Origin of the sequence: Chitinophaga sp. OAE865 (assembly GCF_040546735.1) — a bacterium.
Lineage (GTDB): Bacteria > Bacteroidota > Bacteroidia > Chitinophagales > Chitinophagaceae > Chitinophaga > Chitinophaga polysaccharea_A.
In genome coordinates, this window is sequence record NZ_JBEPOF010000001.1 from 7,856,649 (window position 1) to 7,914,319 (window position 57,671).

Sequence of the window (57,671 nt, forward strand, 5' to 3'; positions counted from 1 at the left end):
TGATAGTTTTATATGGCCGGCAATTCAAACTGAAAAAGGTAAAGATGTAAAGATTATGCGTTGCTTGAAAGTTTGTGAGGCGAATCGGAAGCTGCTGCCTTCGTTAGAGATGTCTGAATATTTCCTTTCTAAGCTGGATGAATATCGTGCAGAGAACAAGCCTAAAAAGGAGAAGGAACTACTCGACTTATTTGATCAGGTAATTGAACTCAAATTGAAACATGGTTTAAAATGAACAAAAGGATAGATGTTACAGCTGGAATAAATGACAAGGTCTTTTCGATCCTTGAGCAAGGGGTTCAGCAGAATGCAGTAGATAGCATTTTGAATTGTATTGGATTTTTCAGGTCTGTTATACGTAAAGGCATTCAGTACCGGTCCTTCGAAGTGTTTTCAGAATATATCATATTCCCTTCTCAAGCATACATTTTTTATGCTTATCGTCAACGTAAATCCGGTGAAGGAACTACAGTTGCAGGTGTGGTTATTAGCGCTTTATCCCTGCATTTAAAAGAAATTATCGGATTTGTGATTGGTATTGCCTATGATCAGGAGAAGGAGCTATCTGGTCTTAATGAATTGAACCGGTATTACATGAGAGGCTTTAGGGAATTCAATCATCTTTTCTATCTCATATCCCGTAAAAGTGATTGGCCTCTTTTTGAGAAGGCTGTGAGGGATTTTGTTCAAATCAGGAGAGATGATTCCAAAGGAGGATTCGCAAGGCGCATCCAGCTTGAACGCCCTCGAAAGAGATAACAAAGATGGTATCTATGATGATCAAATAGCACGGATAAAACAGGAGGATAAAATTAATGGGAAACTTTGGGAGTACAAGCGCCGGACTACCTTGGTTATGAAATACTGGTTGTATTTTCTATACGAGGAAAAGATGATCAAAGATGAGCATTTACGTAGTATTATAGCTCAATTAGAGGAGGTGTATATTAGGCCAGGAGAGGATGTAGCCGATCTCATTTTTTTTAGAACGAATAATTTAAGTGAGTACATGGGATGGGAAGATTGGGACTATATGGACCGTCCTACTAACGAAGCGTACCATCCTCCCGTTGCAAGTGACTGGATTACAAGAGGATATATCTTGGATCGTTTGGTAACGCGCAACACATCTTTCTTTACCGGATATTTAGATAAAGCGGATTTTGAACAATTGAGGTATCTTAATCTGGCTATTACAACGATTAAGCAAAATTTACTTGAGTCTTTTGAAATTTTGCAACCTGTCATGACGCTGTCAGGTATAGAAGAGTTGAGAGATTGGATAGAACAATTGCAGAATTCGATTGCCAAAGCCTACCTTCCAACTGCTATAAAGACAGCACTGGAAATTTCTCAAACTTCACTTAGTACCACAAAGGTTAAACAATTTACTTTAGAGGTCGCAAATCATTGGCGTAGTGAGCTCAGGACACGACATTTGTTTACACTATTTGGAAATATTACTGACGTAACTGGGCAAGACATCAAGTTGATGCGTGTTGGGCCCTATATGAATTTAGAGAAAGGAAAGATAGCCTTTATTGATGGCCCGCACTATTCTGAAATAATAGGTCTTGAACGCATAGGAGATGAAGTGGCAAGGATGGAAGATAACCTGTTTTTTGATAGAGTGAGTAGAAGTGAGATTGCCGTTATGGAAGGACCGCAGAATCTGATGTTGTTGAATAAGGCCATTGTTGAACTTCGCAACAAAGGGATTGAGCCGACCCTGATTATAACTGATAACCCTTATTGGGCAGCTAGCAATGATATTCGTCAGTCTGAACTGTATACGAGTGCATTACCTGATAGATTTATTAACTCTGGCCTTGGTGATTCATTTATTGGTAGCTTCGCTAAAGTCCCTGTTGTTAACATGCGAGCCGGCTTTTTAAATAATAAAATGATTGTTGCCGATTTTGCGGCCACATTTAACCTTAAAGTGAAAAAAGATCCGGAGTGGGTAGAGCAACTTTTATCCGTTGTGGTTTCGGAGCTTTCCCCAGAACAGGTTGAGAAATTATATTCCCAAGATCCAATGAAGTGGCGGAGAACAGATTCTGGGACAGAAATGACAGAGGAAGATGCCAAAATTGTAGTGAGCACAAGTATTACAATAGACGCCGAAACGATTGCCGAAGTTGAAATTTTGGATCCAAACAGTAGCCGCATTATTTCCTGGTCGCCCCTTCAGTCGTAGTGAGCCATTGTGACATTTTGACGGGTGTATCATGTGCGTTTTATAAAGCGGACCTTCTACGAAGATCTAAAAATACCGCCATTTTCAAAATTGGTTCAAATGAGGTCTGTTTCTCGCTACAAATGTTACACATGACTGAAAAGGTTGCCGGAAATGGCAGCCTTTTTTATTTTTATGATTTTGCGCTTCAATGAATATGCAGTTTTACATCATCAATAGAAAATCGCATTGTTAGATCATATCAAATTCAAAACCTCAGTTCAATAAAGTATTAATTTTCAAGCAAATCTGATTCAACTCCCTTTCAGGGGTACATTATGGAAAAAGTAGGGAACTGTCTGATTTTCTATAGGCCACCTTATATTAATACATAGTATTTTACGAAAGGAGAATGCTCTTTCTTTTTGAATCCGGTACGTTTTGTTGAACCAGTTCCACTTTTTTATGAGCATATTTTTCCTGGAAGTAGCTCTCCACAACTAATTCTACAATAAGAAATGCTAATTGCTCTTGGGAAACCTGCAATTTGTCCATTGCAATAAGTCCTTCTTTGAAATTGTCGTCAACAGTAATATTACCATTATTCTTTAACGACAAAGAGAACAATCCTGCGGCTTTTATTTGACCATACACACACATAAAAGCCGGATGAATGTAAGATGCAGAGAATGCATTTCCATCATATGCTAAATCAGCTTCAAACAATTTTCGCAGAAGTTTCTGTTCAGCCTCAAAACTGCAATTCGCAATTATATTCCCGATGCTTTAACAACCAACATCCGATTTTGCTCATTCCAGCCGGTTCGTTTGCATATGCCTACCATCCACCTTCTTCGAGGTTATCAAAATCTTTTATCTGCGAAAGTCTGGCCAGGCCTTCCAGGGAAATATCTTTCCATTTTTCATCGAAAACCTCATCTCCACCTTCTGCGGAAGTATTTGTATTGATCCGCTCCATTCGTCTTTTGGTTAAAAAATTAATGCTTACTTGCCGGTCGATTCTCGGACCAGTACTGTTACTTGCATCATAGCCGATAAGCTCAAAGTCCGATCCCCGAAGTCTGAAAGTGTATTTCCAGTAGCCGTACCGGCCATGCAGGTAATGTACATACAGCTTGTTTCGGCCAATCTCAACGGAAAGTTCAGGGGCAAAATATACCCCACCATCCTCGTTTTCTGAGGAGAAGCAATTCAGATTTTCCGTCACTTTCTTAAACTGTCCGTTCATTCCTAAAAATACGATTAACCCACGGCGGTTCCTATCCACGGTCTTGCCATCTCCGGTTTTCTCCAATCGGTCTTTTAATGTTGCTTTCACTATCAAAACGCTGTCTGGGATTCCGTCGCTATTCAGATCACCACCGATGCAGCCGGTAACTCTGTATCCTTTCGGTACCGGAAGGGGCGGAGTGACTGCCATTCGTGAAGCAAACCCATTTACCTGAACGGATATGGAACTGATGACTTTTGCACAGGCAGGAGAAATTCCGGACGCCTTGTGGATACGGCTGCCAGATGCTAAATGAGTAAAGAGTATCAGACTTATTGAAAGAAAGTATTTTATCATTGCTACGGAGGATTTAACAGACATTAATGCGAACATCGTCAAAAGCCTTGATCAGTTTTTTTCACAACGCTGATGTCTTCCAGCTGATAGGGGCTGTCAAGCTGACAATATACCTCCATGTCCGGATATTCTTTTTTTGCTTCAAAGACCATTATCACCACATTGTCTGGATAGAAGCATAGACGCACCGTCTTCAGTGAAGTTTCAAGATCAGTATAATCGCTGTCTGAAGGCTGATAATCTGATTCACCGTAGGCAGCATCCGTCAGTTCCCTGGCGATTTCTTTTTTCAATATTGAAATGGTCCCGGTGCCTAGTCCGCGTACCCAGATAGTAGCACTTGAGACCAACTCTGCAAAATCTGACTGATCAGGGCTGCTATCCTCCTCTTCCAGATCAAATTCGACGGCAATTTTCGCGGACTCTGGCAAATCAAGGTGTCCAACCATGCGCCCGTCTTTTAATACTATATCTTTAAAAACTTCCATTCACTATCCATTATTTGATTTCCATATCACAATATAGTGATATAGTTTTGTTCAGCGGTTGTCCGGGGTGGCATGTGAATATGGTTACGACCGATCAGCCATGCTTTTAAATTTTTATAACTTGTGTAGATGAAAGCCATTTATATAATTCCGGTCATTGTTATCGCGGCGGCTTTATACCTGCTACTTTCAAAAGCTAAAAAGAATGGAGCGCATGGCAGGCTTCCAGATGCATATGCAGGATATCAGTCCATCGACAGCGTTCAAACTATCCAAAGTGGATCCGCTATCCTGGATTTGTTATTCAAAAGTGAGGAGAATATCCAGTCTTTTCTGACCGAAGAGAACAATGTGATCATTTACACTGTTCATGGAAAGACAGAAAATACGTTTTACAAAATCGCTCCTCACGGAGAGGTGATCGACTCACTGAAGATCGATCGCAGGGCAGCCGATCTGGCATTTGTACAAGGGTTTATTATCGATAAAGAGAAAAACGAATATTATAGGTGGACTTTTAACGGAAACAAAACTGCCATCGAATTACCAGCCGAAAATGCCGGTCTTGACTGGAGTAGCGGCCGGCAGGAAAGCAGACTTACCCAAATCAAAGGTTTGCCGGGACTGGTTTATGTGGATTACCAGTCTAAGAGCCCTTCGCCCCAAAAGAGTACCAAGGACGAAATCCAGACAACTCAGGCGGTAACTACCTTTGCCGTACTGACTTACTTGGCCGGCGATGATTATTTTCAGTTTTATACTACCCTTGATGTCAGTAAACAGTTCCCCTGGTCGTATACGCGGCAGCTCATATGGAACAATCTTTTTAAGCGGATGGATGAACGCTCTGCACATGATGGAGAGATCATTCCATCAAATGCTGTAAAATATCGCCACTTTCACAGGCTAAAGAAGGAAGAAGTCCGCTTTTCCGGCGGAGGAGGTAATGCACCGGGTTATACCAAAGAGCTTTATCCAGGATATCTATTTAGCGATATCATATTTCACAAGGACACCATAAGAATAAAACAACTTATGTATCTTAACGAAGAGAGACCCGGGTCGTCTATAGAAATCGAAGACCGGCGGATTGGTACTTTCTCCAGCAACAAAGTGCAGCCGGTTGAAATTATAGATGGCTATATGTATTATACTAATCCAAAGCTGCAGTATGCACTCTTTGCCAATAGTGATAAGAAGATATATCAGATCAGGAAAAAGGCCAACCGCCTATAGCTGGTGTTATTGTCTTTATATGGCTATACATTACCTACAAGCCATCAAACTTTCCAACATACTTCATTCCCAGTACCTCAGCTATATCTTCCCCGTTTATTTTTACGCTGCCTTGTAAGACTAATTCAAGCATTGAGCTGGCAGTAGAAATCTTCATTTTATCCACTTTCAGGATCATTTTTTCGGCAACATTAAAGTCTTCAACCTGAAGAATTAATATCTCATCAAGCTTCCCGCTTTTAGCAGCATGGTAATAATTGATTTTTATGAGTTTGCCTTTATCAATTCCGATCTGTTTGATAATGTTTTTTTTATCAAGTTTGTTTTCACCTACCCATAAATGATGAATAGCAGAACTATCAGATGAACTTTCATCAGAAGCCTGCACTAATTGTCCGATATATTTTACAGTCTGGGAACCAGCAGCAGCTTTTTTACTCAAGCTATTGTCTTCATAAGCTATAACCGAATTAAAGTCATTGATCTTATGCTTTTTACGTAAAGATTCAAGCTCCTTTTCGTCCACAAGAATATCACGGGCAATTTCTCTGATATCAACCGGTTTCCGATAATACTTCATGATCATTGCATCCTCTTCATAAGTATCTAAACCAACTTCCTTACAGAAATCGCAACGTAGTTCCCAACTTGGTTCTGCGTCTTTTACTTTATTTCCGGTAGGAGGCTCATGGTCATAAACAGCCCATGCCTTGAGATATTTTTTTTGATCCAGATATTTTTCAAATTCCTTGGGTGACGGAAGTTGTCCGAGCCATATATGCATACTGATTCTTATTTTATAGGCGACCTTTCCAGCTGCTTGAAACACTAACTTAACAAAAATTGCTTAAACAACAATTGAGGTGCCGCTCCGATCAATCAGTGATGTTTGGGAGCACTGGCAACTGGCTGTCCTTCCGAGACTGTAAGGAGGCGTGAATAGCTGATCATTGTCGAACGTTCCATGGATTCGGGTACAAACGCGATACAAACGCTTTGTAGATAATTGATTATTAGTAGACAATTTGTTTCGGTTCTGAATACGCCTCAATATTTTTTAAATTCTCTTCTGACGTTTGGCAGTATCCCCTTTGGTACACAAATTGAGCATAAATATTGAACTTACATCAGTGTAGCCATATAATAATTTCGGTTAATATTTTCCGCTTTTTAACCTTAAAAGAAATGTGGCCATTTTTACTATCGGTTCAAATGCAGTTCCGATCTCGCTACTAAAAATTATAAAATCCCATAGGACACAAGTTCTATGGGATTTTATAATTTATACCTTTCTGATATGCTAAAGCTACTCCCCTTTCAAACTCTTCACCGGGTTCATTAATATTGCTTTCATGGTTTGATAACTGATAGTGATCAACGCAATCCCCGTGATCAATAAAACAGCCGCTACAAACATCCACCACTCCATATCAATTTTATACGAAAAGCCCTGCAGCCAGTTGTTCATGAACCACCATGCCAATGGCGACGCTATAAAGAAGGCAATAATTACAAGTACAATAAACTCTTTTGACAACAATGTGAACAGGGAAGCTGCACCAGCTCCCAATATTTTCCGGATACCAATTTCCTTCGTCCGTTGCTCAGCTGTAAACATGGCCAGACCCAGCAATCCGAGGCAGGATATAAATATGGCCAGGAACGAAAAACCAGCGGAGAGCTTACTCACTACAGTTTCACTGTTATATGTTTTCTGATAGGCCTCATCAGAAAAAGTAAAGGTAAACGGGAATTTAGGATTCAATGCTTTACAGATCTTTTCCAGGCTGGCCAGTGCCTCCTTTGTTTTACCTGCTTCGGTGCGGACCAGTATACTTCCATATTCGTCTTTCTCTCCATTCCATACAATGAGAGGATGAATAGGGTCGTGGAATGATGAAAAATGGAAATCCTTTAATACCCCTACTATAGTCCCTTTTTTCCCCCACATGCTCAGCGGCTTGCCAACAGGATCCTTATATCCGATTATCCTTAACGCCGCTTCATTCACCAGGTAACCTGCAGAATCTGATGCGAAGTCTTTAGACAAATCCCTGCCAGCTATCATCTTCAAATTGAGGGTTTTCACGAAATCGTATCCTGCAGACGTTTGAGTAAACATCTGGTTATCACCCGGCATTTTGCCCTCCCAATCAATGCCCCAGGTGCTGCTGCCTATTGAAGTAGGCGCTTCCCCGATACGGGATACCATTTTAATACCGGGCGCATTCATTGCTTCCTGCTTAAACACGGGATACCTGGCAGCCAGATCGCCTTCTATGGGCAGATAAACCAGGTTTTCCCTGTTGTAGCCCAGGTCTGCCTGCTGTATATATTTCACCTGCCTGGAAACAACAATAGTTCCTATGATGAACAGGATAGATAGCGTAAACTGGAATACCACCAGTCCTTTCCTCAAACTAATATCAGTGCTGCCGAATTTCAGGGTTCCCTTTAAAACAGCCAATGGTCTGAAAGACGAAAGAAAAACAGCGGGATAACTACCTGCAGCCAGACCGGTAACAACCGTTAAGCCTGCCAGGCTACACCAAAAATAAATATTTGAAGCAGGAAAAATGATCTGCTTGCCGCTAAGCCGGTTAAAGAAAGGCAACAACCCATAAACAAGCATCAGTGCCAGTAACACCGATAATGCCGTAACCAGCATTGCCTCGCTCAGAAATTGCCGTACCAGAACAGACTGTGCGGCGCCGGCCACTTTACGGATACCTATTTCCTTTGCACGCTTGGCAGAACGGGCAGTAGTAAGGTTCATGAAATTTATGCAGGCGATCAGCAAAATAAAAACTGCTACTATGCTGAATAATCTTACATATTCTATCCGGCCGCCCGACAGGTAGCCTGCCTTGAAATTTGCATGCAGGTAGCTATCGCCGTAGCGCTGCAATTCCAGCTCCGCCCGGTAATTACTGCTCTTACTATACTTAGCCAGAAAGTTCTTGATCTTAGCTGCCACCTTTTGAGGAGAAGCATCTTTATGCAGCAGGATAAGAGTGTTAGGTCCCACGTTTCCCCAATCTTTTGCCCAATCGTTTTCACGCAGGAAACTTGCCCAGTCGATAAGGCAATCAAATTTTGCAGAAACATGCTGCGGCAGATCCTTAAATACACCGGTGATGGCGAGGCTGTTCCGGTTATCATACCTGAGGGTTTTACCTATAGCAGCAGCCGCGCTGCCAAAAAATGCCTTTGCCATCTTTTCTGAAATGCATATACTGCCAGGTTTATTAAGCGCTGTAATGGGGCTCCCTTCCAGCAGGGGATAGCTCATCATTTTAAAATAATCGGAGTCCGCATAACAGGCATCAAACTTTGCAACTTTATTATTCCCTTCAAAAGTAAGCCGGTCGGGACTATCGTCTAGCCATGAGAAATTTGAGGCATATGCTATTTCAGGAATAGTACGCTTCATTTCATTTGCCAGCATACCCGGCGTTTTATAACTGGCAAATATTTCCTTATCTACAAACTGTCGCTCATATACCAGATAAAGACGGCTCCCCTGCTCATGGAAATTATCTATGCTGCGTTCATCCCATACCCATAGTAATATCAGCAGGCTGCAGGCCAGGCCGATAGTGAGTCCCAGGATATTAATAACAGAGAAGGCCTTGTTCCGGATGAGATTCCGCCATGCCACTTTAAAATAGTTTCCAAACATAGTTCAAAGTCTTTGACTCCTGTCCCACAGAAAACAATATACCAGTTCCCAATCACCTTAACCACAGCAAATTATACAGATAAAATTACATGCTTTGTTCATTTTCGGTACAAATAACTGTTCGGTTGCGAACGGATACAAGCGGCACAACCAATGGTGTATTTCCGGCAGAAGTCTATTTCTTCCACTTCTGCGCAATCGCGCATGCGAAAAAGTTACTGTGAAATGAATGTTATCATGATGCCATCATCTTCCTGATTTATTCTTTAAATTGAGCAAAAAAGCATGGAAAATTTTGAAGCAACAGTAGCAGGATTTCACCGTCTTATCAGTGAAGGAAAATTTCTCGAAGCGCTGGATAAGTATTATGATGAAAATATAAGCTCTTCAGATAATGATGGTCCGGCTATTAAAGGGCTGGAAGCCATGCGCAAGGCGGTTAGCGGGTTTCTCGGTAACACCACCGATCTAAAAATAGCACTGAAAAACAGTATGGTGATCAAGGGTTATTCCGTAGCAGAATGGCATTACCAGTTTATGCATCCAAAAATGGGAAAATTAAATTACCAGCAGATTTCTGTAGCGCACTGGAAAAATGGGAAAATTATAAAAGAACAGCATTTGTATAGCCTGTAGGAAGATAAATAACTGCAGGAGAGACCACTTCTCCTGCAGTTATTGCTTAAAATTTAATAGTAAGATTGGCAGTTACCCTGGTTGGATTTTGTGCTGCCAACCGGTTCGACCAGTACTTTTCATTGGTAATATTATCCACTTTCAATCCAAAACGGTATACGGGCCTGTCGTAAAACAGTGAGCCGTCCAGTACAGTATAGGAAGGTATAGTAAATGCAAAGGTATTGGTGTTGGTTTGGAACGACTGGCTGCCATAGTTGCCTCCAAAAGCAAAACCAAGCCCCTTGGCCTCGCCACGCACAATACGATAGCTTACCCAAAGATTGGCAGTAGTAGCTGGCCCCGCTGCCGATGGCCGTAACCCCTGGAACTTGGCATCGGCCTTATCCATTTTACTTTCATTATAGGCGTAACCCGCAATGATATTTAACCCCGGAACCGGGTTGGCAATTACTTCTGCTTCAAAGCCCCTGCTAAGTTGGGTGCCATTCTGAAGAGAGAACCCGCTATGTGCAGGATCATCATACACGGAATTGGTAACGGATATATCATAGTAGCTCAGAGTAGCATTTAATTTTTCATTGAAAAGGTCTGTTTTAATCCCTCCTTCAATCTGGTTAGCCTGTTGCGGTTTAAATGTATTGCCATCAAAGTCGGTGCCCGACTGGTTCTGGAATCCGTTCATGTAATTGGCAAAGACCGACATCCTGTCTTTAATCACCTGGTATACGATACCGAATTTGGGTGATAAAGCGGTTTGTGTATAGTTACCTATAGTAAGATCCTTAGCAGGGTAATAAGCACCAAGATTATGATAGTTATCCAGCCGTAAGCTGGCCATTACCAGTAACTGTTCCGTGATATTGATAACGTCTGAAAAATAAGCGCTGTAAGTATTTTCACGGTTGCTGTCGAAGGCCAGGAATTTCAGTTTGGCGAACATGGGTGTTACATTGTCCTTATTGAAATTGTAGTAGGCATCGCCGGGGTTCCTGTAATTCAGGGCCGGCATATTCACGATGGTATCATTGCGGGAGGCACGCAGGCTGTAAAAGTCCACACCCACCACCAGCCGGTTACGCATTTTACCGATGCGGAAATCACCGATAAAATTTTGCTGGATATCTGTGCCATAATAGGGATACGTTTGAGAGGTAACTGCCTGTCGCAGTGTACTGTCGCTCAACATATTCAGTTGCGTAGTGAATCCGTCGGAAGTAGACCGGGTGCGGGAGAACACGGTTTGCGATGTCCATTTATCCGACAACTTATATTTTATCTGCCCAAAAACATTCATCTGCTGGCTGGTATAAAACATGGAGTTATTGGCGAAGGAAAGTTTATAGGGTATTCCCAGTTCCTCAACGCTGTGCGCTTTCCCTTTGGTATAAGGACTTAACCTCGTGGGAGAAGTAGCTTTATAGCCGCTCATTTCCACATCCAGTAAAATAGTGAGCCGGTCATTTACTTTATAAGAAAAGCTGGGCGCCAGCAAATAGTTTTTACTGAAACCGGCATCCTGGAAGCTGCGCTCGCTGTGAATAGCGCCGTTGAAGCGGAACAGCGCTGTTTTTTGTTCATTCACCGGGGTATTGATATCCAATGTAAGACGGTTAAGGTCCCAGCTACCGCCGGAATACGACACTTCCCCTTTGAAACTGTCGAATGGCTTCTTGGTGACGCGGTTAAACAAACCGCCAAAAGAGGAAAGGGTGCTGCCAAACAATGTGGCTGAAGGGCCTTTGATTACTTCTATGCGTTCCAGGTTGGCGGGATCCACATTGGAGTACACAAAGCTACCCACGCCATTGCGTACCAGGTTAGCGGTGGTAAAGCCCCTTGAGGTAGCAGAGCTTCTTCCCTGGTTATAAACAATAGGGATACCTGCTCCGGGAATATTTTTAAAGGCACTGTTATAATCCGTTACCAACTGTTCTTTCATCAGTTCCTTTCCCACTACGCTGTACACCTGTGGATTTTCCAGGTTCCTCAGCGGTAGTTTGGATACATCCTCACTTTCTTTTTTGGCGAAACGGTTTCCCCCGGTGGCCACCACCACTTCTTCGAGATTTTGAGAAGATGTTTTCAGTTCTATTTGCAGGAGAACGCTTTTGCCATTTACCACAGCAACGCTTCGCCTGATGGTTTCAAACCCTACCATAGATACTTCCAGCTCATAGTTACCATCAGGAATATTCTTAAAGAGGAATTCACCGCTTTGATTTGTGATCATTCCTTTTGCAATACCTTTCAGAACAACGGTTACGTTTGTAGCCGGATGGCCGTCTGATGTGATAATAACGCCCTGAATGGTATTGTTGGCTCCTTCGTCCGGCACGCCGGCGTATATCAAAGTAAAAGGAAGCAGGAAAAAAGAAAGAAAAAGGTATGCCCTTGTCATGTTGGTCTTATCGTTTACGCCGCAAAGTTGCAGTCAGAAAAGGCCAAATTATCTACCGTATCGGGAAAACGATTTACGAGATCGGGAAATAATTATTTATCCACAGGGGCAACCCTGTTGTCATCCGGCATGGCGGCCATTACCGGCAGGCATTCCGAAGCTGGCGCCCCGCTTATCTTTAAGTAAGCAGGGGCCCGCAAACGTAAGCTGCTGTTCACCGGGAAGAGGCTTACTTTTCGGTAAAGCCCTTGTCCGCGTTGGGGAACTGGCTATCATATACCTATCCTGGCAAAAGCCGCAACAGGCCCAAAAGGTCCACCAGGATGACCATATAAGGCAAACCGCTGCTGTAACCCATTGAAGGATTTGGGCAACAGGCATCCATTTGATTAAAGCAGGGTTTAAGGATTACAGGTGGGCAGGTGCAAAGTAACCGCGCAAAATTCTTACAGCAGTACCAATCTGGTTTTTCACTGTTTGAATACTTGTATTCATTTCCTCAGCTATTTCTTTATGACTTTTTTGGTCGTAATGCCTCAAACGGAAGGCAGTAGATGATTTAGGCGGCACTTTCTTTTTCAGCGCGATATTCACCTGGCAGTAGATCTCTTTACTTTCCAGCGGATCATCCGGTAAAAAAGCCTCATCCGGAATTACACAGGAAAATTTCCTTTCGCGGGTAATTTTGTTAAGACAGCGATTGCGTACACTGGCGTAAAGATAACTCTTCATAATACAACCACTGTCGCGGTTCTGATAGTTAGCATCAATTTTCAGGAATAATTTCTTCTGCCAGAAATCGAGAAAAAATTCCTGGAGAACATCCTGTGCTTTGTCTTCATCCTTCAGCATGTCTGTTGCCAGCATCATCAGAATACGGTTGTACTTTTTGTATACTGCTGTAAAAGCTTCTGTACTACCATTTTTGAGCAGCTCCAGCAGGACGGCATCTTGGTTGTTTTGTTGCATTCTCATTTCCTTTTTGAGAGACTGGTTTAGGAAAAATTATTGATGGTCCGGTGTTAGAAAATCAATTTTCTATGGTTTAACACGGTGGTTGAAAGTGGTTGATTTTGCATTCCCTTTCTTGAAATCCAGATTAAAAGTAACGCTATAAAACATCAGGAGTGGTTAATCCATTGTTAAGCACGAATGTTTTAGAAGTGGGAAGATTCAATGCCATAGCGGTTCTACGAGGGAAAAACATATTATGAAAAATCATAAAAAAGAAACCAAATGGTTACATGTAAAAAGGCGTTAACAGGAGACCATATAACAGGGGAAGAGATGGAAGAGCTCCACAATTAAATAACCAGGGAAGTATATTATAAAGACGGCTGCAGAAAATCGCCATCTACAATCAGGAGCTTTACACCACCTGCTGAAGCAGATCGATGAACACTCAGGTCATCTGATACAACATAACTCATGCCCTCAGATAATTCAAATTTTTCACCATTCTGTAATTCACTTACAAAAGAACCTTGTAAACAATATACAATATGCCCTTTCTTACACCAGTGATCTGCCAGGTATCCGGGAGAGTACTCTACAACCCGTATCCGAAGCCCCGGGAACTGCAGGGTTTGCCACCAGGCATTGCCTTCTTCACCGGGATATACTGTTTTCGGAACTGATGCCCAGTCGATGGTCTGAAAAGGAATATTCATACCCATTATAGATATTTTAACGTAAACGGATATACGCCTCTATGATCTCTTGGTTCACGTTTAAACTGTCAATCTTCTCTATCCCACGCTGGATCAGCGTATCATGCTGCAAAGTGAGCGTAAAAGTAAAGTGCTTATCTTCCCAGCTGCGGAAATTGCAATATTGCAGATGCTCCTCGTATTTGTTGCCCGACAATAGGTACGTACCGGCGCCGGACCCAAATATAGCCGTACTGCTGTCGCTCCCCTTTGAAACATCGTGCTGAAAAAAAGCAAAATGACTACCATTAAAGATTTTAATCATCTCCTGCCCCTTTACCGGGTAAGTATCAGTAGTATCTCCATTTTTGATCATCTTGCTGTAAGCCAGCTTCCAGGTGCCGGTTAAAGGCAGTTCAGCAGCGGATTCAGGCGATTTCGTATCTGCGCATGAAACAGTCATCCATGCAATAATACCGATAAAGGCAGGTATTCGTATATTCATAACGTTTAGATTTGATTGAAAACTCCAGGGTGACCTGTTTCACAAGGTTAGTAAAAAGATGTTGATTTTTAATACCCCGGTAAAATAAAAAAGGGGGCAACATGTGCAATGTTGCCCCCTGATCACAAATCATTTCTTTTACCTGATCACCTGTAACTGGTCGCTGCCAACCGGTTTGTGAAGCAACAGGTTGTATATCTTGTACTTATTGTCTGTAATGCCTGCAAGGGCCGATTCTCCCCTCAGTTCATCATCTGTGCGGATCAGCCCCACTACCCTGCCATCTCCAAAAAACCGCAGCTCATAATGCTCCAGTGGTAACATCTCCAGGTGATACGCCTTAATCTGGTCAAACCGGTTCCAGGTTTCTGCTGCATCTGCAGGCTTGTTCTGAAAATAGGCCTGTTCGGTTTCCAGCTCCCGGTTATAGATCTGCTCCGCCACTGCATTCATATTACCATCTGCCATCAGTTTGCGGTACTGGTTATAAAAAGCCAGTACTTCCTTTGTAAGCTTTGCCTTGTCTTCTTTCCGGAGATCCTGGCTCTGGCTCCATCCTTTCAGCTGGTAAGGGGTGGTAGCTTCAAAAACGCCTTTAAACTCCAGGTAAGGCACATTATCCAGGTTTATTTCGGGCATCTTATAATAAAACAACTGTTTATATTCCTTTGGTTTTTCCTTTTCCTCATCACCACTCATTACTTTCACTTCAAGGCCACAATTCTTTGCCAGTAAAAATGAATCCATCTTATCGTCGTCATCTACTTTGGGAAATACCCTGATGGTAATGGTTTGTTTACCGCTTTTCAGGATATTGGGAGATACCGGCCATACTGCCCCACCCTGGTTCCCGCTGCCAAAGTCGGAATAGGCCGGCATATCATTGATCAGGATCTCATAAGTGCAGTTGTAGCTGTTAAAATCCAGGATAAACCGTGGATTATAGTCGTATTTCTTCACCAGTTTATAACTGTTCAGATATTTTTCCTTAATACCCTGATTCATGCTTTCTTTTTTTGCAGTTGTTCCCTGCCCGCAACTGTGCAGGCTGATCATTAGAATTAATAAGATGAAAACTCCCGGTTTACTCATCCGTCGGACTCTTTTTTAGTTAAATATATTTTTTTCAAAGAGATCTTTTTCTCATCGATACCGATTTCAAAAGACGCTTTGGGATTGGCTTCTACCACTTTATTATACTCTGCCGGCTTTTCCGGTTCTCCTTTCTTCTTCTTTACTTCTTTTGTTTTTTCTCCTACATTCACTTTTGCTTCTACATACCCTTCAATTTTTATGCCTTCAAAAATCAGATCAAATCCTATAAACAACCCCGCGGCATCAGAACCAATCCTGGCCTGCAATCCCAGCCCGGAGCTTCCTTCCAGTCCTATCCCCAGCGCCACCACTACTTTCACTTTGAATGCAGTAGCTGATTTACTCAGGTACAGCTTACATTCCAGTTTTACGGATACTGCAGCGCCGCCCTTTATCAGGTCCTCTTTCTTTTCAGAAGCGCCCTTCTCCCGGGTAAACACATTTCCTCCTACCGTATTATGCTTAAAAGTGGCCTCCAGGTCTATTTTACCGGAAATGGTCACACTAACATCCACTTTACTGTCGTCGTCTGCACATATATACAGCAGCGCATCCACAGCTTTCAGAATAGCATATGCGATAGGGTGCCTGCGGCAAAGCAGTTCCAGGAAATCCCATTTAAGATCGATGCCTACCAACGGCTTGGCATCCAGCTTTACCACTACGGTTCTGCCGGCTCCCCATAATTTACTGTCGCCGTTCTTAGGCGGCATAGTTTCATAATACCAGGAGGCAGCCAGTCCCAGCTTTGGAAACTGCAGCTCATAATCAAACGGCTTGCGCTGCATCCGTTGAATAAGACCCTGGATATTCTTGTCGGGATTCGTTCTGTTCTTATTGATAAACTCATCAGGGTTTTTCCCATCATCCCCGGAGGTATCTGCTTTGGTAGTATGATCGCCATGAATGATGTTCCTGAATTCCTTTACCAGGTGCCACCCCGCCTTTAATACGTTGTAGTATTTGGCAATCATATCTTCAATAGGATCCACACTCTCGGTATCATTATTCCATTCTACCTTGATGGAAAAATCAAATTCCTTCAGCAGTTCCACCAACTCCGCAAACTTACCCCTGGTTTTTACGGGTGCTGGCGCTGCCTTTTTATCTTTTGGCAGGGCCAACATTTCACCCAGCTCAGTACCCAGTTCCTCATTATGCCGGTCCAACGTAGGCGTAGGTTTGCTCCAGCGGCCTTTTGCGGCCTCCCCTATTTTTTCCACATTTTCCAGGCGGTTCATGGTAAAACGCTGCAGGGCGTTCTTTATTCCCTTACCATTATTGGGCTTCCGCGAATTTGGTTTTCAACGCATCAAAATCGGCTTTTTCCATGTTAAAGGCCAGGGCTGCCGTCCATTTGATATCGGGGTACACAGCAAAATCGATAACATGCTTCCAGCGGCAGGTTTGGATAGTTACCGGGAAATGATCGGCCTGTGCCTCGGGAATCCACAGGTAGCCCAGTATCCGCTGGAAAAGGATATGATTATTTTCATCGAAGAAGAGATATTTATACTGTGCATCAAATTCCAGTTCTTCATCAGATACTTTTATCACACCGGAAAAAGAAGCATTGGTATCTCTTTTGAATTTATAATTATTGGCTTTTATTTCAAATTTTCCCTTGGCGGCGCTTTCCTTTTCCGGTTCTCTTTTTACGCCGGCTTTGGTATCTTCTTTTTTATATCCTTTGGCGCCAAAGCTGCTTATGTCAATTACATGATCCTTGTGTTTAGGTGTTGCGGTACATTCATCTTCATGAGTTACCAGGCTTTGCACACTGAGCTTAATAGTTTTCTTCGCAGTTTCACTTCCGGCTACTATGTTATAGGTAAGATTTTCCGGGGGCTTGAAATCGAGCACATTCTCATCAAATATGGTTTGTACGCCGTCTTTGTCTTCCACGGTGATCATACCGTATTTACATGGCTGGAATTTTCGTGTGTTTGTTGGAATATCGCCTGCCAGCACGGGTTTATTACCACCGTACAACAGGGGAGATTCTTTTACGGCAGGATCTTCTTTTACACTGAGAAAACATTTCGATAGGGTTTTGGTGATTTTACCATCTCTTGATTTTATGATGGGATATATTTCCAGCACTTCACCTGCACCCGGCTTCCAGAGGTCGTCCAGGAAAACATCCACCACTATTTTCTGTACAAAAGCCTGGTAGTGGATAGAACCGGCGGCCACTTTCATATCTTTCCCTGATTTATCCTTCACCACGTAATCACTTACCTGTAAGGCCTCTCCGCGGGTAGTTTCATCCTGCAGAATAGGCATTATTTTCACCTGCCGGGTAAAATACTTGAGGGCATCATCGGGCGTTTCTTTTCCTTTTTCTATCTGGGCTACTCCGGCAGTCCGTTCCCAGGGTGGCAGATCATCGTCGGCGCTGGCAGTATCATTGTCCATCAGGAAAATCCTTAACTCCTGTCCGTACAAAGCACGGGTATAAATATGCAGCTGCACGCTTTCCCTGAATTTCTTGCTGCCGCCGGTGATTATTTTGCCATCATTGTTAGGGGCAAACTCCCTCCACTCTGCTGAAAGAACCGCGGGTTTTCCACGTGCAGCAATAAAGTAACCATGAGCAGCCGAGTTAGTGGGCTCCTGTCCTTCCAAAACAGGTTCCAGCCATCCCAATCCGCCGCCTTCCACAATTTTCGGAAAGTTAGGATATACCAATGGCCCTTTCAGTGTGTCGTTTACATCTGTTTTCTTAAATGTAAGCGTGCGCAACATGGACCATATCCAGCGATAAGGCGTTTTGTCGGCCTCCGGTGCTTTCATGGGAATGGTGACCTTTACGGGTGCCGGCGCCTTTTCTACCATCGTAGTGATACCCTTCATCTCCGCCCGTACCGTTCCCGCTTCATTCAATACTGCGGTCGACGTTTTTGCATCCACCGATCCTTTTGCTGCCGGGATAGTGATTACCAGCTTTTTATTATGAGACATGGCAACTATTTTTAAAACGGTTGTCCCTGCGGAAACCGGATCAGAAATAAATCTTCCTCTACCTTTTGCACATCCATCATTGGGTTCAGATGCGTTTGTACTTCTTTATCGGCTTTCTCTGCATCTTTCTTTGTCATATCGGCTGTTTGCCCGTGAAAAGTGATGGAGATACAGTCTTTCCCGCCGGTAGCGCAGGTCGCTTTACTGTCTTCCAGTAAAATGTAGGCATCTCCCGGCAAAACCACCTTATCATAAAACCCGCTCCATCCGGTAACAGATGGCGTACAGGGATTATTATTCTTCTTGCTGCAACTGCCAAATGTATTGGCTTCAAAAGGCTGACCAATGTCCTTTGTATTGGCCAACGGCTTTTCGGCGCCGTCTTTATCGTTGATATAATGTACCTGCTGGCTTTTCACTTTCAGCTTATCGGGGGTGGTACCAAACTGGCACTTACAAAGGGCGCCCTGGCAAACCAGATGTTTTTCACTCATATCCTCTAAATTTTGAAAAAGAAGGAAAAACGCTTTTTCTTTTTTGCAGCCTGTTCCTGTTCCGGCAGCAGCACCGGCATAACCGGGGCCAGCGTTTTATCTTTCTCCCGTAAATGATAAACAGTGAACGTTACTTTCTTATCCTCACCGGGTGCGAGCTGCAAGCTGCATTCTCCCGTTATGGCGTTGATGGAATAATCCGTTTGATATAACTTATAGCTGATATCTGCCTGACCCTTTAAGGGCGTGTGAATACCGTGCAGCTGCTGTGATAATGGAATTTCCTTCCCTGCCATAAGATCTTCCACACTACGCGGATCGCTGCAATTTCCTTTCTGCTGCAATACCAGGCTGCCACTCGCTGTATTATGCTGCACCGGCTGCTGCGTAACGTTAAACAATACCGGCGTTGTATAAGGCATTAGCGGCAATGCTGCGGTAAGCCCGCGTTTCATAATATCGCTCCCGGGCTGGTAGAGGTCAGCAAAATAAAGCGCCATAAACCAATCGCGGCAAAGCGACCGGTAAATATGCGGCTCACTGCTTACTGCAAGATCCATGTAGGACATGATCTGTGCTGTAATTTCTCCCGTATAATATTGCTGCAATGCAGGTTTAATGCCTTCCCAGGCAGCCGCTATCTGGGCCTGGTTAACAATACCGGAAAACTGCCCGGCACTATTTACCCTTATCTGCAACGGATATAATACTTTTCCACATTGCTCCGCAAGTTTATCAATCATCTTTTCAGGCGCCTGGTTATTGATGTATACCTGTCCTTTATTTATTTCAAACAGGAACATGTCGCCGGGCAATCTTTTAGAACAATTAACTGTTATCTCGTAGCTGATCACCTGTTCTATGCCTGCCGATTGAATAACATAGGTTACACCATAAGTTCTGTTGAGATGCACCGGGTTAAACCGGAAAGAACGATTATTCATATCGGAATGGCTACTGTTTTTTACTTTCCTCCGCAATCAGCTGTGCAACTGCGCTCCTTATATTCTTTACGTATTTCCGTATCCCTGCAGGAATTCGGCTGGTATCCCCATCTATCTGGTAAGAGAATCCCGGCCTTTTATCAGCGAACCCGATGTCTACTATTATTACCGGCTGCTCTCCACAATACAAACAACCCCAGCTATATGTAGTAGTGCCGGCGGTTAGCAGCAGGGATGGGATAGCGTCCAGTATAAAGCGGTTCCGTTGCCATTGGGCAGCAGATAATTGCTGTACGGAAGAATCAATTTTCACACCGCTGGTATCCAGCCAGTAGCGTTCCAGGGCAACGGGTGTAATGCGGTATTTCACACGGGCACTGTTGGAAAAAACACCAAAATGTACCCAGGCCACCGGAGTGGATGGGGACTTCGTTTGTGCCGGTAGTATATCCATTACCATTATTACGAATAAAAGGGTAAGCAAACTGCCGCGCATACTAATAATTTAAAATTAAGCTCCGGTCCTGTCTCATGATATCCCACTGGAACTTGAAGAAAGAGCGCATATTGTCTTTGGCATTGTACGGATTCAGGTTCCCGTTTGTTTGCCAGGTATAATCCATGATATTGTCGGTATGTCCCTGGTAAAAAGTATAAGGTGGCGGCTTAAGCCCTGCCATGGGCGCTCCTGCGCTGAACGTGTGTTGCAGGCCCAGCGAGTGGCCGGCTTCATGCAACAGTGTACGCCGCTGATTCAGTCCGCTCAGGAATACTACAAAGGCATTTCCCCATACAAATTCCTTGATCACATCTCCATTGTCAGCAGCGGTGAGGCCATTAAAGCTGGCTGGCAAATCCGTGAGAAAAATATAGGTCCGTTTATTGGCATCGGCATTAATACGGCCTCCATTGGGTTTGTGCTGTCCGTATCTTTCATACAGCTTAATTACATCTTCAAGAAACTGCTGTTCATTAAACGATGCAGATCCTCCCAATACATTATTCCAGTAACTGGTAACAGTGCTATCGGTAAAAGGCAGTACTCCTGTTTCGAAAATAGTATCTGTTTTAAGTTCCGCCCGGATGAGGGCCTGGTTATAGGAAGCCCTTTTGAACTGGTATTCCATATCTTTCACCAGCTGCTGATCGATGGAAGGAACGCTGTTGGCCTGTGTACCAACTTTTACCAGGATCAGTTCCATTTTGGGAATGATGTGGTTATTGTACACCATCAGCTTGCCCACTTCCTCTTTCTTATTGCCCAATTTTGCAAATACTTTTATTTCTTCATGCTGCTGAAGAGGAGCATTGGTATTTACTATGTTCACAGCGCCTTTCAGCTTATAGTACTTAACTTTTACCCCTCCCGGCCGGTGGCGGGTTTGCAATCCGCTTCCCATTACTGCGGCAATATTTATTTTCTGCGGGGATATTCTGAGATTCGGATTTTTTGATTCGAAGATGATCTCTGTGCCATCACTGATCACTTCTTCTATTTCTTCCAGTTCAAGATCCAGCTGTGCGCCATCTTTGTTCATGGAAGAACCATATTTGAACTGTTGCGAGGTGGTGTAAGGGAACAGTGACAACCATGCGGGATAATAATCAACGCCATATGGTTTCACAGGGTTCTTTACATCTTTCAGATACTCGCTTTTGGCGGCAGCTACATCGCTTACCAGCGGCACGGTACTGTTACAGGGTTGGTTATTGTTATCGCGCTCGATATAAGTTAATGCATAAATGTATTCGTCCCTGAGCCAGTCGAACCCATATTCTCCTTTATATTCCGCCGGCCGTCTGAAGTGCACCAGGAATTTCTTTAGTTCCTTCTCTTTTGTTTCCGGCGCTTTATATTTGTCATAAATAATCTTCTCTGTGCTCCGCAATTTTACCTGGCTGGCGGCATTCAAACTGATATCTCCGTTAGTTGCATAGGTAGTTGACAGCTCGGAGCTTTCAACAATTGACTTTGCTATTGAGATGATACTTCCCATCTGTGGCTGGTTATGTGGGGTTAAAACATTTTCGCTTTATCGCCGCTCTTATTCACTATTTGTTTGGCGCTATGCATTTCAATATTCTCCTTAGTACTGCTCATGCTTACTTTCTCCGCTGTTTTCTCAATACTTTTAGCAGTACGCTGCAGTGTATCATCAGCTACTTCCTTAATATTGGCGGCGAGCAGGCTGAAGTCTTTCACCGCAGTTTGCGACAGATTTTTACCTGCACTTACCTGTATATTTTCTTTTGCTGTAAAGCTGATGTTTTTAGCGTTGATAGTAATATTTTCCATTGCGGCGATGTTGATACTTTGGGCGCTGGTATCCATTGTTACAATATTCCCCGACTTATCAGTGATGGTAATACTCTCCGCCCCATCGGTATCATCCAGCCGGATGAGGTGTCCGCTCCGGGTTTTGATCACCTTGAGGTTATTCTGGGCATCCCCGAAACCCGTTTTGGCGTTCCCGTTATATACGGTGCCGAGTACCACCGGTAATTCAGGGTTGCCGCCTTCAAAATCTACCCATACTTCCTCCCCGGTTTCAGGTATAAAATAAAATCCTTTGTCGGCACCTCCATGCGGGGATACTAATCGTAACCATGGAGTGGATCCCTGTTGCTGCCATTGGAATTTTACCCTTACGCGGCCCAGTCCCTTTGGGTCGTTGTTATCTGTTACCACAGCGCTTTGCGCTTCACAGAATGGTGTACTGTACAGGTCTACCACCGGCATGGCGGCAGCTGCAGGAATGGCTTCAAATGTGTTTTTATACAGCCCGTTTTCTGTACAGTAATGGACCAGCTCTGTTACCACAAATTCACCATGATGCTCATTGGAAAGTACCGATTCATTCACTGTAATGATATCGCCAATGCGTAATGCGCTCTGCTGGCTGGTACCTTTGAGCACCGCCATCCGGGAAAGCCTTCCTTTTTTTTGCGCCTGTGTATATTTATCCAGCTGCGATTTTGCACCCGTTCCAAACGACTGGTTCAGCTTATATTGTGATGTTTTTTTATAAAGACGTTCACTTATTTCTTTCAGGTGACTCGTATATACATCGGTGTTACCTGCAGGTACAGAAAGGGTATCGTTGCTTACTACCTGGCTTTGCCGGTAATCATATCCATACAGCCGGCTGTTATTGGATTTCACAGTAAGATCAAGGTTAAACCCGATCAGGTCTACCTGGTGAGTAAGCGTCGTTTTCTGTGGCCGGTAGTTTCCAAATATCACCTTTTCTCCATCATAAAAAAACCACTCCCCGAAACGGGCAGCGAGCCGCTCTATAAACTGGTAAGTGGTTTCTTTATACTGTACAATATATTTCAGGGTATCTGTATGTGCCGGATCTACCGCAGGGGATTTGGCGTAAGGTCCGCATCCTTTCAGGGCTTCAGTGACTATGGCCGACAAATTTTTCTGTTCATAACACGCTATATTTTCATCATCCTCCAGCAGGATAGTAACACTGTGCCCTTTTATCACACAAAAACCGTGTGTGCCATCACTCTCTTTTCCCATGCTGATACCATCAACAATACCGTTAAAATTCAGTGGCTTATACACAGCATTTGACTCAACAGGTTTTACAGAGATAGATATTTCCTTACCCAGGAATTCCTTACCGGCATTGAATAATCCTTTTCCCAGTTTAGTGAGCCAGTCGTACCCGATCATGATTTCAAAGCTATGATGGCCGCGGATAGTCTGATGCAGGGTAAGGGAATGAAAAGAAGTAAACTGATGATCACCAATAATAAATGAGGTGTGCGTATACAATGACATTTCGCAGCTTTTACGGTTTTAAATATGGTTACTACCTTTCTATCACTATAGAAATGATATCGGGTAACTACTTCAGAAATTGGAATTAATATCTGCTATTGCCATTAACGGGTTAAACACGCAACAGTAGATAAATATGGCTTTATTATCGGGAACTAATATACAACAAGTGTCATAATTTCAATCACTCCTCGCAAAAAAATAACGCCACCATACAACGAAATAAAAGAGCTCTGCCGTTAAATAATATGAATAGGACGCCTAATGTTACATACTCCGGCTGTTATACGCTATGGTAGCTATTCCCACGACGACGGCTTTCCAAGCTACCCTCCTGTAACCCCGCATTGTTCCTGTCAGAAATATTTCCGCTGTAAAAACATTGACCCTTCTCTCATGCATATCCGGCCCGGGAAACTCCAAATTCCTGCAAGCAATATCTCTATCGCAACACCGGCAAATTTATCTAGTTAAAAACAAGAATAAATATATACCTGCATCTGAAAACATGCGGGGAAATAAGGAAAAGCATCCCGGGTAAAAGCGGGCCACAAACAAATGCTTATGCACCCGGCAATTCATGGGGCGCCGGCATATTACCGGTATACGGCCAACGCATAAAAAATGCGGCAATTTATCAACTATCGTAATACAGAAGCAGGTTACGGCCCTGGAGATACCGTCTGTAATTTATCATGTAAAGTTTATAAAATAACGACTAATTTACCGCCCTCTTTCCCGGAACAAAACATGCCGGGGACCGCCCCGTAACTTTTATAAAAACTGAAACGATGAATCTGAAACGATGGATGCTTGCCTGGATAGCTATCACCGCTGGTATCACAGCGGCGGCACAGGATTACACCTTACAATCGCCCGACGGTAAAACCACCGTACACATATCCGTAAAGGATAGTATACAGTATTCCTTATCCTACAACGGGAAGCTGTTGCTACAACCGGCGACTATCAGTATAGCCACCTCCGTTAGTCCCGGCGGCAACTGGAAAGTGGCCGGTACCAAAACATCGGCAGTAACACAAACCCTCCGCCCTGTAGTAAAACAAAAAAGCACGTTTATTGAAGACCGCTATGTCCAGTTGCAGATCAATTTTAAAAACCATACCTCGCTGCAGTGGCGGGCATACAATAACGGTATTGCATGGCGCTGGCTTATTAACAACAAAGGCAACTGGCAGGTACTAAATGAACAGGGCGGCTTTGGCTTCCAGGCAAAAGACAGCGCCTGGTATCCTGTAGAAAGCGGGTTCTTTTCCCATAACGAGCGCCTTTACAAGAAGCTGACCATAGACAGCATCCGTGGCGAAAAAAGCCTGGCCAGCCTGCCGGCACTGTTCAGTGTAAACGGTATTAAATTACTGATCACCGAAACAGCCCTCCTTAATTATGCCGGCATGTGGCTGCAAGGTAATGGCAGCAACACATTGGAAGCGGTATTCCCTCACTACCCTATTAATAAAAAGATCACTTCCGACCGGGATGAAGAAGTGGAAAGCAGGGAAAACTTTATCGCTAAAAAGGAAGGCGCGTCCCAGCTGCCCTGGCGTATTGTGATGATTGCACCGGAAGATAAAGACCTGCTGGTAAATGAACTTCCCTATCAGCTCGCAGAGCCGTCGGCCGGCGACTATAGCTGGGTGAAACCCGGTAAGGCCATCTGGGACTGGTGGAATGATAATAATATTTACCAGGTAGATTTCCGTGCCGGCATCAATACCGCCACCTACAAATACTATATCGACTTCGCCGCTAAATACAACCTCGAATACGTAGTGCTGGATGAAGGCTGGAGCGATACCCGCAATCTTCTTAAAACAGTGCCTGACATTGATATGGAGGAATTATCGCGCTATGCAGCTTCCAAAAATGTAGGCATCATCCTGTGGACTACCTGGCTGGCGCTGGATCAGCAGCTGGATGCAGCAATGGACCTCTTTGCCAAATGGAAGATCAAAGGGATTAAGGTCGATTTCATGCAACGCGACGACCAGCAGATGGTACAGTATTATGAACGCGTGGCTAAAGCCGCTGCCGCACATAAAATGCTGGTCGATTTTCATGGCGCGCATAAACCGGCAGGGCTACAACGTACATATCCCAACGTTATTTCCTTCGAGGGCGTATACGGACTGGAACAAAGCAAGGGCGATCAAAGTAAATCCATTGCGCCGGACCATAATGTTACCTTCCCCTTTATCCGTATGGCCGCCGGACCGGCAGATTATACGCCCGGTGCCATGCTCAACGCACAAAAGAGAGACTGGGCGCCTCATTTCAGTAACCCTATGAGCATTGGTACCCGTTGCCATCAGCTGGCCATGTACGTAGTATATGAAAGCCCGCTGCAAATGCTGGCCGACAACCCCACCCATTATTACAAAGAACCGGAATGTATGCAGTTCCTGCAGGCGGTTCCCAGTGTATGGGATACTACTATTGCCTTGCAGGCCAGCGTGGGCAATTATATACTTACAGCCCGCAAGGCTGCTTCCGGCGATTGGTACGTAGGTGGCATGACCAACTTCACGCCCCGGACCCTGACGCTGGATTGCTCTTTCCTCCCGGATGGCAGCTATACCATGCATATCTGGAAAGATGGTATTAACGCCGACAGGAACGGACAGGATTATAAAATGGAACAGGTTATCGTAGACAAACATTCAAAAGTACCTGTAGTAATGAATGTTGGCGGCGGATGGGCAGCAAGAATCGTGAAGCAACAATAAAATAACATTGCTGATAATCCATTTATATTCACTTTGCAACCATGAACCGTATTTTATTTCTGGCTGTTCTGGGAGGCCTGTTTACCAGCAATGCAACAGCACAACAATCAATAGATGTACAGGCACATCGGGGCGGAATGGCACTGATGCCGGAAAATACGATCCCTGCTATGATCAATGCAGTGAAGCTGGGCGCAAAAACACTGGAGCTGGACTGTATCATCACTGCCGACCACCAGGTAGTAGTATCGCACGACGCGTATATGTCGGCAGAATTTATGCGTAAGCCGGATGGCTCGGATATCTCAAAAGAAGAAGAAAAAAGTCTTGCGCTATATAAAATGTCGTACGACAGTATCCGGAAATATGACGCCGGCACCAAACCTCATCCCCGTTTTCCCCAACAGGAAAAAATGATGGTTCACCGGCCACTGCTCACCGATCTGATAGACAGCGTGGAGGCGTATGTACAGGCACATCATCTCAAGCCGGTGTTTTATAACATGGAAACCAAAAGCTCCCCGGACGGTGATGGTATTTACAACCCTGGTCCGGCAGAATTTGTAGCCCGGGTAATGGAAGTTGTCAACAGAAAAAAAATAACGGCGCGTGTTATAATTCAATCGTTCGACATCCGTACACTCCAGGAGTTACACCGCCGCTATCCTGCTCAGAAAACAGCTTTGCTGACAGGCAATAAAGACAGCTTCAGCGCCAATATTGAAAAGCTCGGTTTTATACCAACTATTTACAGTCCCAACTATCAACTGGTAACACCAGAGCTGATAAAGGAAGCTCACAATAAAAAAGTAGCAATAATACCCTGGACGGTAGATGATGAAAGCGAGTTAAAAAAACTGATCTCCTGGGGAGTAGATGGAATTATTTCCAATGCGCCTGATAAACTGGTAAAGTTGGCAGGGAGCTACCAGCAATAACGCGGATGTTGTCTGACTCAGGATTAAACTGATTACGCTGATTTTATTTTTTAGGATTTTATAAATGATTTAAAGGATTTGGGGAGATATAAGCGAACCGCTTATATCTCCCCAAATCCTTTAAAATCCAGAATAATCAAATCAGCGTAATCAGCGTAATCAGTTTAATCCTGAGTCAGACAACATCCGCGTTATTCATTTTCCTTGAAAATTCTTTTTCCTTGCTTTTCAAAAGGTGATAGCTTTAGTTCAAAATAGGTTTAACGGTATATCCTTTCTCTTTTAATAATTTAATCAATCCTATGGGGCCTCCAAGGTGTGCACCGCCTACGGCAAAAAAAGTACTTTCCTGTTTCATCATACCGGGCATTTTTTCTACCCAGTTTTTATTCCTTACTTCCAGCATCCAATGAATGGCATTTTCATCCATTTGATCAGGCGCGGTAAGGAGCGCGTACATATCTCCCAGATCCTCTGCTTTATAGGCCGTTACCAGTTTATCAGTGTTTATGCTGCTGCTGTCGAAAGCCTTTACCTGGTCTGCCACCTGCTTGTCGGTATAGGATTTCAGCAGGTATCCCACCTGTTCTTCCAGTGCTTCCAGGTAACCGATATTTTTTTTATCTGCATGCGCCATTTCTATAAAAGTAGTTTCATAAGACTTAAGCTCCTCACATGGAAACGATTTCATGGCCAATAGTGAAATAGCCGCCACCAGCTGGTAATTTTCAAACGGCGCCAATGGTACGCCACATTTCGCTTTCATAATGGAATCCACGATATGATAATCTGAAGCAGACAGCCTTTTACTTAAAGGCACATCGGTGGTCATTGCTTTGGCCATAATCGTGTTGATATTGGGATCAAGGATATTGGCTTCTATGACCAGCTGACCTGATTGATGTAACGCCTTTTTTGTCTTCTCCGTTACCTTAAAATCATTTTCACAGATCATATGAATAGTGCCGTATAAATAAGAAGGTTTAGCCAGCCCGTTGCCGCTGATTTCCCACAATAATGATTTATCCTGCGCGGCTGCTTTACCTGCAAATAAGCCGGCGATTACCACTATTGCTGCTGTAATATTTTTGAAGATGTTTTTCATGTGCTTTTGATTTTCTTTCCGGATTAGTAGGCCATGGAATCATTTTGTTACAAAATATTTCAACTTTTTCTCAAAAAATCTCTGATTCCACCACCGGTAAATAAAACAGCCTGCTTTACAGCAGGCTGTTATGTATAAAAAAGAGGTCCCTGTTAGTCCGATGGCAGCTCCGCGCGCCGCGTAACGAGGTGGCTCAGGTTATGTTGAATCATTTTCTCCAGCAGGTCGTAGCCTGCATTGGGCCGTGAATGGGCATATTCCCTTTCCAGTTTGGTAATAGGCGCCAGCCAGTACAGGTTCACCTTATCGCCATATATCTCAGGCAGCCCTATAGCGGGGCCATTGTACAAAGCAGACGACACTATCACGCTTTCGAAAGGCTCCGGCAGTTCATCCGAACTTACCGTGTGGCCTTCGCCGAGCCAGGTGATCTGTTTCCAGGGCCTGTCTGCCATACCGGACATGAGGCCGGCCATCGCCATGATCTCTTTATCTGTAAAATCTTTTTTACTAACTGCCATCGCCAGTTCCATGCGGCGGAATCCCGGGGAACGGTCGCTGTACAGCAGTTCTATCCAGGGCATCGGGCGGATGCTTATTCCCAGAGTGAGGAGGTACACCACGTCGTCTTTTTCAAATTTGCCCAGTGCCATTGGCGGCCATTGCCCTCCATCAATGGCATAATACTGCTGAATAGGCCCGAATACTGCCTCATAGGCCTTTATATATTGATCCTGCAGGATGCTCCAGGCCTGGCTGGCTTCAGCTTCCCAGTCTTTCCAGAAAGCAATGGCCTGGTCTACCCGTTCATACATGGCATTAGCGCCGCGTTTTCCCAATGGCATCAGCCGGTCGTTATCGCCGGCGCCTATACAATCAGCAGCATAGGCCACTGCATGTTCATCATTATAAAGGCTCCAGCCGGGTATTACACCCAGTATTTCGTTGTCGTATAATACTGCTGCGCCATCTCCCTCTTCCATCCATATAATGGTGATCCGTTCTTTTTCCAGCGGTTCACTGCCCTGCGGATGCCGGCAGTAGGCCGCTTCCAGCATAGGCGCCATCCCTTCTTTCATGGCAGCCACGTCTTTCTTTTCCGGCGCAGGGCCAAGGTTTCGCAGCCAGCATGGACGCGGGGAATACTTAGTGGTCAGTAATTCCGAAGGATACAGGTAAAAATAAGCTACCCTGTCGTCCTGTTCCACTACGGCATATAAAGTTCCTCTGTTATTAGGCTGTTCTATTAACATAACCGGCTCAGACATAAGTACATTTTTAAGTCCGCAAAAATACGGTATTCTAAAGCATCACTATAATTCCTGCCCCATTTGCTGTATTTTGTCTGGTATATAATTAATTTTTATGAAGATATATTCCACATTGCTAATGGCACTCCTGGTACTTTGTTCCGTTACACTCACGGCCAAAGAAAGACAATTTTACCAGATCAAGATCTATCATCTGAAAACAAAAGAACAGGAAGCTTTGGTAGATAATTACCTGGAAAAAGCATTTCTTCCCGCGCTGCACCAGGCGGGTATCAAACAGGCCGGCGTTTTCAAACCGGTTACACCCGATACGGCCGATCTCCGTATCTATGTGCTGATCCCCTTCCAGTCGCTCGAACAATTTGTTAACCTGGATAAAACCCTGGCATCCAACAAAGCATTCAGCGCTAACGGGAAAGATTATACAGATGCCGCCTGGAACAATATTCCTTACACCCGTATAGAATCCATCCTGCTACAGGCATTTCCCGGGATGCCCGTACTGGAGGCGCCTTCCTTAACGGCTCCCAAACAGGAACGGGTATACGAATTACGGAGTTATGAAAGCCCTTCCGAAAAGTATCATATCAATAAAGTAAAGATGTTTAATACCGGCGATGAAATCGGCATTTTCCGGAACCTTCACTTTAACGCGGTATTTTATGCTACTGTTATTTCAGGCTCCCGCATGCCTAACCTGATGTACATGACCACTTTCAATAACAAGGAAGACCGTGATGCGCACTGGAAGGCATTTAGTGCAGATCCGAAATGGAAAGCCCTTTCAGCGATGGAAGAATACAGTCATAATGTATCAAAATCAGATATCCTGTTCCTTCGGCCAACAGACTATTCAGACCTTTAATAAAACATTGTGGCGGGCAGCATGCATACCCGCCACAATGTTTTTATGATGTTATTTCCCCATTATCTCCCCCACTGTTTTCAGTATTTAACCCTTCTCCGCGTTACAGGGCTCTCCGGTTAAAAAATCCGGCTCAATAATTAAACAAAAAGGCTTAATTTAACTTCCATTATACCCACCAGCAGAATGGAAAATGAGCCACCACACATTTTTTCTTCCCTGCAATCAAGACTACATTTTTAAAAATTCAAAAACTGATCCCCCATGGCTGATGAAACTCAACAGAAAGTACAGACTGCCCTTGGCGACGTTGCCGCAAGACAACTGGCAATTGCCACCCGCACGGTACCACAGATGTCCAGCATTACTCCCCGCTGGCTAACCCGGTTAATGAGCTGGATCCCCGTAGAATCGGGCGTATACAGGCTTAACAAAGTAAAAGATGAAAGCAATGTAACCGTAGATTGCTCCGGAAGGGATGAACGCGAGCTTCCCCAAACCTACGTGGATTACATCGACAATCCCCGCGAGTACAACCTGAGCGCCGTGAACACGGTACTGGATGTACACACCAGGGTATCAGACCTCTACAGCAAACCTTACAACCAGATCAGCGAACAGTTGCGGCTGATCATTGAAACAATTAAGGAACGCCAGGAGAGCGAACTAATTAACAATAAGGAGTATGGCCTGCTGAATAGCGTAGTAGCATCGCAGCGTATTAAAACCCGTACCGGCGCCCCTACGCCCGACGACCTGGATGAACTCATCACCAAAGTATGGAAGGAACCTGGGTTCTTTCTACTGCACCCGCTTACCATTGCCGCTTTTGGCCGTGAATGTACCCGGAGGGGCGTTCCGCCACCCACCGTTTCCCTGTTTGGCTCCCAATTCATCACATGGCGTGGCATCCCGTTGATCCCATCCGATAAAGTGCCTGTTGAAAACGGCAAATCAAAGATCATTCTGCTACGTACCGGAGAAAGCAGGCAAGGGGTAGTTGGATTATACCAGCCTAATCTTCCCGGTGAACAATCGCCCGGTTTATCCGTACGCTTTATGGGCATTAACCATCAGGCCATCGCTTCTTATCTCGTATCCCTGTACTGTTCACTGGCAGTATTGGTAGACGATGCCATTGCTGTATTGGATGATGTAGAAATAGGCAAGTACCATGAATACAAATAATTTCCAACCAGATGGATTACCGGATATTGCTGCATTGGAAAAACTGGCCAACCAGTTGTTTTCCTCTTTGCAATCCGGTAATGATGTACCCTCCACGGGCTATACATCAGCTGCCCCCATCCAGGACCCGCTACTGCAGCAGGGAAGCGTAACGGATGTTACGCAGGCGCCAACCAGCTTACCGGACCCTCATTTCTCCGGCAACGGCGGCATTCCCGCTTCCGTAGCAGGCAGCGGTATTTCACCGTCTGCGCTTAAACAACCGGCAACAGCCTACGATCCGTCTTTTGAACAGGAACTGCAACGCGCACTGAAAAGTATACCCTCATCATCTTATACGTCCCAGCTGCCTTCTGCAGGAACTTCCTATTACTTCTTACCGGAAAAAACAGCCGGTATCACCGGGGCAACCCAGCCGCCGCTGGATATTAACCGCGTAAGGGCAGACTTCCCGGTATTGCAGGAACATGTAAACGGCCACCGGCTGATCTGGCTGGATAACGCCGCCACCACGCAAAAACCGCGAAGCGTAATTGAGAGGATCAGTTATTTTTATGAACACGAAAATTCAAACATCCACAGGGCCGCTCACGAACTGGCTGCACGCGCCACAGATGCCTACGAAAGCGCCCGGGAAAAAGTAAGGGCCTTCCTGAATGCAGCATCTGTCAATGAAATTGTATTTGTGCGCGGCGCCACGGAAGCGATCAACCTGGTAGCCAAAAGCTGGGGCGAGCAATTCCTGCAGGCAGGCGATGAAATTATTCTGAGCCACCTGGAGCACCATGCCAACATAGTTCCCTGGCAACAGCTGGCTGCAAAAAAAGGATTACAGATAAAGGTAATTCCTGTAGATGAAGATGGACAGATCATATTGTCTGAATATCAAAAACTGTTAAGTACAAAAACAAAGCTGGTATCCTTCACGCAGGTATCCAATGCCCTGGGTACTGTTACTCCTGCACAGCAGATAGTGGAACTGGCTCATCAGGCCGGCGCAAAGGTGCTGGTAGACGGCGCCCAGGCAGTATCACATATGCGCGCAGATGTGCAGCGGCTTAACTGCGACTGGTACGTATTTTCCGGGCATAAGGTTTTTGGCCCCACCGGGATAGGTGTATTGTACGGTAAAGAAGCATTGCTGAATGAAACACAACCCTGGCAGGGTGGCGGAAATATGATCAAAGATGTAACCTTTGAACATACGCAGTATCATGCAGCCCCCGGACGCTTCGAAGCCGGTACCGGTAATATAGCCGATGCCGTAGGACTGGGAGCAGCCATCGACTATGTAAATCATATAGGCATTGATGTTATACACCAGTATGAACATTACCTGCTTGTATATGCAACACAGCTGCTGAAGGAAGTGCCTGGTTTGCGTTTAATAGGCACGGCTCCCGACAAAACAAGCGTATTGTCTTTTGTATTTAAAGATTTCACTACCGAGCAGGTAGGCGCCGTGCTCAACCAGGAAGGGATTGCCGTTAGATCAGGCCATCATTGCGCTCAACCTATTCTCCGCAGATTTGGGGTGGAAAGCACCGTGAGGCCATCGCTGGCATTTTACAACAGTTGCGCCGATATAGATATCCTTGTAAATACCCTGCTGAGATTACGCAGGAGCAGGATATAATTTTTATCTTTTGTAAGAAGAGATGACTTGCTGTTTGCTTATTTCAAACGGCAGGCCATCTCTTCTTCAAAAAAAAATCATCTCACAAAAAGAAAAACAACAACTTCACAATATCCCTAAACGAGCCACAGCATTATATTACATTCGTTTTAATTTTCTTCTGAAAAATATCACTCCCCTGAAACATGCGGCTGTGCTCATAAAAAACAACATTTAAATTTTGCGGTTTAAATTATTTACCTACATTTGCACCTCACATTGCGAGGTAGAGCAGAGGTAGCTCGTCGGGCTCATAACCCGAAGGTCAGTGGTTCGAATCCGCTCCTCGCTACAAAAATGAAAGTCCTGTACACACGTGCAGGACTTTTTTTATAGATCAGCAGATCAAAAATAAATAGTATTATTACAGCAGGCAATCAATATACTGAAAGCAGTTTTGTTAGCCATCAACCCAATCCCTAAATAAAATTTTATTTAATCAATGAAACAAAAACCTTCAATGGCATTTGTTGCCGCCTCCTGGGTGGCCGTATTTGCAGGCATCCTGGGCTTTATCATTGGCCTGTGGAATGCATCCACTATGCAGCTGAATGAAAAAGGGTATTACTTCACCGTGCTGATGTACGGCCTGTTTTCCGCCGTATCTGTACAGAAGTGTGTACGCGACAGGCTCGAAGGCGTTCCGGTAACAGACATTTATTATGGTCTTAGCTGGGTGTCAATGCTGCTCACTATCCTGCTGCTTACCATCGGCCTATGGAACGCTACCCTTGCGCCAAGTGAAAAAGGTTTCTATGCCTTCGCATTTCTGCTGAGCGTTTTCGGCGCCATTACCGTTCAGAAAAATACCCGCGATACCCAGGCGGCGAAAGCCTCCGGCACAGCGAATGATATTCAATAGTTTCTTCAACAGGAAGGCCGCCAAGCAGCCTTCCTGTTATTCCCCCTTCCTCTTTTTCCGGATTCTATAAATACTTTTCCTGAATCGATTTCAGACGCAATTGATGCAATCCTACCTTTGCATTACCCCTCTGTGCCGCGCTGAATTACCAGTAAGCGCCTTCACAGGTATAAGATTCATCTATCCATGACACCCTGGTAATTTATCTGCAAAGTGATTAACTGGCTTCCTGTTAATCACTTTTTTTTGCGCCATATTATAATATATTTGTTGACAGTTAACCTTTTTATCCCATGGGAAACAAGATCTATAAGTATATAATAATTGTAAAAATACTGGTGGTTATACTGTTGTTTACCCCGCTGTTCCTTTCCCAGGTCAATATTGCCGTACCCGGATATTTTGAAAAATGGTCCAATGATATTCTAAAAAATGCAGCTTTAGTGACCCTTCCTTTTGGTTTGCTGTATGAGCTCGACAGGTTTACTCATATTGTTCCACTCCATTACAACAATGGGTCTATGGCCGATGTATTTCTGACGCCTATTATTTTCCTCCTTACCTGTAGTATGTGGTGTGGTATTTTTTTCGGGTTGATATCACTGATCAGAAAAAAACGTATAGCAGCGACTGCACCTGGAAGTGAATACTGGAAAAAATTATTTCTATCGGACCTGCTTATTTCCCTGGTTGCATTTGCATTTATCTTCCTGTTGAATAACCATGATACAGAGTCCGACACAGGCAAAAATTACCTATTATATATGGTAGTGCTGGGGCTAACTATTTTTTGTTCATTCCTGCTTGGCACTATGTGGTGGCTGGCTGAGAAACTATGGGCACGTGGCCGGCTGTTTGCCATTATCACCGCAAGCACTGCCGGTATTGCAGCATTGGTGGTTATTTTTATTGCGGTACAAACGGTACATAAAAGCGACCGTCACGATTCCCATGCCGGTGAAGCAATATTCCTGGCAGCTTCAGCAGCGGCAGATACCACAGCAACAGATATAGTTGCCTATGATACCCAGGCAGCTGCTGATTTTCCACTCCGCGCCACCGAACTTCATGAAGGCGCCGCTTATTTGCTGCATGAGCAGCTGGAAATAGACAGCAGTATTGTAAAAAAACGATCCACATCCGATCTTGCCCTGATGTGGCATACATATGTGCAACCACTGTACTATAAGGGGGAAGACGAAGATCCTTATAGTACGGTGGCATATACAGAAAACCGGGGACTGGAAATGATCATCCGCCAATGTAGCTGGGTAGGCCGGGATTCAGTCCGGCTACGCCAGTCTTTTGACGCATATAAGAAACTGCTGTATCAAATACTTCCGTATAATACTTACCAACGCTCCCCCGTACACTATTATGTAGACAAACTGCTGCTCACCTATAGCGCCTTGCAAACAAAAGAAAATATAACTGCACGGCTGGAAAAGCTCTATACTAAAATGGCCGTTGTTACTGACTATACTGCATCGGAAGATTTTATTGAAGATGTAAAACTGGTAATAGATAATATGGACCGGGTAGACCCATCTCTTAACAACCATGACCTGAATGCACGCCGGATGGCGGTTTGGTTAGTTTCTTTCTGGGCCCGGCGGTATAATGAAGGTAACCAGCAAACCGTTTATGAGATCCTGAAAGAAATCAGTGATATGTATAGCGGCGATTAATTCCCCGCAGGATTTCATTTCCTGCATCTCAAAAAAAATGTTAAAAATCATTTCATTTAATACAAATAAATACTACTTTTATTCCGTGGCAGGAGAAAATGTGTGGTATAATCTGACTTGTTATTTCAGAAAAGATTCCAGTGAATCTTTTTTTTGAACCTATTGCTAAATCGATTTTTTTAATAGGTACTATGATAAACACCGGGAAATCCATGTATGACACACCCGCGTATGAAGAAAAAAAATATAGTAATTGAAATGTATTCCAGGTAAAAGCTAATTGAAACTTGTTATTTTGATTGTTTGCTAAATCGATATATTACTGTATAAAATAAGTACTGTAAGGAATCGTACATTTTGCTTATGCGAATATAAGGGAACCATTGCCTGTCCGACGGAAACCGGGCAGCATCTTCAGCAGAAGATATTTTTCACAATTAAATGAGTAAACCAGCATCTGAAAAATTTTAAAAAATAGCCTGCAGGCTTATTGCTAAATCGTTTTTCCAATAAGCGACACCGGCTTTTCTTTATTAACCAACTTCAATTAATTGATATGCACAAACGATCCACGTTTTGGGCACGGACCTGCTTTGCCAGTATGGTACTGATGCTCTTCTCGCTGTTCGCCTTCTCACAGGGCAAAAATGTATCCGGAAAAGTAACGGATGCCAACGACAACACGGCTATTCCCGGCGTATCTGTTCAGATCAAAGGAACCAGCTCCGGTACCATCACCAAAGCCGACGGTACCTTCAGCTTACAGGCGCCTGAAAATGCTGTGCTGATATTCACTTTCGTCGGCTATCTTCCGCAGGAAGTGCCTGCATCCGCTTCCGCTATGAACATTAAACTGGCAGCATCTGTAAAATCGCTGCAAGACGTAGTAGTAGTGGGTTACGGTACACAAAAAAGAAATGAAGTAACTACTTCAGTGGCTACCGTAAAAGCAGAAAATTTTAACCAGGGCGGCTCCCGCTCCCCTATGGATCTGATCCAGGGTAAAGTGGCCGGCTTATCTGTTACCAGAACACAGGGCAACAACCCTAACAGTGGCGCTTCCATACAAATCAGGGGTATTAGCTCCGTATCCGGGGATATGAACCCGCTGATCGTAATTGATGGTATTCCCGGCGGTAACCTCGACCTGTTGCAGCAAGATGACATCGCCACCTTTGATGTACTGAAAGATGGTTCTGCGGCGGCTATTTATGGTACCCGCGGTAACAACGGGGTAATTCTCATCACAACCAAAAAAGGTAAAGCCGGGGATCCGCAATATACCTACTCTACTTACCTGCAACGCGAAGCAGTTGCCAAAAGGCCAAGTATACTGAGTGCTGCAGAATATGTAAAAGTAGCCGGTGCAACCAACAACCAGGGCGCCGATGTAGATATGTATGATCTTCTGCTCGACAAAAACAACCTCAGTCATTATCACAACTTCGCAGCCTCCGGTGGTACTGCAAACAGCAATTACCGCGCATCCCTTTACTACAACGATGCCAACGGTATTGCTATCGAAAACGGCCGCAAACAATATGGAGGAAGGGTGAATGTAAACCAGACCGGTTTACAGGGCATGCTCACCATGCAGTTCAACCTGGCAGGTAATTTCAGCAAAGCCAACTTAAATGGTGGTAACAGCGGTGGCGGAGATAATAAAGCCGGTAACGCAGGCGCCGATTTTGAGCAGGCAGTACAACGGAATCCTACCGCTCCCATCTTTGGCCCTGATGGTAAATATGTGGAAACAAATGGTTTCAATAACTATAACCCACTGGCCCGTTTACGGCAGGAATTATATGACAGGGATCAAAAAACCTATTCGGGAGATGTACGCCTGACACTGGAGCCTATACATGATCTGAAATTTTCTGCTTTCGGCGCTATTGTCCGCGACGAATATACCGACCGCCAGTATAAAATGAAGGCTTCCCGCTCTTCCATTCAGGACTTCCAGGGTGGCGGTTATGCGTATAAAGCCAATTCCGCCGCTATGGACAAAACTTTTGAGGCTACGGTCGACTACACAAAAACAGTCGCCTCAGACCATACATTCAATGTGCTCGGCGGCTACAGCTATCAATACAGCACTCTGGAAAAGTATTCCATGGATAATAATGGTTTCCTCACCGATGCGTTTGAAGACTGGAACATTTCTGCAGGTAACGCATTAAATGATCCCAAACTTCCCCGCCCTTCACAGAGCAGCAACAAGGTAGATAATACCCTCATTGCGTTCTTCGGCAGGTTGAACTATAACTACAAACAGAAATACATGTTGCAGGCTATCCTGCGCCATGAAGGCTCTTCCCGTTTCGGCGCCAATTACAAGTGGGGTAACTTTCCCGCAGTATCTGCAGGATGGGTGATTTCAAAAGAAGCCTTTATGCAGGACATCACCGTGATCAACAACCTGAAACTCCGCGCAGGCTATGGTATTACCGGTAACCAGGGCATTCCCAACTATCAATCGCTCATCACATTGGGAACAGGTGGCGCTTACCTTCAGTACGGTAAATGGATCCAGACTTACGGGCCTAATAAAAATCCGAACCCGGACCTGAGATGGGAAAAAAAGAAAGAGTTCAACGTAGGTGTTGACTTCGCCGTGCTGCAAAACAGGATCGGCGGTTCCGTTGATGTATATAGCCGTAGAACACAGGATCTGTTATTCAACTACACCGCACAGCTGCCTTCCAACATCCTGGATAATATCTTCACCAACGTAGGTGAGATCTCCAACAGCGGGGTGGAAGTAGTGATCAATACCGTACCGGTAAAAACCAAAGATTTTACCTGGAACAGTGATATCGCCTTCAATTCCCAGCGGAATAAAATGGTGTCATTCTCCAACCAGATCTATAAAGCCACTGAACAGTATTATGGAGATCTTCCTTCTCCGGGTAACCTTGGCCAGGCCATCCGCGTAGTAGAAGGCGGTCCGCTGGGTACTTTCTACGGCTATCGCTACGCCGGCCTTACCGACGATGGCAAATGGCTGTTCTACAAAAAAGACGGCAGCAAAGCCACTACTTCCCAAATCAATCCGGACGATAAAACAGTGATCGGAAATGGTATTCCCAAGTACATGGCTTCCTGGAACAATACTTTCCGTTACAAAAACTTTGACCTGAGTGTTTTCTTCCGCGGCAAATTCGGTTTCGATATCCTGAACCTGCAGGATATGTACTTCGGTAACAAAAAATGGACACCGAATAACATGTTGTCATCGGCCATTGGCAAAAATGCCAAGCTGAACGACGATCCCCAGTTCTCAGATTACTACCTGGAGAAAGGAGATTTTGTAAAACTGGATAACATCACCCTCGGTTATAATTTCAAACTGAAAACCAAATATATCCGCAACCTGCGTGTATATGCCAGCGGCCGCAATATTGCCACCATTACCAAATACAGCGGTCTTGATCCTGAGCTGCAGGATACCGCACTGGATTCCGGTATAGATGGAAGAGGATTTTATCCACGTACCCGCTCCTATACTATCGGATTGAACCTTGGATTTTAAAAGCAACAAATTGTAACGTATGAAAAAAAGTAATGCATATATCAGCGCAGCCCTACTGGCTCTCGGTTTGAGTGCCTGCACCAAGCTCGATGAAAAACCATACAGCGAAATTATTTCAGATAACTTTTATAGTAATAAAGAAGAAGTACTGTCTGCCGTACTGCGCCCGTTTACCCATGCCGGCGCATGGGCTGCACCTACAGGTCAAACCGGTTACTGGCGCCTGCAGGAACTATCTGCCGACCAGCTGGCATGGCCACAGAAAGGCAGGCACGGCTATGATGGCGGTAACTGGATCCGCCTGCATAACCATACCTGGATCGCGAATGAAGACAATGCCTGGAATCCGTGGCGACTGATGTTCTGGGGCGCAGGTTTCTGTAATAATACGCTGAAAGATCTGTCGGCTATGGACTTTGCCAAAATTGGTATGACCAATGAAGACAAAGCCTCATTTATTGCAGAAACAAAAGTAGTGCGTGCCTGGCATTACCTGAAACTGATGGACCTGTATGGTAACATTCCTATCGTAACAGAAGTAGGCGAGCCGGCATCTCCTGCTACCAAATCCCGTAAAGAGGTATTTGAGTTTGTTGAAAAAGAGCTCAAAGAAAATGTGGAACTGCTGAAACCACTATCTGCAGATATGGTGGGCCGCGCTACCAAAGCAGGCGGCTACGCCATGCTGGTGGAACTGTATCTCAACGCGCAGGAATGGACAGGTACTCCACGCTGGGACGACTGCATTACCTATTGCAACAAGATCATTGCCGGCGACGGCGGTTCCCTGAGCGGCGCTGTGCCTGCACTGGAACCGGATATTTTCCGTGCTTTTGCCAACAACAACAATACCTCTCCGGAAAACCTGTTCCAGCTTGCCTATGACCTTAGAGCCGGTAACTCCCGCTTTGGTTGGCAAGGTGATTTCTGGCACTATCGCCAACGCCAGATCTACAACGCTGATGTAGATGGAAACAACAGTATCGTTGTTATTCCTACTGCTTATGATGCGTATAAGGACAATGATCTCCGCAAGCAGAAATGGATGCTGATCGGACCTCAGAAAAAAGATCCGGCACTGCGCACCAGCGTTGGCGACAGCCTGGTACTCGGTACAGAAGAATACAACGGTAAACCGCTTGTTTTTGTAAAAGAGATCCGCAGGAATTCTGAAGGCGCAAGCGGCGCCGGTGGTATGACGCAGGGTGAAGAAAACAGCGGTGCACGTTTCGCTAAATATGTACCCGGCAAACAAGACGATCCTAATTACTGGGGCAACGACTTCGTATTATATCGCTTAACAGAGATCTATTTCAACAAGGCTGAAGCATTGATGAGAAAAAATAATGGCATTGCTACACAGGAAGCTGTTGATCTTATCAACACCTGTAAGAAAAGGGCATTCAAGCCGGAAGACTGGGCCGCTGAAGCATATACTGCTACCAGTCTCACCATGAACGAACTGCTCGCAGAAAGAGGCCGTGAGTTCATCTTTGAAGGTAAACGCCGCTCAGACCTGATCCGTTTTGGCAAGTTCACTACCGGCAGCTGGTGGGATCATCAGCCATCTGCTGATAAGTACAAGCTGTTCCCGATTCCGTTTAAACAAACAAGTATTAATCCTAACCTGGTTCAAAATCCGGGTTACTGATAAACTGATTTGGGTGAGAAGCAGTAAACGGCTTCAACCCTGGATGCGGAAAACCCAACGGCCGTCTCTTCACTGAGATGGCCGTTTCTTTTTTGTATTTAATAGGCAAGTAATTCGCCGATAGCCGCAGCTACTTTTGCAGGCGTTGGCAGCATTGCAACCTCCAGGCCGGTATTCAGCGGAACGGCCGGCAGGTCCAGCGCTCCAAGTGTAAATACCGGGGCATCAAGGAACCGGAAACATGTTTGCTGTATACGTCCGGCCAATGCCTGGGTGAAAGAGTTATTCAGTTGTTCTTCTGTAAGGATCAGGCATTTCCCATGTTGCTTCACCATTTCATATACCAGTTCTTCATCCATTGGGAAAAGTGTGCGAAGATCTACAATAGTTACCTGCCCCGGATATTTTTGAGCAGCCGCCTTAGCCCAATATACTCCCATACCGTACGTGATAATACAAACTGTATTTCCCTGCGCGGTATCCTTAGGATGCGCATGTTGTATAATATTTCCTTTCCCCAATGGCAACACATAATCTGCTGCGGGCTCAATTGTCATGGCATCCAGTGTTCCCGGCACCTTGCTCCAGTATAACCCTTTATGTTCCAGCATAACAACCGGGTTGGGATCGAGGAACGCCGCCTTCATCAGGCCTTTCATATCCGCGGCATTGGAAGGGTACACTACTTTAATACCCTTGATGCTTAGCAACGTGGATTCTATGCTGCCTGAATGATAGGGCCCTCCCCCGCCATATGCCCCGATGGGCACACGGATAAGGGTTTGTACCGGGAATTTGCCATTACTCAGGTAACACGATTTTGAAATTTCCGTTACCAGCTGGTTAAATCCCGGGTAAATATAATCGGCAAACTGTACTTCCACTATGGGTTTTACGCCTGCGGCAGACAGGCCGGCAGTAGCCCCTATAATATACGCTTCCTGTATCGCAGTGTTATATATGCGGTGTGCCCCGAATTTTTCACCCAATGTGGCCGCTTCCCGGAAAACGCCTCCCAGTCTTACGCCCACATCCTGCCCAAACAAAATAGCTTCCGGGTATTGTTGCATAATTTCTTCCACCGCATGCAAAGCGGCATCCACCATTACTACTTTGGATTTGCCCACAGGTGTACGGGTACCGCCTTCCGTTGTTATAGCGGCCGGCGCAAATACGTGGTCCTGCACTGTTTCTGGCAACGGATCCGGCGCCTGTACCGCTTTATTGAAAGCAGCCTGTATATCACTGGCTGCCGTTTTTTCAATTTCATCCAATTGAGAAGCGGTTACCCCGTGTTTCAATAAAAGCGCCTTCAGTTTGGGAACAGGGTCGTTGGCAGCATGCTTCTCCAGGTCTTCCGCGGTGCGATACCATTCTTTCCGCACGCCGGAGGTATGATGTCCCAGCAAGGGTACATTGGCCTGCACCAATATTGGGCGCCGCTCATGTCTTACGTAGCTGATCGCTGTTTCCATAGCGGCATAACTGGCGGTAAAATCGCTGCCATCCACCTGCATGCGCTCCAGGCCTTTGAAACCGGCCGCGTATTCATACGCATTCATTGTTCTTACTTCTGCTGCTGTGGCCGAAATGCCCCATTCGTTGTCCTGTACCAGGTAAATCACCGGCAACTGTTTCAGTACAGCAAACTGCAGGGCCTCGCTCACTTCTCCTTCTGTAACGCTGCCGTCTCCCAGGGAGCACAGCACGATGGGCAATTCTCCGTCAGGGCCTCTTTTCAGCAGGGAGGAATGGATTTGCTCCAGGTATTGCACTCCCTGGGCTATACCGGTGGTGGGGATCACCTGCATACCGGTGGCGCTGCTCTGGTGCGGTATCTGCGGCTTATTAGCCTCTTTGCTGTTGGGGTGACTGTAATAAGATCTTCCGGCGGAAAAAGGGTCATCTGCTTTCGCCAGCAGCTGGAGCATTAATTCATAGGGAGTGAAGCCCATGGCAAGGAGCATGCTCTCATCCCGGTAATAGGGGCTTACAAAGTCCCAGGGCCGTAACTGTAGTCCCGTGGCTATTTGTATGGCTTCATGCCCCCGGGAAGTAGAGTGAACATATTTGCAGATGGACCTGTTTGCCTCATAGGTAGCGGCCATACTGCCGGCTTCGCACATCAATCGCCAGGCTGTAAGTAATTCAGTCCGTTCGCCGGCATTACCACCTGTATTGGAGGCAGGCGTTTTAAAAGTTGAAACGCTTGTGCTATCTTTAAACACAATAAGACTGTTTTGGTGATGATGGTAAATTAAAAACAATAGTTGCCATAGCAACAGTTGCTAATGCAAATTAAATAATATGACTGATACTTTCGTCAGTAATCCATCTTTTTTTAAGCTGGATGCTACGCTCAAAAAATTACGCAACTATTGGCAAAAAACGTTTGATGCCCAACAGAAGGACATTACAGTGGATCAATGGCTGCTGATAGAGAATTTATATAAGCATAAAAAAACCACGCATAATGAGCTGGCCCGTAATACTTCGAAAGATATTACCACTATTTCCCGCATTATTGAGCTACTGGTAAAAAAGGGGCTGGTAAAAAGGGAGGCCGATGTATACGACCGGCGTAAGGTGTATTTACAGCTTACCCCTGAAGGCGTGGAAAAATATAAGGATGTGAAGTCGCTGGTATACGATATGCGGAAAATTGGATGGAAAACCCTGACTGAGGCGGATTACGCGGAATTAACGCGGATACTCGACACGATTTATGCAAATATTCCCTAGATCAGAATTTGTCCTGGAACACTGATTACGATGATAATACTGATTTGTTTGATTTGTTCTTGTTTGATTCTTTTTCTATACTAACCCACCGTATAGCTCCGGTATGGATACTCCCGGGTTCCGCCGTAGTTCCACCATATATACGCCATATTTGCGCCGGAGTTACCCCATATCTATAAGATATGGCTTATCTGCGGCTCACCATTATTTTAATTATCTGTCGATATTAACGGATCCCACAAATAAACGGCAATAATCGCCAAAATAAAGGGAGATGAAAGTGATTAACACCTTCATCTCCCTTTATATTTAAAATCAGCCTGATCAGTAACCCAGGACAAAACCCGCGTAGGCTGCGCTATTTAACAGAAAATTCCAGCAGGCTGTCATTTTCAATGAATGCTTCAAAGTCGTCTCCTATTTCTGTTGGTCCTACACCTGCGGGGGTACCGGTAAAAATGAGGTCCCCTATATTCAGGGTAAAGAAGCGGGAGATGTATGCTACCAGGAAATCGAAGGAAAACAAGAGATCCTGTGTGTTTCCTGATTGGGCCAATGCCTTGTTTTTATAAAGGCAGAAGTTAATGTCTTTTTTATCCATTTCCGGGGTGATAGGTATGAAGTTTCCTACCACGGCGGAGTTGTCGAAAGCTTTGGCTATTTCCCAGGGTAATCCCTTTGCCTTTTGTTTATCCTGCAGGTCCCGTGCGGTGAAATCGATGCCTACCGAGATATGATCATAATATTTATCTGCAAATTTTTCCTGGATATGTTTACCGTTTTTACTTACCCTGAGCACCAGTTCACATTCATAATGCAGGTTGGTAGTAAATTCCGGGTAATAGAATGGGTGGCCGTTTTGCAGCAACGCATTCTTTGGTTTCATAAATAACACAGGCTCTGTGGGCACTTCATTCTTTAATTCCCTGGCATGGTCGGCGTAATTCCTGCCTACGCAAATAATTTTCATAATGCGTTTGTTTTTAAGGTATAAAAAAAGGAGATAGGGATCAGATGAACAAATTTATTTCACAGATGGGAAGGTCAGTTTATTACTGTCGTTCATGGTACGGGCAATGCCTATACTGGCAAAGCTTTCAATGATATCCGAACATTTCCATATTTTCTCTTCCACTATCCGTTCTTCCGTGTTTTTCCATTTACTGAGCACAAATTCCACCTGGCGGCCTTTAGGATAGTTGTTTCCCACCCCGAAGCGCAGGCGTGGGTACTGATTGGTGCCCAGGGATTCCTGGATGCTTTTGAGCCCGTTATGACCGGCATCGCTTCCTCCGGGGCGTAAGCGGAGCACATCCAGCGGCAGGGCCAGGTCGTCCAGGATTACGAGCAGGTTCTCCACGGGGATCTTTTCCTTATCCAGCCAGTATTTTATGGCTTTTCCACTCAAATTCATGTAAGTGGTAGGCTTAATAACAATAAATGTTTTGCCTTTCCATTTACATTCCGCCACATCAGCCAGGCGATCGTTCCTGAAAGTGGCCTTATGCCTGGCCACAAAATCATCTACCACGTCAAAGCCTATATTATGACGGGTATGCTTGTATTCGTCGCCAATATTGCCTAATCCTGCTATTAAGTATTTCATGAGCGTCGTTTTCAGAGCTGGAGATTTCCAAAATTAAAAAGCCCCTCTAAAAGTAGAGAGGCTTTTTGGAAAAATATATCTAAAAGATTATTTCTTTTTAGCATCTTTTTCAGCAGTTGCTTCTTCCTGGCGCAGCTGACGGGTCATTACCACTGAAGCGATAGGAATACGCGGAGAGTTGGTAATTTCAATACCTTCCAGTTTCACGTCTTCTACACGGATGTTTGCGTTCAGTTCCAGGTTATCGATGTTCACTTCGATATTTTCAACCAGGTGCTTAGGTAACGCTTTTACTTTCAGTGCTTTCAATTTGCTAACCAGCTTACCACCGGCTTTAACACCTACGGAAGAACCTACCAGTTTGATTGGAATAGTAACAGATACCTGTTTGTCTTCCACCAGTTCCATAAAATCAACGTGAGCGAGTGCATCAGTAACTACATCGAACTGCAGATCTTTCAATACGCATCTGTAAGTTTTGGCACCCAGTTTAATTTCTGCAATCTGGAAAGCTGCAGTGTAAACCAGTGATTTGAATGCTTTGGCAGGAGCTGAAAAATTAACAGTTTCTGCACCCCCATAAATAACGCAAGGCACTTGTTCCTCAGAACGGATCTGGCGGGTGGCTTTTTTGCCGAATTCGCTCCTGAGTTGTCCTTCGATGGTTATTGTGTTCATTGTTTAGACAATTTATATTGATGATTAAAAATACTTATTAGGCCTCTCCCCGGCGGTGGCTGTGAATAAACAGGCTGGTGATCGACTTGTTTTCATGCATATTACGGATGGCTACCGCAAAAAGCTCTGCAACAGATATCACTTTGATCTTGGAACCTGCTCCCTGTGGTTTGATAGGAATGGTATCACATACCACTATCTCCTCCAGCACTGATTTCTCGATATTTTCGTACGCATTTCCGCTGAAAACAGGATGGGTACAAAATGCACGTACACTTCTGGCGCCTTTTTCCTTTAACAGGTTAGCGGCTTTTGAAAGTGTTCCTGCAGTATCGCAGATGTCATCAATGAGCACTATATCCCTGTTAGTCACATCTCCTATCACTACCATAGATGCTATTTCATTGGCACGTTTACGATGTTTGTCGCAAATAACCATCTCAGCATTAAAGTAAGACGCTACTTCACGTACCCTATTGGTACTACCTACGTCAGGGGACGCAAAGGTAAGGTTTTCCAATCTTAAATTCTCTATATAAGGAATAAAAATAGCTGAACTATCCAGGTGGTCTACCGGGATATCAAAGAAACCCTGGATCTGAGGAGCATGTAAATCCATGGTTATCACCCTGTTAGCTCCCGCAGAGGTAAGCAAATTTGCTACCAGTTTAGACCCGATAGCCACACGGGGCTTATCTTTTCTATCCTGGCGTGCATATCCGAAATAGGGTATTACAGCAGTGATATAGCCGGCAGAAGCACGTTTGGCGGCATCTATCATCAACAGCAGTTCCAGGAGGTTATCTGAAGGAGCACTGGTTCCCTGGATCAGGAAAACATAATCGCCCCGGATGCTTTCCAGGAATACAGGCTGGATCTCGCCGTCGCTGAATTTCTGAATTTTTACTTTGCCAAGACCGCCATTAAGACCCTTGCCATATTTCTTGGCAATTTTCTCGGCCAATGCCGGATTACTGTTGCCGGTGAAAATTTTTACTGAAGGTTGCATACTAGATACTAGTGGAAAAGAGGTTGCAAAACTAGGATTTTTGGGAGTACCAGCCTGATTTTTTTTCAAATACAAAATACATAGCTGCTAAAAATTAACTATAAATAACACATTATCATAACGTTTAAAAAGGTAAAGCGTCCCGAAAAATTCCCATAACGATTGGTTTTACCGAATATAATGATTTTATAATGATCTGCTGGTATAAGTAAAGAAAAATGTGTTTGGGTTGCGGAAGGTCTCATGATAGGTTCGTATATTTGGATAAATGGAATAAGTATGTTTGTTAACGTTAACCCGGCTCCCCACCTGGCTATTCATAAATGGCCTGAAAATGAAAAGCCCAGAGAAAAACTAATCAATATTGGCGCGTTTGCTCTAAGCGATGCAGAGCTGCTGGCCATCCTGCTTCACACGGGGCATAAAAGCAAATCAGCCCTGGAACTGGCAAAGGAAATCCTGCGGCTGGCCGACAATAACCTTGCAGAACTGGGGAAAATAAACGTAAAAAAATTGCAGAAACTTCGCGGAGTGGGTTATGCAAAGGCCGTTACTATACTGGCTGCTATGGAACTGGCCCGCAGGCGGCAGGCTGGCAGCATCCATAAAAAAACAGTGATCAACAGTGGTTCAGACGCTGCCCTGTTCTTCAAACCCATGCTTGCAGACAAGCCCTTTGAAACATTTCACGTATTGTTCCTCAGCAATGCCAATAAAGTGCTCGGTTACCGCCATCTCAGCACAGGCGGTATCACCAGCACTGTAGTGGATCCCCGTATCATTTTCCGGGAAGCGCTCGATACAGGCGCCACCAAGCTATTGCTCTGCCATAACCACCCATCCGGCAGCCTACGCCCCAGCCAGGCAGATCTCCGGATCACCAGCAGGATAAAAGATATGGGAATGCTCTTCGATATACAGGTAATGGACCATATCATTGTGTCCGAAACCGGCTATTACAGCCTTGCGGAAGAAGGGATGATATAAATCCCGAAATGTGTTTTACTTTCGCACATATTTATTCATTTTCCATATGCTCAAAATAGGACTCTTCGGCGTAGGACATTTAGGTAAGATACACCTCTCTCAACTGGCCACTATGAAAGATATAGAAGTTGTAGGCTTCTATGATCCCAACAATGCAAATGCAGCCAGCATCTCAGAGCAATATAATATTCCACGGTATACTACCGCGGAAGAACTGATACAATCGGTAGATGCCATCGATATTGTGGCCCCTACCACCCTTCACTTCAAATTATGTGAACTGGCCATCCGCAACGGCAAACACATATTCGTGGAAAAGCCCATGACTAACACCATGGATGAGGCCAAAACACTGGTAAAGCTGGTAGAAGAAGCGAATATCAAATTCCAGGTAGGTCATGTGGAAAGATTTAATCCTGCTTATCTTGCCCTCAAAGGATACGATCTTAAGCCCATGTTCATTGAAGTACACCGCCTGGCAGAATTCAATCCCCGCGGTACAGATGTGAGCGTTATCCTTGATCTCATGATCCATGACATCGACATTGTACTGAGCATCGTGAAATCTACCGTTAGCCGTATTTCCGCCAGTGGCGTGGCTGTTATGAGCGACACACCGGATATTGCCAACGTACGCATCGAATTCCATAACGGCTGTGTGGCCAATCTTACTTCCAGCCGGATTTCCCTGAAAAAGATGCGCAAAATGCGTCTCTTTCAGAAAGATGCCTACATCGGCATCGACTTCCTCGATAAAAAAACGGAGATCATTAAACTCAAAACACCGGAAGACGAAGGCTTATTCACCCTGGATATTGAAACCAACAGCGGCAAAAAAACTATTGCCATTGACAATCCGGAAATAAAGCAATCCAATGCGATCCGTATGGAACTGGAAATGTTCCGCGACAGCATCCTGCAAAATAAACCAGTAGCAGTAAATGCTATAGATGGCCTGCAGGCAATGGATGTAGCCCACCAGATCCTGGCAAAAATAAATAAGGGATTGTCCGAAACTGCTTCTGCTAAATAATTAATATCTGTAACAAACGCTGCTGTCAGCCCGTTTCCATATAACAACAATCATATATGAAACGAATTCTTTTTGTACTGACAGCGGCACTGCTCATGACTTCCTGTTTCCATGACCCTCCTGTCATATCTCTATTCATGTGGCATTACGAAACCCTTTGTAATGATCCCTGGGGAAAAGCGCTCACCACCAACAGCGATACAGTATCTGCCTGGTTTACCAAACAAAAAATCAAATTTAAACATGTAACTATCCAGGGACAAATATTTCCGGATGCGGCAAATCACACCAACTGTGATACCCTTACTACCCGGCGGATTGAGGCAGAAATTATGCTGGAAGACACTGCAAAAGCAAGAGCAGCCGGCTTCACCAGCAGGTAACATTATTTCATATACCCGTTACCGTGCCCACTATCCCCGCTGCCCCAGCAGTACTGCTGCAATCGCAAGATCGAGCGGCCGGGTGATCTTAATATTGGATTCTTCACCCTGCAGCAAATGCACGGGATGCCCTAAACGCTCCACAACGGTTGCTTCATCTGTAAATAACGGATCATAGGGCAGTTCAAAGGCTGGCAGGATCAATTCTGAAAGGAAGGTTTGCGGCGTCTGGATAATCCGGAAACGATCACGGTCCACAGCAGCATTACCACCGGCTGATATCTCCCGGATACTATCTTTCATTTCAATCACAGGAACAGCACTGCCATGGACCAGGGCGGCTTCATAACAGGCACGGATCAACGTAGTGGATACCAGCGGACGAACGCCGTCGTGCACAAATACCACGGAAGGTTGCTTTACCAGCTGCAACCCGTTCTTTACAGAATGAAAACGGGTATCCCCACCTTTTGTGATAGTGATGTTTGGCAGTTTATCAAAAGCCTGCAAAAGATGATTGGCAAAAGCAAAATGGGCTTCAGGCAGTACCAGGACAATTTCCATGTCGGCAAACGCTGCAGCAAAAGCAGCAATGGTATGATACAATACAGGCTTGCCGGATAGTTCCAGGAACTGTTTGGGGACAGCGCTCTGCATCCGGGTACCGGACCCGCCGGCAACGATGATAGCAACTTTTTTATATTCCATATAAAAAGATCGGGGATTTCCTTATCCAGTAGGCTGAATAAGAAAATCCCCGAAAAATGCTTTGTAATTAAACGATCAGCATGGCGTCGCCATAGCTGAAGAAACGGTATTTCTCTTTAATCGCCTGCTGATAAGCCTCCATGATCAGGTCATATCCTGCAAAAGCGCAGGTCATGATGAGCAGGCTGGTTTTTGGCAGGTGGAAGTTTGTTACCAACGCATTTGGAATAGCAAAATCATACGGCGGATGAATGAATGTGTTAGTCCATCCTTCAGCAGCTTTCAGGTGGTTCTGCGCAGTTACGGAAGACTCAACAGCACGCACGGAAGTAGTTCCGATAGCACAGATCTTGCGGTTTTCCTCTTTGGCCTTGTTCACCACTTTCACAGCGTGTTCTTCAATATGAAAATACTCCGCGTCCATTTTGTGCTTGCTCAGGTCTTCCACCTCAATAGGACGGAAAGTACCTAAACCAGTGTGCAGGGTTACTTCTGCAAACTTAACACCCTTGATTTCCAAACGTTTGATCAACTCACGGCTAAAGTGCAAACCTGCAGTAGGTGCAGCTACAGCGCCTTCATATTTGGCATACACAGTCTGGTAACGCTCCTTATCTTCATCTTCCGGTTTACGTTTGATATACTTGGGCAACGGAGTTTCACCCAGCTGATCAAGCACCTGTTTGAATTCTTCGTCATTACCTTCGAATAAGAAACGGATAGTACGGCCTCTTGAAGTAGTGTTATCAATCACTTCTGCCACCAGCGTCTCGTCGTCGCCAAAATACAATTTGTTGCCCACACGGATTTTACGTGCCGGGTCAACAATTACATCCCACAGGCGGTTTTGCTTATTCAGCTCACGCAGCAGGAATACTTCAATTTTTGCTCCTGTTTTTTCTTTACGGCCATATAACCTTGCAGGAAACACCTTTGTATTGTTCACAATCATTACATCCTTATCGTTAAAATAACCAAGGATGTCTTTGAATACTTTGTGCTCAATTTTGCCGGTATTGCGATGTACCACCATTAAACGTGATTCATCTCTTGTCTTGGTAGGGTGCTGGGCGATCAGATTTAAAGGAAGATCGAATTTGAACTGTGATAGTTTCATATTACGGTATGAATAAATTTTTAGAGGTGCAAAGTTACCGATTATTATCTACATCATCAAAAATGATATTAAATAATAATAGCCAACCAGTTATATATTATATCCCTTTGGGAATGGCTGCTATCAGCTGTTGGGTATAGGGGTTTTCGGGATGATTATACACCTTATCGGCTGCGCCCTGTTCTACAATCTTCCCTTTTTGCATCACCATCATCCGGTCGCTGATAAACCTAACCACTGAAAGATCGTGCGAAATAAAGATACAGGTAAACCCCAGCTCCTCGCGCAGCCGGATCAGCAGGTTAAGGACCTGGGCCTGTACACTTACGTCCAGCGCCGCCACAGATTCGTCACAGATAATAAAAGACGGTTCTACTGCCAGCGCCCTGGCAATTACCACCCGTTGCCGCTGCCCGCCGGAAAACTCATGGGGGTACCGGTTAAAATGCTCCGGCAACAGGTTTACCTTCTCCAGTAATTCCAGCACCCTGGCTTTCCGCCGTTGCTCTGTATTGTAAAGCCCGTGTACCATCATTGGCTCCAGTATGGCAGCGCCAATGGTTTTCCGTGGATTCAGCGAAGCATACGGATCCTGAAAAATAAGCTGCATATCCTTCCGCAGCGCTCTCATTCCGGCTGCAGATAAACTTCGTATATCCTGGCCTTTATAAACAATACTTCCGGCAGTTGGTTCTGCAAGCCTTAACAACGACCGTCCCAGGGTAGTTTTACCGCAGCCGGATTCACCTACCAGGCCCATTGTTTCACCAGTCATTACCTGGAAACTCACATCGTCTACCGCCCTGGCCCATTGCAGCACCTTCCCCGTAATACTTCTTTTTACCGGGAACCAGGTTTTCAGCTGATGCACTTCCAGTAATGGTACAGCTAAGGCCAGTTGTTGTTCCCGCTGCTTCAGGACTGCTTCGGGTATTACCAGCGACTGCATCACATCGCGGATGGCGCCGGCTTTTTCGTGTATCTGTCCACGTGAGTCCGTTTCCATAAAATCCCGGATCACCGGTAACCTGCTCAAACGTTTATCCAGTGGGGGCCTGCAAGCCAGTAAACCCTTGGTATACGGGTGCTGCGGATGCAGAAACACTTCTTTAACCGTTCCCTCTTCCACAATATTCCCTTTATACATCACCACTACCCTTTCCGCTATTTCTGCTACCACGCCTAAGTCGTGCGTAATAAAAATAACGCTCATATCCATCTGCTGCTGCAATTCCCGGAGTAGCTCCAGGATAGCCTTCTGCACAGTAACATCCAGTGCTGTAGTAGGCTCATCGGCAATCAGCAGGCGGGGATGACAGGAAATGGCCATCGCTATCATGACCCGTTGTTTTTGTCCGCCGGAAATTTCATGGGGATAACGGTTCATCATCCCGGCAGGATCTGGCAGTTTTACTTTTTCAAAAAGCGATATCACTTCTTTCCGGGCATCCCGGCGGCTTACGCCCGTATGCAAACGGATAGCCTCGGTAATCTGCTCCCCGCAGGTATGCAGGGGGTTCAGTGCCGTCATGGGTTCCTGGAAAATCATGGCAATTTCATTGCCCCGGTAACTCCGCATGGTAGCGTCGGGCAATTGCAGCAGGTTTACTGCTGTTTCATCTGAAGCCTGGTAAAGGATCTTTCCGCCGGAAATGGCGCCAGGCATATCGATCAGGCGCATGATGGAGAGGGCGGTAACGGATTTTCCGGAACCGGATTCCCCTACTACGCCTACTATTTCACCCTTACCTACAGAAAGGGAAATCTGATTAACAGCTGTTGCTGATGTTTGTCCTGACCTGAAAGTTACTTCCAGATCCTGTATCTCTACCCGCGTGGAAAGCATACCCGGAAGATACAACAATTCTAAAAACGCAGGTGCTTCACGGTTTGGTGGCTTTCAATCAGCTTCTGTAAGGAATCGATCCCTACTTTAAGATGGCGTTCCACGAACTTGTTGGTTACCTTTTTGTCGCTTTCTTCCGTTTTTACGCCTTCCGGCACCATCGGCTGATCGGAAACCAGTAATAAAGCCCCGGTAGGAATCTTATTAAAGAAGCCCACAGAAAAGATAGTGGCTGTTTCCATATCTACGGCCATTGCCCGTATCCTTTCCAGGTATTGTTTGAACGTGGCATCGTGCTCCCATACCCGCCTGTTGGTGGTATAGCAGGTACCGGTCCAATAGTCGTAACCGGAATCACGGATAGTAGTGGAAATAGCTTTCTGTAAAGCAAATGCAGGCAGTGCGGGTACTTCCGGAGGAAAATAATCGTTACTGGTACCTTCGCCACGGATAGCAGCAATAGGTAATATCAGGTCGCCGATGTTGTTCTTCTTTTTTAAACCTCCGCATTTACCAAGGAATAGCACGGCATTGGGAGAGATGGCAGACAGCAGGTCCATTACTGTTGCAGCGCCCGGGCTTCCCATACCAAAGTTAATAATGGTAATGTCGCCTGCAGTGGCACATTGCATAGGCCTGCCTGCACCAACGATTCCCACGTTGTTCCATTCGGCAAACATTGTTACGTAATTACTGAAGTTAGTGAGGAGGATATGGGATCCGAACCGATCCAGTTTCTCACCCGTGTAGCGGGGCAGCCAGTTAGCTACAATTTCGGCTTTTGTCTTCATAGCTTTTTGACAAGCAAATATAAGGTTTTGTTCGCTAACCTCAATATTATCCTAATGTGACTATCTTCGCAGCAGTATAAAGCAATAATCTCTTGATCGCTATCAGCTTCCCCCCACCCGATTTTAAAATTATGAGAGAAGGCGGCAAAGAGCTCATCTTTGACCGCTTCCGTAAAAAATATGTGGCGCTCACGCCGGAAGAATGGGTAAGACAAAACTTTCTGAATTACCTGGTAAAGGTGTTGGAATACCCAGCCTCTCTGATAGGTATTGAAAAGGAAATTTTTTTGGGAGAGATGAAGAAGCGGTACGACATCGTTATCTACAACCGTGCAGCACAACCCTGGATGCTGGTGGAATGCAAGGAAATGAATGTGCCGCTTACCGAGCATACCATGCAACAGGTGATTCGCTATAACATGGTGATCCCGGCTACCTACCTGGTGATCACCAATGGCGTGAACACGTTCTGTGGCAACTATGTGGCTACTGAAAGCAAATGGCGGTTCCTGCGCGAGCTGCCGGCGTTTGTGTGAGCGCCTTCGGCGCTTGTCTTGGAACACTGATTACGCTGATTATGATGATTAGTTTGATTTTATTTGGAATTTGAAAATAGTTGAGGGAGATTGAAGCGAATGCTTTTATCTCCCTTAAGTTTTTTATAAAAACAAATTTTTAGAATGGAAATAATAAAGGGAGATAAAAGCATTCCACTCTTATCTCCCTTAAATCCCCTATAAAACCCCAAAAAATAAAATCAAACTAATCATCATAATCAGCGTAATCAGTGTTCCAAGACAAGCGCCGAAGGCGCTCCCCTCCGCTGCATTAAGGGAAAATACCCAGTTGCTCGTAAGCGGCACCTACTTTATTAATGGCCACTACATAAGCAGCCGTGCGCATATCATGGATCAGCGGGTTGGCCATCATTACGTCGCGTACTTCGTGAAGCGCAGCGTGCATGGTTTCTTCCAGGCCGGAATATACCAGGTCCACTTCATCAGCACCATGCGCAATGAACTTCCGTTCTTTATCAGATACTTTTTTACCGGTCAGATCCTCGATGGTTTGCAGGATGTGAATGTTCATATTTTCGTCGAAGCGCTTGCCCAAACGGCCGTAACGCACGTGACTGAGGTTCTTCAGCCATTCGAAATAGGATACGGTTACACCGCCGGCATTCAGGAACATATCCGGCACAACGATCACCCCTTTCTTGTTCAGGATTTCATCTGCTTCCGGTGTTAAAGGACCATTGGCGGCTTCACCGATGATCTTTGCTTTAACGTTTGGCGCATTGTGCTTGTCTATTACATTTTCCAGTGCCGCAGGGATCAGGATCTCGCAATCCAGTTCCAGGCCGTCCGTGTTCTTATTCAGGTTGGTAGCGCCTGCGAAATTAACGATAGAACCGGTAGCTTTTTTATGCATCAGCACTTCGTCGGGGTTCATTCCCTGTTCGTTATAGATAGCGCCGTCCCACTCGATCAGGCAGATCACTTTGGCGCCTGCTTCGTGGAAGTATTTGGCAGCATGATAACCTACGTTACCCATTCCCTGCACAATTACTCTTTTTCCTTCTATACCGGTAGTAAGACCAAGACGGTCCATGTCTTCCTTGATATTGCACAGTTCGCGCAAACCATAGAACACACCTAAGCCGGTTGCTTCCGTACGACCGCGCACACCGCCCTGTGATACAGGTTTACCAGTAACGCAGCCATAACCGTCTATTTCGCCCGGACGTAAGCTCATATAAGTATCCAGGATCCAGCTCATTTCTCTTTCACCGGTACCATAATCAGGAGCGGGAACATCTGTGCCAGGGCCAATAAAGTTTTTCTTTACCAGTTCCGCGGTATAACGACGGGTGATCGCTTCCAGCTGGAAAGGTGTATAGTTGCGGGGGTTGATTTTCAAACCACCTTTGGCACCACCAAAAGGAACGTTTACAATGGCGCATTTATAGGTCATCAGGGATGCCAGTGCCATTACTTCATCCTGGTTTACTTCATCGCTGAAGCGGATACCACCTTTACAGGGAAGTTTATGATGTGAATGTTGTACGCGGTAAGCTTCAATTACCTGTACAGAATCGCCTATTCTTACCGGGAATTTAATCTGGTAAACGGCGTTGCAGGCTTTGATCTGCTCCAGGATACCTTTATCCCATTTGGTGAATGCAGCTGCTTTGTCGAAGCTTTTCTCCACGCTCTGGAAGAAGCTATAATGCTGATCTTGCGGCATAAATTATTGTTTTGGTATAACGATAGATTTTAAACGCTTCTGTGTTAATTATTTCTGTCTTTTTCTTCCAGCTTACCAATTTTCCTGTCGAGATTGATAAGAAATAACACAATTCCTAAGAAGATGATCACTAAAACACCGACAATAACATAAATTTTATCGTTGCTGCGGAAGAATTCGTTGACCGGTCCTTTCTCTGTATTCTGCTGTTGTGCATTTGCCAGTACCGAAATGAATAGCAAGACCATGGTCAGGCAAAATGAAAACGCTCTGTTGATCATTTAAAAATATTTTTAAGCTGTAATTTCCTGTAACGTACTACCAGCGTGAATATCCACACACTCAGCAGAGTCCAGCCAATAAAGGCGGGATATAATACCAGTTTCATGGACCCATCGGTGTCTTTTGATGCAAAACCTGGTGTGGTAGCACTTCCCGGGTGCAGGGAATCCACCATACGGGGAATGATATAGGTTAGTGGTATCAGCAAGGCAAAGGCAAAAATGTTGAAAACTGCGGATATCCGTGCCCGTTTGTCCAGGTCGTGTATGGATATGCGCAATACCAGATAAGCCATATAAATAAGAATGGCAATGGCTGTGCACATCTGTTTGGGATCGTCTGTAAGCGTTCCTCCCCAGGTGTAGGTAGCCCAGAGCGTACCCGTTGCAAATCCCAATACGCCAAAGAAGGTGCCTACTCCGGCAGCGCTGGAGGCGATTACATCTTTCTTCAGATCATATTTCGACAGATAAAGCAGGGAGTTGACGAGAGATATGGTATACATAGTATACATACATATCCACATCGGTACGTGAAAGAACAATCCGCGGGATGATTGTCCGTTGGTTCCTATTATAGGTATTTTAACAGTGAACCCGGCGATAATTACATATAAAAGAAGCAGTATCGCTAATGCTTTCCACCAATGTCTGGCCATTTTTTAATAGCTATATTCGGGGGCAAACCTACAGGTTTTAAACCTAATCACAAAGATTTTCGGGGATTTTAAGTTTATCCAACGGCTGTAATTCCCTGTTAAATATCCTTTACAGAAGTGAGCTTTTTGTTTGATATTTCTAATATCAGTCTTTCCACAAAAACGGGAAAAGTATCATTGTCAGGGCTATAACCAGTATATCCATCCCTCCCAGCAGGAGGAACATCTTGGGAAGTTCGGGCTGGTATACTGTTACGAAGGCCGACAAAGAGATATTGGCCAGCAGCATCAGTACCGGCATAATGAGCGGGAAACCCATCACCGCCATCAGCGCGGCATTGTGATTGGCCTGGGCGGCAATAGCCGCCAACATGGTAAATAGCAGGGAAATACTGGTGCCTCCAA

The 57,671-nt window shown here is 45.0% G+C and carries 51 protein-coding genes and 1 tRNA gene (2 of these 52 cut by a window edge); 20 read left to right on the top strand and 32 right to left on the bottom strand.

Annotation, left to right across the window (positions count from 1 at the left end; translation table 11 throughout):
* The 3 genes in view from ABIE50_RS31415 to ABIE50_RS31425 are tightly spaced (each overlapping or abutting the next) and all read left to right on the top strand, a layout consistent with a single transcriptional unit that may run on beyond the window.
* Positions 1-235 carry the end of a hypothetical protein gene (locus ABIE50_RS31415; protein ID WP_209863043.1) on the top strand. Its footprint begins 863 nt before the window's first position, so the window shows 235 of its 1,098 coding nt (coding positions 864-1,098); its start codon lies off the left edge, out of view; it ends in the stop codon at positions 233-235.
* A complete protein-coding gene (locus tag ABIE50_RS31420; RefSeq protein ID WP_354028265.1) occupies positions 232-759 on the top strand; it encodes a hypothetical protein in 528 nt (175 codons plus the stop codon). The genes ABIE50_RS31415 and ABIE50_RS31420 overlap by 4 nt, the downstream gene beginning before the upstream one ends.
* Positions 701-2,200: a hypothetical protein gene (locus ABIE50_RS31425; protein ID WP_354028266.1), complete on the top strand. Its 1,500-nt coding sequence runs from the start codon at positions 701-703 to the stop codon at positions 2,198-2,200. The genes ABIE50_RS31420 and ABIE50_RS31425 overlap by 59 nt, the downstream gene beginning before the upstream one ends.
* A gap of 378 nt (positions 2,201-2,578) precedes the next feature.
* Here the strand turns inward: ABIE50_RS31425 and ABIE50_RS31430 are convergent, their stop codons facing one another.
* From ABIE50_RS31430 to ABIE50_RS31440, 3 genes are all read right to left on the bottom strand, one after another.
* A complete protein-coding gene (locus ABIE50_RS31430) occupies positions 2,579-2,905 on the bottom strand; it encodes a hypothetical protein (protein WP_209863049.1) in 327 nt (108 codons plus the stop codon).
* Positions 2,906-3,017: 112 nt separating this feature from the next.
* Positions 3,018-3,767, bottom strand: coding sequence for a hypothetical protein (locus ABIE50_RS31435; RefSeq protein ID WP_209863052.1), 750 nt, complete (start codon positions 3,765-3,767; stop codon positions 3,018-3,020).
* 38 nt (positions 3,768-3,805) lie between these two features.
* Positions 3,806-4,255, bottom strand: a complete 450-nt coding sequence (locus ABIE50_RS31440; protein ID WP_209863055.1) for a hypothetical protein — start codon at positions 4,253-4,255, stop codon at positions 3,806-3,808.
* Positions 4,256-4,384: 129 nt separating this feature from the next.
* On the opposite strand from ABIE50_RS31440, the gene ABIE50_RS31445 reads away from it, so the two are divergent.
* Positions 4,385-5,491 (top strand): hypothetical protein, encoded by a 1,107-nt coding sequence (locus tag ABIE50_RS31445; RefSeq protein WP_209863058.1) that lies wholly within the window; start codon positions 4,385-4,387, stop codon positions 5,489-5,491.
* Between the two features lie 34 nt (positions 5,492-5,525).
* On the opposite strand, the gene ABIE50_RS31450 is transcribed toward ABIE50_RS31445, so the two are convergent.
* Both ABIE50_RS31450 and ABIE50_RS31455 read right to left on the bottom strand, forming a co-directional pair.
* Positions 5,526-6,275: an immunity 22 family protein gene (locus tag ABIE50_RS31450; protein WP_209863061.1), complete on the bottom strand. Its 750-nt coding sequence runs from the start codon at positions 6,273-6,275 to the stop codon at positions 5,526-5,528.
* A gap of 522 nt (positions 6,276-6,797) precedes the next feature.
* Complete coding sequence (locus ABIE50_RS31455; RefSeq protein ID WP_209863064.1) at positions 6,798-9,173, bottom strand: ABC transporter permease; 2,376 nt, start codon at positions 9,171-9,173, stop codon at positions 6,798-6,800.
* A gap of 285 nt (positions 9,174-9,458) precedes the next feature.
* Between ABIE50_RS31455 and ABIE50_RS31460 the strand changes: the two genes are divergently transcribed.
* Positions 9,459-9,809: a nuclear transport factor 2 family protein gene (locus ABIE50_RS31460; RefSeq protein WP_209863067.1), complete on the top strand. Its 351-nt coding sequence runs from the start codon at positions 9,459-9,461 to the stop codon at positions 9,807-9,809.
* A 46-nt stretch (positions 9,810-9,855) separates the two neighbouring features.
* On the opposite strand, the gene ABIE50_RS31465 is transcribed toward ABIE50_RS31460, so the two are convergent.
* The 12 genes from ABIE50_RS31465 to ABIE50_RS31520 form a co-directional block, all read right to left on the bottom strand.
* A complete protein-coding gene (locus ABIE50_RS31465; RefSeq protein ID WP_209863068.1) occupies positions 9,856-12,210 on the bottom strand; it encodes a TonB-dependent siderophore receptor in 2,355 nt (784 codons plus the stop codon).
* Between the two features lie 408 nt (positions 12,211-12,618).
* Complete coding sequence (locus ABIE50_RS31470) at positions 12,619-13,179, bottom strand: RNA polymerase sigma factor (RefSeq protein ID WP_209863071.1); 561 nt, start codon at positions 13,177-13,179, stop codon at positions 12,619-12,621.
* Between the two features lie 356 nt (positions 13,180-13,535).
* The gene (locus tag ABIE50_RS31475; RefSeq protein WP_354028267.1) at positions 13,536-13,886 is read right to left on the bottom strand and encodes a DHCW motif cupin fold protein; all 351 of its coding nucleotides are present in this window, start codon (positions 13,884-13,886) and stop codon (positions 13,536-13,538) included.
* Positions 13,887-13,896: 10 nt separating this feature from the next.
* A complete protein-coding gene (locus tag ABIE50_RS31480) occupies positions 13,897-14,364 on the bottom strand; it encodes a hypothetical protein (RefSeq protein ID WP_209863074.1) in 468 nt (155 codons plus the stop codon).
* A 138-nt stretch (positions 14,365-14,502) separates the two neighbouring features.
* Positions 14,503-15,369, bottom strand: a complete 867-nt coding sequence (locus ABIE50_RS31485; protein WP_142685927.1) for a hypothetical protein — start codon at positions 15,367-15,369, stop codon at positions 14,503-14,505.
* Between the two features lie 83 nt (positions 15,370-15,452).
* Positions 15,453-16,700, bottom strand: coding sequence for a hypothetical protein (locus ABIE50_RS31490; RefSeq protein ID WP_354028268.1), 1,248 nt, complete (start codon positions 16,698-16,700; stop codon positions 15,453-15,455).
* 37 nt (positions 16,701-16,737) lie between these two features.
* The gene (locus tag ABIE50_RS31495) at positions 16,738-18,423 is read right to left on the bottom strand and encodes a hypothetical protein (RefSeq protein ID WP_354028269.1); all 1,686 of its coding nucleotides are present in this window, start codon (positions 18,421-18,423) and stop codon (positions 16,738-16,740) included.
* Between the two features lie 11 nt (positions 18,424-18,434).
* Positions 18,435-18,917: a DUF4280 domain-containing protein gene (locus tag ABIE50_RS31500; protein WP_142685925.1), complete on the bottom strand. Its 483-nt coding sequence runs from the start codon at positions 18,915-18,917 to the stop codon at positions 18,435-18,437.
* Between the two features lie 5 nt (positions 18,918-18,922).
* Complete coding sequence (locus tag ABIE50_RS31505) at positions 18,923-19,861, bottom strand: hypothetical protein (protein WP_209863080.1); 939 nt, start codon at positions 19,859-19,861, stop codon at positions 18,923-18,925.
* 10 nt (positions 19,862-19,871) lie between these two features.
* Positions 19,872-20,357: a hypothetical protein gene (locus tag ABIE50_RS31510; protein WP_209863083.1), complete on the bottom strand. Its 486-nt coding sequence runs from the start codon at positions 20,355-20,357 to the stop codon at positions 19,872-19,874.
* A 1-nt stretch (position 20,358) separates the two neighbouring features.
* Positions 20,359-21,858: a zinc-dependent metalloprotease gene (locus ABIE50_RS31515; RefSeq protein ID WP_209863086.1), complete on the bottom strand. Its 1,500-nt coding sequence runs from the start codon at positions 21,856-21,858 to the stop codon at positions 20,359-20,361.
* A gap of 20 nt (positions 21,859-21,878) precedes the next feature.
* Positions 21,879-23,657, bottom strand: a complete 1,779-nt coding sequence (locus tag ABIE50_RS31520; protein ID WP_209863089.1) for a type VI secretion system Vgr family protein — start codon at positions 23,655-23,657, stop codon at positions 21,879-21,881.
* Between the two features lie 791 nt (positions 23,658-24,448).
* Here ABIE50_RS31520 and ABIE50_RS31525 point away from each other — a divergent pair.
* Complete coding sequence (locus ABIE50_RS31525) at positions 24,449-26,404, top strand: glycoside hydrolase family 97 protein (protein WP_209863092.1); 1,956 nt, start codon at positions 24,449-24,451, stop codon at positions 26,402-26,404.
* Between the two features lie 41 nt (positions 26,405-26,445).
* Positions 26,446-27,342 carry a glycerophosphodiester phosphodiesterase family protein gene (locus tag ABIE50_RS31530; protein ID WP_209863095.1) on the top strand — a complete coding sequence of 299 codons (897 nt, stop codon included), beginning with the start codon at positions 26,446-26,448 and terminating at the stop codon, positions 27,340-27,342.
* Positions 27,343-27,586: 244 nt separating this feature from the next.
* Here the strand turns inward: ABIE50_RS31530 and ABIE50_RS31535 are convergent, their stop codons facing one another.
* Together ABIE50_RS31535 and ABIE50_RS31540 are read right to left on the bottom strand one after the other, a co-directional pair.
* The gene (locus ABIE50_RS31535; protein WP_209863098.1) at positions 27,587-28,447 is read right to left on the bottom strand and encodes a TraB/GumN family protein; all 861 of its coding nucleotides are present in this window, start codon (positions 28,445-28,447) and stop codon (positions 27,587-27,589) included.
* 152 nt (positions 28,448-28,599) lie between these two features.
* On the bottom strand, positions 28,600-29,715 hold the full coding sequence (locus tag ABIE50_RS31540; protein WP_209863099.1) for a suppressor of fused domain protein: 1,116 nt from the start codon (positions 29,713-29,715) through the stop codon (positions 28,600-28,602).
* A gap of 97 nt (positions 29,716-29,812) precedes the next feature.
* Between ABIE50_RS31540 and ABIE50_RS31545 the strand changes: the two genes are divergently transcribed.
* The 8 genes from ABIE50_RS31545 (at position 29,813) to ABIE50_RS31580 (ending at position 41,179) form a co-directional block, all read left to right on the top strand.
* Entirely contained in the window at positions 29,813-30,583 is a 771-nt protein-coding gene (locus ABIE50_RS31545) for an NIPSNAP family protein (protein WP_209863102.1), read from the top strand.
* 264 nt (positions 30,584-30,847) lie between these two features.
* Positions 30,848-31,771 carry a family 2A encapsulin nanocompartment shell protein gene (locus ABIE50_RS31550; RefSeq protein ID WP_142685915.1) on the top strand — a complete coding sequence of 308 codons (924 nt, stop codon included), beginning with the start codon at positions 30,848-30,850 and terminating at the stop codon, positions 31,769-31,771.
* Positions 31,758-33,407, top strand: a complete 1,650-nt coding sequence (locus ABIE50_RS31555; protein WP_209863107.1) for a family 2A encapsulin nanocompartment cargo protein cysteine desulfurase — start codon at positions 31,758-31,760, stop codon at positions 33,405-33,407. The genes ABIE50_RS31550 and ABIE50_RS31555 overlap by 14 nt, the downstream gene beginning before the upstream one ends.
* A 259-nt stretch (positions 33,408-33,666) precedes the next feature.
* Positions 33,667-33,738: transfer RNA gene (locus ABIE50_RS31560), tRNA-Met, on the top strand.
* Between the two features lie 150 nt (positions 33,739-33,888).
* The gene (gene yiaA / locus ABIE50_RS31565; RefSeq protein ID WP_142685913.1) at positions 33,889-34,308 is read left to right on the top strand and encodes an inner membrane protein YiaA; all 420 of its coding nucleotides are present in this window, start codon (positions 33,889-33,891) and stop codon (positions 34,306-34,308) included.
* A 293-nt stretch (positions 34,309-34,601) separates the two neighbouring features.
* Positions 34,602-35,996 (top strand): hypothetical protein, encoded by a 1,395-nt coding sequence (locus ABIE50_RS31570; protein WP_209863111.1) that lies wholly within the window; start codon positions 34,602-34,604, stop codon positions 35,994-35,996.
* Positions 35,997-36,552: 556 nt separating this feature from the next.
* Positions 36,553-39,528, top strand: coding sequence for a SusC/RagA family TonB-linked outer membrane protein (locus ABIE50_RS31575; RefSeq protein ID WP_354028270.1), 2,976 nt, complete (start codon positions 36,553-36,555; stop codon positions 39,526-39,528).
* Between the two features lie 19 nt (positions 39,529-39,547).
* On the top strand, positions 39,548-41,179 hold the full coding sequence (locus ABIE50_RS31580; RefSeq protein ID WP_142685910.1) for a RagB/SusD family nutrient uptake outer membrane protein: 1,632 nt from the start codon (positions 39,548-39,550) through the stop codon (positions 41,177-41,179).
* Positions 41,180-41,277: 98 nt separating this feature from the next.
* Here ABIE50_RS31580 and ABIE50_RS31585 read toward each other — a convergent pair whose 3' ends face one another.
* Positions 41,278-43,407 (bottom strand): alpha-ketoacid dehydrogenase subunit alpha/beta, encoded by a 2,130-nt coding sequence (locus tag ABIE50_RS31585; protein WP_354028271.1) that lies wholly within the window; start codon positions 43,405-43,407, stop codon positions 41,278-41,280.
* 79 nt (positions 43,408-43,486) lie between these two features.
* On the opposite strand from ABIE50_RS31585, the gene ABIE50_RS31590 reads away from it, so the two are divergent.
* On the top strand, positions 43,487-43,921 hold the full coding sequence (locus tag ABIE50_RS31590; protein WP_142685909.1) for a MarR family winged helix-turn-helix transcriptional regulator: 435 nt from the start codon (positions 43,487-43,489) through the stop codon (positions 43,919-43,921).
* Between the two features lie 358 nt (positions 43,922-44,279).
* On the opposite strand, the gene ABIE50_RS31595 is transcribed toward ABIE50_RS31590, so the two are convergent.
* From ABIE50_RS31595 to ABIE50_RS31610, 4 genes are all read right to left on the bottom strand, one after another.
* Complete coding sequence (locus ABIE50_RS31595) at positions 44,280-44,891, bottom strand: fumarylacetoacetate hydrolase family protein (protein ID WP_209863114.1); 612 nt, start codon at positions 44,889-44,891, stop codon at positions 44,280-44,282.
* Between the two features lie 54 nt (positions 44,892-44,945).
* Positions 44,946-45,527 (bottom strand): aminoacyl-tRNA hydrolase, encoded by a 582-nt coding sequence (pth, locus tag ABIE50_RS31600; RefSeq protein WP_209863117.1) that lies wholly within the window; start codon positions 45,525-45,527, stop codon positions 44,946-44,948.
* 87 nt (positions 45,528-45,614) lie between these two features.
* Positions 45,615-46,205 carry a 50S ribosomal protein L25 gene (locus tag ABIE50_RS31605; protein WP_142685906.1) on the bottom strand — a complete coding sequence of 197 codons (591 nt, stop codon included), beginning with the start codon at positions 46,203-46,205 and terminating at the stop codon, positions 45,615-45,617.
* Positions 46,206-46,242: 37 nt separating this feature from the next.
* The gene (locus ABIE50_RS31610; protein WP_142685905.1) at positions 46,243-47,214 is read right to left on the bottom strand and encodes a ribose-phosphate pyrophosphokinase; all 972 of its coding nucleotides are present in this window, start codon (positions 47,212-47,214) and stop codon (positions 46,243-46,245) included.
* 279 nt (positions 47,215-47,493) lie between these two features.
* On the opposite strand from ABIE50_RS31610, the gene radC reads away from it, so the two are divergent.
* Genes radC through ABIE50_RS31625 form a run of 3 tightly spaced genes read left to right on the top strand, consistent with a single transcriptional unit; the run spans position 47,494 to position 49,617 of the window.
* Entirely contained in the window at positions 47,494-48,201 is a 708-nt protein-coding gene (radC, locus tag ABIE50_RS31615; RefSeq protein ID WP_209863120.1) for a RadC family protein, read from the top strand.
* Between the two features lie 46 nt (positions 48,202-48,247).
* On the top strand, positions 48,248-49,234 hold the full coding sequence (locus ABIE50_RS31620) for a Gfo/Idh/MocA family protein (protein ID WP_142685903.1): 987 nt from the start codon (positions 48,248-48,250) through the stop codon (positions 49,232-49,234).
* Between the two features lie 56 nt (positions 49,235-49,290).
* Positions 49,291-49,617, top strand: a complete 327-nt coding sequence (locus tag ABIE50_RS31625; protein WP_209863123.1) for a hypothetical protein — start codon at positions 49,291-49,293, stop codon at positions 49,615-49,617.
* Between the two features lie 30 nt (positions 49,618-49,647).
* Here ABIE50_RS31625 and ABIE50_RS31630 read toward each other — a convergent pair whose 3' ends face one another.
* From ABIE50_RS31630 to ABIE50_RS31645, 4 genes are all read right to left on the bottom strand, one after another.
* Positions 49,648-50,325, bottom strand: coding sequence for a 2-C-methyl-D-erythritol 4-phosphate cytidylyltransferase (locus ABIE50_RS31630; RefSeq protein WP_209863126.1), 678 nt, complete (start codon positions 50,323-50,325; stop codon positions 49,648-49,650).
* 67 nt (positions 50,326-50,392) lie between these two features.
* The gene (gene queA / locus ABIE50_RS31635) at positions 50,393-51,442 is read right to left on the bottom strand and encodes a tRNA preQ1(34) S-adenosylmethionine ribosyltransferase-isomerase QueA (protein WP_079470851.1); all 1,050 of its coding nucleotides are present in this window, start codon (positions 51,440-51,442) and stop codon (positions 50,393-50,395) included.
* 97 nt (positions 51,443-51,539) lie between these two features.
* Positions 51,540-53,288, bottom strand: a complete 1,749-nt coding sequence (locus ABIE50_RS31640) for an ABC transporter ATP-binding protein (RefSeq protein ID WP_209863128.1) — start codon at positions 53,286-53,288, stop codon at positions 51,540-51,542.
* A gap of 20 nt (positions 53,289-53,308) precedes the next feature.
* Positions 53,309-54,079 (bottom strand): AMP nucleosidase, encoded by a 771-nt coding sequence (locus ABIE50_RS31645; protein WP_142685899.1) that lies wholly within the window; start codon positions 54,077-54,079, stop codon positions 53,309-53,311.
* 131 nt (positions 54,080-54,210) lie between these two features.
* On the opposite strand from ABIE50_RS31645, the gene ABIE50_RS31650 reads away from it, so the two are divergent.
* On the top strand, positions 54,211-54,615 hold the full coding sequence (locus tag ABIE50_RS31650) for a type I restriction enzyme HsdR N-terminal domain-containing protein (RefSeq protein WP_260607474.1): 405 nt from the start codon (positions 54,211-54,213) through the stop codon (positions 54,613-54,615).
* Positions 54,616-54,907: 292 nt separating this feature from the next.
* Here ABIE50_RS31650 and ABIE50_RS31655 read toward each other — a convergent pair whose 3' ends face one another.
* The 4 genes from ABIE50_RS31655 to ABIE50_RS31670 form a co-directional block, all read right to left on the bottom strand.
* Positions 54,908-56,326 carry a Glu/Leu/Phe/Val family dehydrogenase gene (locus ABIE50_RS31655; protein ID WP_142685897.1) on the bottom strand — a complete coding sequence of 473 codons (1,419 nt, stop codon included), beginning with the start codon at positions 56,324-56,326 and terminating at the stop codon, positions 54,908-54,910.
* A 44-nt stretch (positions 56,327-56,370) separates the two neighbouring features.
* A complete protein-coding gene (locus tag ABIE50_RS31660; protein WP_209863130.1) occupies positions 56,371-56,607 on the bottom strand; it encodes a CcmD family protein in 237 nt (78 codons plus the stop codon).
* Entirely contained in the window at positions 56,604-57,266 is a 663-nt protein-coding gene (gene ccsA, locus ABIE50_RS31665) for a cytochrome c biogenesis protein CcsA (RefSeq protein ID WP_142685895.1), read from the bottom strand. Before ccsA ends, ABIE50_RS31660 begins: the two co-directional genes overlap by 4 nt.
* Before the next feature lie 145 nt (positions 57,267-57,411).
* Positions 57,412-57,671: the 3' portion of a heme exporter protein CcmB gene (locus ABIE50_RS31670; RefSeq protein ID WP_142685894.1), read on the bottom strand. The gene runs 409 nt beyond the window's last position; only the last 260 of its 669 coding nucleotides appear in the window; the start codon falls outside the window, past its right edge; it ends in the stop codon at positions 57,412-57,414.

Bases quoted from the DNA above. Each gene is read 5' to 3' on its own strand.
- ABIE50_RS31420 (WP_354028265.1), top strand. From the start codon at position 232: ATGAACAAAAGGATAGATGTTACAGCTGGAATAAATGACAAGGTCTTT.
- ABIE50_RS31425 (WP_354028266.1), top strand. From the start codon at position 701: ATGATTCCAAAGGAGGATTCGCAAGGCGCATCCAGCTTGAACGCCCTC.
- ABIE50_RS31435 (WP_209863052.1), bottom strand. From the start codon at position 3,767: ATGATAAAATACTTTCTTTCAATAAGTCTGATACTCTTTACTCATTTA.
- ABIE50_RS31440 (WP_209863055.1), bottom strand. From the start codon at position 4,255: ATGGAAGTTTTTAAAGATATAGTATTAAAAGACGGGCGCATGGTTGGA.
- ABIE50_RS31445 (WP_209863058.1), top strand. From the start codon at position 4,385: ATGAAAGCCATTTATATAATTCCGGTCATTGTTATCGCGGCGGCTTTA.
- ABIE50_RS31450 (WP_209863061.1), bottom strand. From the start codon at position 6,275: ATGCATATATGGCTCGGACAACTTCCGTCACCCAAGGAATTTGAAAAA.
- ABIE50_RS31455 (WP_209863064.1), bottom strand. From the start codon at position 9,173: ATGTTTGGAAACTATTTTAAAGTGGCATGGCGGAATCTCATCCGGAAC.
- ABIE50_RS31460 (WP_209863067.1), top strand. From the start codon at position 9,459: ATGGAAAATTTTGAAGCAACAGTAGCAGGATTTCACCGTCTTATCAGT.
- ABIE50_RS31465 (WP_209863068.1), bottom strand. From the start codon at position 12,210: ATGACAAGGGCATACCTTTTTCTTTCTTTTTTCCTGCTTCCTTTTACT.
- ABIE50_RS31470 (WP_209863071.1), bottom strand. From the start codon at position 13,179: ATGCAACAAAACAACCAAGATGCCGTCCTGCTGGAGCTGCTCAAAAAT.
- ABIE50_RS31475 (WP_354028267.1), bottom strand. From the start codon at position 13,886: ATGGGTATGAATATTCCTTTTCAGACCATCGACTGGGCATCAGTTCCG.
- ABIE50_RS31480 (WP_209863074.1), bottom strand. From the start codon at position 14,364: ATGAATATACGAATACCTGCCTTTATCGGTATTATTGCATGGATGACT.
- ABIE50_RS31485 (WP_142685927.1), bottom strand. From the start codon at position 15,369: ATGAATCAGGGTATTAAGGAAAAATATCTGAACAGTTATAAACTGGTG.
- ABIE50_RS31490 (WP_354028268.1), bottom strand. From the start codon at position 16,700: ATGAACCGCCTGGAAAATGTGGAAAAAATAGGGGAGGCCGCAAAAGGC.
- ABIE50_RS31495 (WP_354028269.1), bottom strand. From the start codon at position 18,423: ATGTCTCATAATAAAAAGCTGGTAATCACTATCCCGGCAGCAAAAGGA.
- ABIE50_RS31500 (WP_142685925.1), bottom strand. From the start codon at position 18,917: ATGAGTGAAAAACATCTGGTTTGCCAGGGCGCCCTTTGTAAGTGCCAG.
- ABIE50_RS31505 (WP_209863080.1), bottom strand. From the start codon at position 19,861: ATGAATAATCGTTCTTTCCGGTTTAACCCGGTGCATCTCAACAGAACT.
- ABIE50_RS31510 (WP_209863083.1), bottom strand. From the start codon at position 20,357: ATGCGCGGCAGTTTGCTTACCCTTTTATTCGTAATAATGGTAATGGAT.
- ABIE50_RS31515 (WP_209863086.1), bottom strand. From the start codon at position 21,858: ATGGGAAGTATCATCTCAATAGCAAAGTCAATTGTTGAAAGCTCCGAG.
- ABIE50_RS31520 (WP_209863089.1), bottom strand. From the start codon at position 23,657: ATGTCATTGTATACGCACACCTCATTTATTATTGGTGATCATCAGTTT.
- ABIE50_RS31525 (WP_209863092.1), top strand. From the start codon at position 24,449: ATGAATCTGAAACGATGGATGCTTGCCTGGATAGCTATCACCGCTGGT.
- ABIE50_RS31530 (WP_209863095.1), top strand. From the start codon at position 26,446: ATGAACCGTATTTTATTTCTGGCTGTTCTGGGAGGCCTGTTTACCAGC.
- ABIE50_RS31535 (WP_209863098.1), bottom strand. From the start codon at position 28,447: ATGAAAAACATCTTCAAAAATATTACAGCAGCAATAGTGGTAATCGCC.
- ABIE50_RS31540 (WP_209863099.1), bottom strand. From the start codon at position 29,715: ATGTCTGAGCCGGTTATGTTAATAGAACAGCCTAATAACAGAGGAACT.
- ABIE50_RS31545 (WP_209863102.1), top strand. From the start codon at position 29,813: ATGAAGATATATTCCACATTGCTAATGGCACTCCTGGTACTTTGTTCC.
- ABIE50_RS31550 (WP_142685915.1), top strand. From the start codon at position 30,848: ATGGCTGATGAAACTCAACAGAAAGTACAGACTGCCCTTGGCGACGTT.
- ABIE50_RS31555 (WP_209863107.1), top strand. From the start codon at position 31,758: ATGAATACAAATAATTTCCAACCAGATGGATTACCGGATATTGCTGCA.
- yiaA (WP_142685913.1), top strand. From the start codon at position 33,889: ATGAAACAAAAACCTTCAATGGCATTTGTTGCCGCCTCCTGGGTGGCC.
- ABIE50_RS31570 (WP_209863111.1), top strand. From the start codon at position 34,602: ATGGGAAACAAGATCTATAAGTATATAATAATTGTAAAAATACTGGTG.
- ABIE50_RS31575 (WP_354028270.1), top strand. From the start codon at position 36,553: ATGCACAAACGATCCACGTTTTGGGCACGGACCTGCTTTGCCAGTATG.
- ABIE50_RS31580 (WP_142685910.1), top strand. From the start codon at position 39,548: ATGAAAAAAAGTAATGCATATATCAGCGCAGCCCTACTGGCTCTCGGT.
- ABIE50_RS31590 (WP_142685909.1), top strand. From the start codon at position 43,487: ATGACTGATACTTTCGTCAGTAATCCATCTTTTTTTAAGCTGGATGCT.
- ABIE50_RS31595 (WP_209863114.1), bottom strand. From the start codon at position 44,891: ATGAAAATTATTTGCGTAGGCAGGAATTACGCCGACCATGCCAGGGAA.
- pth (WP_209863117.1), bottom strand. From the start codon at position 45,527: ATGAAATACTTAATAGCAGGATTAGGCAATATTGGCGACGAATACAAG.
- ABIE50_RS31605 (WP_142685906.1), bottom strand. From the start codon at position 46,205: ATGAACACAATAACCATCGAAGGACAACTCAGGAGCGAATTCGGCAAA.
- ABIE50_RS31610 (WP_142685905.1), bottom strand. From the start codon at position 47,214: ATGCAACCTTCAGTAAAAATTTTCACCGGCAACAGTAATCCGGCATTG.
- radC (WP_209863120.1), top strand. From the start codon at position 47,494: ATGTTTGTTAACGTTAACCCGGCTCCCCACCTGGCTATTCATAAATGG.
- ABIE50_RS31620 (WP_142685903.1), top strand. From the start codon at position 48,248: ATGCTCAAAATAGGACTCTTCGGCGTAGGACATTTAGGTAAGATACAC.
- ABIE50_RS31625 (WP_209863123.1), top strand. From the start codon at position 49,291: ATGAAACGAATTCTTTTTGTACTGACAGCGGCACTGCTCATGACTTCC.
- ABIE50_RS31630 (WP_209863126.1), bottom strand. From the start codon at position 50,325: ATGGAATATAAAAAAGTTGCTATCATCGTTGCCGGCGGGTCCGGTACC.
- queA (WP_079470851.1), bottom strand. From the start codon at position 51,442: ATGAAACTATCACAGTTCAAATTCGATCTTCCTTTAAATCTGATCGCC.
- ABIE50_RS31640 (WP_209863128.1), bottom strand. From the start codon at position 53,288: ATGCTTTCCACGCGGGTAGAGATACAGGATCTGGAAGTAACTTTCAGG.
- ABIE50_RS31645 (WP_142685899.1), bottom strand. From the start codon at position 54,079: ATGAAGACAAAAGCCGAAATTGTAGCTAACTGGCTGCCCCGCTACACG.
- ABIE50_RS31650 (WP_260607474.1), top strand. From the start codon at position 54,211: ATGAGAGAAGGCGGCAAAGAGCTCATCTTTGACCGCTTCCGTAAAAAA.
- ABIE50_RS31655 (WP_142685897.1), bottom strand. From the start codon at position 56,326: ATGCCGCAAGATCAGCATTATAGCTTCTTCCAGAGCGTGGAGAAAAGC.
- ABIE50_RS31660 (WP_209863130.1), bottom strand. From the start codon at position 56,607: ATGATCAACAGAGCGTTTTCATTTTGCCTGACCATGGTCTTGCTATTC.
- ccsA (WP_142685895.1), bottom strand. From the start codon at position 57,266: ATGGCCAGACATTGGTGGAAAGCATTAGCGATACTGCTTCTTTTATAT.